Below are 57671 nucleotides of genomic sequence, written 5' to 3' on the forward strand. Positions count from 1 at the left end.
TCCAGCAGGAAGGAGATGAAAGCAGGTCCGCAGCTTGACAGATCCGATACGATGCGCGTATAGCTCTCATCGATTCGAAGCGGCTCGCTAATATGCGCTAATAAATCTTCGAGCTTCGCTTTGTCTTCTTCCTGCATCGTTTTACCGTATATGCAAAGCGATGCCCCGCTCCATACAAAGTTCGTAATGCTCGGAATAACCTTGGCAAGCCTGCAGTCTAATTCACCCTCAAGATGAGAAATGAGCACGGGGCTCGTTATGGATACGACGATCTGATTCGGCCTAATGACTGCTTTTAACTCGTCGACTACCTTTTTGAATTCCAGAGGCTTGACACATAGAAAAATGATATCGCAGCCGCAGGCAGCTCCAGCATTCGTATATTCGGCTCTCAAACCGGAAAAACGGTTGGCCAAAGCTTGCGCTTTTGCAAAGGTGCGGTTGCTGATGGCAATTTGCGTTGGCAACAATGCGCCGGATGCAATAAAAGCTTCAATGAGCAGGCTTCCCATCGTGCCCGTTCCGATAAATCCGACATTCATGCTGAACCCTCCTATGGGACTTTCGTATGCATAACCAGATTCAAATGAAAGATTTAAGGCCATGCGCGAGCAAATCCCGAATCAAAATATCCGTATTCATTTCGTTTGCTCTCTTACCTTATTCCGCAGAACTTGTTTTATATGTCACTAACTACCAACTATTTTGTCGTTTGCAGGGGGACGTGCCGATTGAAGACTTCATCTTATCGAGTGTCTAATAAACAGCTTTTACTAGCTGCAATCCTTATTATGGCGGCCATTATCCTACTGGCAGCTGCTTTGATGGAGCCCAAACAGACTGCTGCAGGAGAATGGGTGCCGCTAAATGACGCAGTAGAAACGGCGCTTGCTTCGTTAGCCAAACCAAATGATGAGGGCGGGGCGGATGAGCCCGGCAATAAACAAAAAACGGCGAAGGCAATAAGCCAAACCGCACAGCCGGCTTCTCCCGATCCGGAAGCGATTGAAAGCACAGGATCGGATAAGGCTGCCCCGGAAAAACCGGAAGCTGAGGCAACCGCGAAAGGAAAAGCTCGGGCAGAGCCAGAGACCGGAACAAAAGCTAAAGCGGAAGCAAATGAGGGGGGCAGACTCGATATTAATCATGCTACGGCTGCGGAGCTGGATAAACTCAAAGGAATCGGACCATCCAAGGCTCAGGCTATCGTCCAGGACAGAGAAAAAAATGGGAAATTTGCGTCGGTTGAAGATTTGCTCCGAGTCAAGGGAATTGGTGAAAAACTGCTGCTAGGTATTCGAGATAGCATTGTAGCCCGTCCATAATTGTGAGAGAATGGAAGGAAGCGGTATGTTTCAGTTTTGCTTGCCGTTATTGCACCCTTTATAAACTTAATAAGAATTTATTTGCGCTGCAGGAATTCGGAAATATTTATTTCAGAATTTATATATGCAAGCGATAGCGGCTAGCCAACAAATTTAAGATTTATAGATGAGCAGCTAGAACATCAGATGCAGCAAGAGAAAGGAAGATGGAGTCATGAACACCCAAACGCAGGATGCGGTCCGCAAGGATTGGGACACGTATTTTATGGATATCGCTTATATGGTTTCGACGCGCTCGCGTTGTCCGCGCAGACATGTCGGAGCCGTTCTCGTGCAAGGAAAAAAACTGTTAGGTACGGCATATAACGGGGCCCCGATGGGCGTGCAGGACTGTCTCGAAGCAGGCTGCATGATATCGGAGGAGGTAGAGATGAAGCAGATCGACGGCAAGGAGCAGCTTTTCAAAAAGCAGCGCTGCATACGAACGATACATGCGGAGCAAAATTTGCTGCTGTTCACGGATCGTGCCGATCGTGAAGGATCAACCGTTTACGTAACCGACCAGCCTTGCTGGACCTGCGCCAATATGCTCGCAAACAGCGGTGTCATCGAAATCGTCTACCACCGCAGCTATCCGAAGGATAGTGACAAGGTGATCAGCCTGATGGAGCAGAAGGGCATCATATTCCGTTGTTTGGATCATTTCGAACCGCCTGCTCAAGCGCATATGGATGTTACATCATAGCAAAGATAATACGAGCTTATAAGCTGGAGGAGGAACCTCTGATTGCATCAATTGGATGCGTCGGGGGTTCTTTTTTTGTTTTTCAAAGGTTTGGAGGGTGGAGCGATGAGAATGAATCGGCGGCCGTTGATCTGGTTCGCGATTTGCTGGGTTTTGGGGAGCGCTTTGGCTGCTGGCCTGAACAGCCGCGGCGCTTTGCTTGCGGCGGGCGCCGCTGCGCTGCTGGCGCTGGCCGCCGCGCTGTGCAGGCAGGCGTCGTGGCAGCTCGCGGCAGCCTGTGCTTTGGCTGTGGGCCTTGCCGCGGGAGAGAGACTGTGGGCGGATGCCCGCAACGTGACCGAGCTGCCGGCCCTGCTGGCCGCCGCAGAGGCGGAAGGACCGCGAGCTGCATATGCGGCGGAGGCGGTCGGCACGATCGTGTCCGCGGTCGAGGTCGACGGCGACCGCGCGGTATTTCGCGTGGAGGCGCACCGCGTCCGCGCGGCGGGAGTGGACGCCGCGCGGGAGGTGCGCGAGCGTGTGCTTGTTCATGTCCGGCTGGCTGAGCAGCCGGAGCAGGCTATCGCCGCGGCGTGGCATCGCGGCGACAGAGTGCGCTTGGCCGGCAAGCTGTCGCGGCCGGCCGGCGCATCCAATAGCGGCGGATTTGATTACCGCCGCTACCTGAGCAGCCAGAGAATCCACTGGCTGCTGAGCGTGCAGGGCACCGCCGCCGTCGATCCGGCGCCGGGCCCCCGCTGGACCGCGGCCGCTCTGCTCGGCCGCGTTGACGCCGCGCGCGCCTGGCTTGGCGCGCGGATGGACATGCTGTATCCATCCTCGCAGTCCGGATACATGAAAGGTCTCGTCCTCGGCATCCGCGAGGACCTCGACCCCGAGCAGTTCCAGCAATTTTCGCGGCTTGGCTTAACGCATATATTGGCTATTTCAGGCCTCCACGTCGCCGTATTTCTATACTCGCTTGGTGGCCTGCTCCGATTCGCCCGCATGAGCCGCGAAGGGATACTGCTTATTCTCATGCTGTCCGTTCCCTTTTACGTCCTGTTCTCCGGCGCTTCACCTTCGGTTATCCGAGCCGGTCTTATGTCCGTATTGGGACTGCTTGCAGCGCGTATGGGAAAGCTGAAGGACGGCTTGCATCTGCTGGCGGCGGCCGCGGTGCTTATGCTTCTATTCGATCCTTTCTTTATTGAAAACGTAAGCTTTCAGCTTTCGTTTATCGTGACGGTCGGTTTAATTATTGGCGTCCAGCCCGTACGCAGCGCGATGCCGCAATGGCGCAGAGGCAAGCCACTGCTTGATTTGGCAGCCGTTACGGTCGTGGCCCAGCTCGTTTCCTTTCTGGTAACGATCTATTATTTCAATCAATTTCATCTACTATCGATGCTGGCCAATTTTGTTCTCGTCCCGTTCATCAGCTTTATCGTTATGCCGCTTGGCGCAGTCGCGCTCCTCGTCGCGATCCCCTGGGAGCCCGGCGGCAAGCTGCTCGCTTATGCATCGCATTATGCGAACGATTGGACTTTTGAGCTTGTCGATCGGCTTTCGCAGGCGGATGCGCTTAGAACGATCTGGGCGTCTCCGCCTATTTGGTGGGTGGCTGCATGGTTAATCATGCTTGGTGCAATATTCCAAGTCATCAGCGTATGGACGGGGCGGCTGGCAGCGGCCCGTGCCGAAGCCGCTGCCGCCTCGGAGGAAACGGCACCGCTGGGCGCTGCTGCGGCATGCATTATGGTTAAAGATAGGAACAGAAAAGTAAGCATAAGCTTTTATTCACTCCTATTCCTTTCGCTTATTTTGCTTTGTTATGCATATAAGCCGGATATTTTAAATACAAATGGCACGGTTAGCTTTATCGATGTCGGTCAAGGCGATGCCATTCATATCCGTACGCCAAGCGGCAAGCATATTTTAATCGATGGCGGAGGCACGCTGTCCTTTCGTAAGCCGGGAGAGGAATGGAAGGAGCGCAGCGACCCTTTTGAGATTGGCCGGAAGGTGCTTGTCCCTCTGCTATTAAAGAGAGGCGTGCGCGAAATTGATCTTCTCGTTATTTCGCATTTGGACAGCGATCATATCCGCGGCCTAAAGGCCGTTTTGGAGACGATTCCGGTTCGCAGCATTTGGTGGAACGGTACCGTTAAGGAATCGGAGGATGCGCAGAAGCTTCTGAGGCAAGCGCTTGCGCTCAAGATTCCGATGTACGGCGTAACAGCAGGTATGAAGCGTCAACTCGATCAAGAAACCGAAATAAATGTTTTATGGCCGGCGGCTAATGCTTCTTCAGAGGTGGTTAAGCTCGAAGAGCAGAATGAGAGCAGTGTAGTATTGGCTATGCGATTATATGAATCGACCTTTTTGTTTTCCGGCGATATTAATTCGGAAACGGAACGCGCGATTATCCGGAATGAACGGCGGCACTCTCCATTAGTGATGAATAATTTATCGGTAATGAAAGCAGCGCATCATGGAAGCCGGTTTTCGACAGGCAGGGAATGGCTGGATTACTGGAGTCCGCTTGGCGCGGTAGCTTCAGTAGGCGCGGCGAACAACTACGGGCATCCGCATCCGGACGTCCTGTCCAGGCTTGCGGGTGCAGGCGCAGCCGTTTGGCGGACTGACAGAAACGGCGAGGTCCGTTTTACTGTGACAGATGAAGGACTGTATATTTACGATAAGCATTAATGCAGCAGGGTTAATGTCCAGATTCTTGCACTTGCTGCTATCATGTCATTTATTTCAACATTCATTCGAGTATTAACAGTGGTCAAACTCCTCCCGTCGGTTTTGGCCAATTTCTATATACGGGGTACTAGAAATTTGGTATCCTTTGATGTGGAGTTTATTTCGTTTCTTTTTCCGGTAAGAGAGTTTGCTTCACTTATTCATAAAGATTTTCTAACAATACGAATTTTATTATGCATTGGCAGCTGTTACTAAAAAATATATAGTTATTTTTCTTATTAATCTGCAACTTTTACCGCAATCCGTTCGTCAGAATGGTTGCAAGAGAGGGGGATCCTTCGTGGTGGAGCCGGAGCTTATAAGAGCCGCTCAGTCGGGAGATCGCGACGCTTTAATTACTCTATTGCGAGAGATTGAAACACATGTTTATCGGACAGCCTACTATATATTAAATAATGAACAGGACGCCCTGGATGCAGCGCAGGAAGCGCTTATTCGCATCTACACGAAAATTGGCTCGTACGAAGAAAAAGCACAATTTAAGACTTGGATTCAGCGTATTGTAACTAACATTTGCATTGACAAGTTTCGGAGAAATAAACCGACCGTCTCGATAGATGAGCACGACATGGTATTCCATGAGAAACAGAATGTGGAGGACGAGGTAATGTCTGCTTATGCTGCTCATGACATTCGAGCCGCTATCGATAAGCTTCCTGAGCACCATCGCGCGGTTGTCGTCCTTCGGTATTTACAGGATTTCTCTTACAATGAAATTGCAGACTCGCTTGATTTACCGCTCAACACTGTGAAATCATATTTATTCAGAGCTAGGCAGCAGCTGCAAACGTTACTCCATGATTATCAGAAAGGTGGTGTCCGGGGATGAATTGTCAAGAGGTGATGGAACTAATGCAAAGACAGCTTGACGACGATCTCGACGAAAGCGAGAAAACAGTCTTGATGAATCATACTGGACAGTGTCCGGACTGTGCAGCTATGTTCGAGCGTTTACAGCTGTTGTCCGCCGAGCTTACCAGTTTGCCGAAAGTAATGCCGAGGTACAGCTTAGTGGATGCTATTATGCCGCAGCTGGAACGGATTGAGCTGTTTAGTCAGCCTGAATCGGAAACGGAACCGTCCTCTGCTGTCGAAATGGCGGAGCCGGCATCGCTCCGCGCGAAGCGTGAACGACGCTGGCCGTCTATACGGATCATGAGCGGTGTTATCGCGGCAGGAATCGTAGCAGGATTGTTTCTGGTTACGTATAAGCCGGGTATGTCGCCGGGCTTTAGCGGTGCAGCGCAATTTGCAGCTAATGACGCTGCAAATAGCGGGGCAGCCGATATGGCAAATGAAACGCGGCAGGAATTATCGTTTACTGCAAAAATTCCTGAAAATATCGATGCTCCAAAAATTGGAACGGAAGCACTTAAGAAGCAGGATAGCGCCGAAGAGCCTTCATCGAATGCGAATAAGGCAGAATCAGAGGAGAAAGCGATGCCAACTTCAGGGAATTCGGATGCAAGCACGGGCAATGATGCGCCTGCTGCCGAACAATCCGATAGTATAGACAAAAGCCTTAACGATGGCGACGGATCGAACTCTTCCGAGGGATTTACCGGTAAAGAAGACAAGAACGGATATGGCATTGCAGCTGATCATTCTGCATTAATTGCCCCTAATGGCAAATATAGCGCTCAGGCAGAAGACTTTACGCTCAAAATATACGCCGTATCAGACCAATCGCTTGTGTTCACATCACCGCGCAAAAACGGTAAGCTGATGAATCTGAACTGGTCAGAGGATAGTGCGCAGCTGACCTACGAGGTTCATTTGGAGCAGGGCGCAATCGTGAAATATGTCATTGATCTGGCTTCCCTTACGGAGAAGAAGGCAGATCATTAATTAGAATATATGCAAGCATAAGTATAGCTCTTCTGCTTGACTCATATTTCAATTTGAAAAAGCTTTTCCGCCCGGACGGCGTCAGCCGTTTCCGCTAGGAGTTATTCGCACACATTTATCCGCTGCTGCATAGATTATAAGCAACGAGAGTGTCTGCGACGAAGTCTTAACGTCGTATGACCATCCGCAGGGCGGCACCATGGGCCTGCCTGCAGATGTTTATATAGATGTTCGACAAGGGATGAAGCCTATAAACGGCTCATCCCTTTGTTGCCGTGTAATTGTAATTACTGGTGATGGGGTGAAGGAATGGATGCCAAGGAAGCATTAAAGGAAATAAAGGGCGGCCGCTTTCGTCCAATCTATGTGCTGTATGGCAAGGACCGATACCGGCTGCAGCAATTTATTAACGCGTTGACAGATGCCTTGTTTACCGCTGAGGAACGCGAGCTCGGCATTGTAAAATTTGATACGGCGGAGACCTCGATCGATGAAGCCGTTCTCGAAGCGGAGACATCGCCGTTCTTCGTTCAGCGCAAGCTTATCCTCATAAGGGACGCGACCGTCCTATGTGCCGGCGGCAAAGAAGGCGGAAAGATCGAGCACCGTCCCGAGAAGCTTATTCAATATATGGAATATCCTTCAGAGTCGTCGATCATTGTCATTTCCGTAAATGCCGAGAAGCTGGACGAACGGAGAAAGCTCGTAAAGACATTAAAGGACCGCAAGGCGCTGGTTCCGTTTCCAGAACTGGATGCGGCTCAGCTTAAGCAATGGATGATCAAACGGGCATCGGAGCAAAACCGGACGCTGCTGCCAGATGCGGCGGAGCTGCTGCTCTCAAGGGCGGGAGCGAATATGCAGCAGCTGTCGCAAGAGGTGGACAAGCTCTGTCTGCATGCAGGCCAAGGCGGAACCATTGATCTGGAATCTGCAGCAATTCTTACCGCTGCGGCCGTTGAGGAGGATGTGTTTGCGCTCGTGGATGCCATAGCTGAGCTTCGTATTGACAGAGCGATTCGCTTGTATAGGGAGCTGCTCGTACGCCGTGAGGAGCCGATTAAAATCGCGGCGCTTATTGCTAGGCAATTAAGGATCATGCTGCAAATCAAAGAGCTGGAGCAGCATCAATATTCACCGCAGCAAATGGCTGGCCAACTTGGCTTGCATCCTTATGCCGTCAAGCTTGCCGCGGAGAAAAGCCGGAAGTTTCAAGTGGCGAGGCTTGGCAGGCTGCTCGCTTCCCTTGCTGATCTCGATTATCAAATGAAAACCGGAGCCATCGACAAAACGCTCGGTTTAGAGCTGTATTTGCTTTCACTCGGCATGGAGAAGGGCGCATAACCCTGTCTCCAGCGCCGTTTTTTTATTCATTGTTCAACGCCTATAAAGAAGCAGACCGAATATTGAGTACTACAAGGGTTAACCGCTAGCTGAAAGGGCTGATGATTTAATGCCGATTGACCGGCTAATCGAAGTGACATGGGTTACAGGGAACGGGGGGGCGAAGGGAGCCGAGACGGTTGTTACGGTTGAGCTGGAGCCTCAAAGCAACGGCATACTGCTGCGTCTTTCGCATAAAGGGTTTTCGGATGAGGAATCACGGAATAAACACCACCATAAATGGCCGTTCGTACTTGAGCAGCTGGACAAACAAATGACAGCAAGCAATTAATAAAAAAAGCTTCACCGCCCGGTAAGGAGCAGTGAAGCTTTTTTTTGCCAAACGACCTTCAAACGCCCATAGGACGGCGTAAAGCGTTTAAGCTGGTATCTTGTTTAGGCTTGAGCCGAAAGGGCGTTAAGTCTTTTAGCAAGACGAGATTTTTTGCGGGAAGCCGCATTTTTATGAATCAGGCCTTTAGTTACTGCTTTGTCCAACTTTTTCGTTGCAGCGACAAGAGCTGCTTTAGCAGCATCTACATCAGTGCCAGCGATAGCATGGTCAGCAGATTTAACGGCCGAACGAAGTGCGGATTTTTGGGATGCATTCAAAGCACGACGCTTTTCACTTGTTTTAACGCGTTTAATCGCGGATTTAATGTTTGGCATGGAATTCACCTCCTAAACTGTTTACAGCGGTTTATTTACATAATAAACCTAAACAACACAACTTAAAATATATTATCATGCACAAGCCCAAAAAGCAATAGCAGAAGCGCCATGTTGAAATAGTCTGTCCAAGCGGCACGCTGATTGACGAGTATGAAAAAAAACCATCTGCAAACAATAACCTCAGAACTTGTGATTGAAGGGAGAATGAGCAGTGGAGAAAGATCTCGATTTGCAAAAATACAATGTCAGAACCGATTTGGCGCTTGAAGCGAAGGAGATGGCCGAGGCTCCGCGGGGCGGACCTATACCTGGCATCCAATCGGAAACAACCGAAGATGACGGCATTACGGTAACGCAGCTTTATGTTCAGGACGAGCAGGGCGCTCAGGCGATTGGAAAAATGCAGGGGCATTATGTGACAATCGAGGTGCCGGGGCTGCGAAATGGCGATACGGGGCTGCAGGATCGCGTCGCGACGCAGTTCGCGAAGCATTTTGAAGCCTTCCTTGAAAGATTGTCCATTAACAAAACGGCGCGAGTGCTAATTGTCGGCTTGGGCAACTGGAATGTTACCCCTGACGCGCTTGGTCCAATCGTTGTAGAGAACGTGATGGTTACCCGTCATTATTTTGAGCTTATGCCTGACCAGGTAGCGCCGGGCTACCGGGCCGTAAGCGCGGTTGCGCCGGGGGTGCTTGGCATTACGGGTATAGAGTCCAGTGAAATCGTGCACGGGATCGTCGACAAAACGAAGCCGGATCTGGTCATTGCGGTCGATGCGCTTGCTTCCAAGGCAGTTGAACGCGTCAATACGACGATACAAATTGCGGATACAGGCATTCATCCGGGGTCGGGCATCGGCAATAAACGAAAAGGGCTGACGAAAGAGATTTTAGGCGTGCCCGTCATTGCGATAGGTGTGCCAACCGTCGTTTATGCTTCGACGATCGTAAATAATACGCTTGAAATGATGAGCAGCCACTTTAAGAAGCACAACGCCAATTCGGATCAAATTTTGGGCCTGGTGAATCAGATGGAGGAAGCGGAGCGCCTTCAACTGGTTAAGGAAGTGCTTAGTCCACTCGGTCACGACCTGCTGGTAACCCCTAAGGAAATTGATGAATTCATTGAGGATATTGCGAATATTATTGCGAGCGGTCTTAACGCCGCGCTGCATGAGGCTGTCGATTCAAGCAATGTGGCCGCCTATACGCATTAACATACGGAAAAAGAATGTACAATACAGGGGCTGTCTCTCAGGTTTTAGACCTTTTGAGACAGCCCTTTTTGTTTTTTGGATGTATGCAGCTGATTACGTTCCAGCGCCGATCTGCTTCAACACAACTCTATTAGAAGCAAATCTTTCACATGAATGAGGTTCTATGAACTCTATCACTCTCATAGTTTAGTAGTAACTCAGCCACTGGCTCAAAGAAGCGGGAGGTATAAAAGCCAATGAAACGAAGGATCATGCTGCTGGATATCGGAAGAGAAAGCAAACGAATGAGACAATTGCTAGTAACGGGACGTACGTTCGCGTTGCTCTCTTTTAGTTCTATGCTGTTTTTTGTCATGCTCGGTATTGCGGGTATTGCGCATCAGCAAACGACAAAATCGCCGGTCAATTCGATGAAAGGATTCGCTGCTGCCGTATCCAGCGGCTTTTTTGGGGATATGCTAGAAATGGAGATGCCTGCTTTTCATAGCAGCCTGGAAACGGAGTCGTTTACGACCAAGCAAATAAGCGCATTTCTAATGCGGGCGTTAACAGATATCAATCCAAATGATCCAAAGAGTCTGCTTGCAGGCGAGCTGCCCGGCATGAGCGCAAATGACGCTATACTCATACGCAAAGGCTTGGGTACGGATACGGCTGTAGGACCGGAGGACAATGCACCGATCACTTATGACCCGCTTGGCGGCATTAATGAGGAAACAGGAGTCGATGTATCAGATAATGAAGTTGGGAATGAAACGGATCCACTGCCTACGGACGAGCCTGCCGAAGGCGATAACGACGAAGAGGTGAAACCAACGACTGGCGGCTCTAAAGTCGTATTCATTTATCACTCTCATAATCGCGAATCATGGTACCCCGTGCTGACGGATAAATCAAAGGACCCGAACTCCAGCACCAAAAATATAACGCTCGTGGGCAAGCGGCTTGCCCAAAAGCTTGAGGAAGAAGGCATCGGCGCGCAGCATTCTGATACGGACTATCCAACCGCCATTAAAAATTACAGATGGGAATTATCTTATAAATATTCGATGAAAACCGTCAAGGAAGCTATCGCCAGCAGCAAGGATTTGAAGTTTTTCTTCGATCTTCACCGCGATTCGCAGAGACGGAAATATACGACGGTCGAAATTGACGGGAAGAGCTATGCGCAGGTTTATTTCATCATTGGCCATAGAAATCCGGATTGGGAAAAGAACGAGGCATTCGCGACCAAAATTCATGAGGAATTAGATAAAAAATATCCAGGCATCTCGCGCGGTATTTGGGGGAAAACCGCTGCATCCGGAAATGCGGAATACAATCAGTCCTTGGCGACGGATAGTGTTCTTATCGAAGTCGGCGGTGTGGATAATACGCTTGAGGAGTCCTACCGTACAGCGGATGCGCTTGCGGAAGTGATATCCAACATTTATTGGGCGGATGAGAAGGTATCGGCGAAGAATGGGAAGGCGAACTAGCAGGGCAATCATTTTTTAAAAGAAAGGAACGATGAGCAAATGAAGCGGAATACGCTAAAATGGACGGTGCTCGGCGGAGCCATGGCGATTATCATCATGTACGGCATTGATATGACTTCAGCGGGCATTGAGCGTATATACGGTCCCGTGGAAGGAGCGGACGAATATACAGAGACCGCTTCGCCTGAGGAGACCGTAAATCCGCGTAATGAGTTCGCAGTTTCCCAGCAGAAAAAAATTGCCGAGCTCGAGAAGGAGCTTGAGGAGCTGAAGCGGCTTGCTTCGCTCGCAGAAGCTGAATATACGCCAGCGCCTGCGCCTGCCGAAAGCATAGCTGCCGAGAATGAGCGGCTGCCCGGCGTTCCGACCCAAAATGACCAGCCGGCCGTGAACCGGATAGCCGATTCAACCTCCGGCCTGCTGCAAAATATGTCAAGCGAAGGCATTCGCATGGTCGTTTCCATATTCGACGGCTTGATCAAATGATAATGAACATTGCTGGTATTCCCTTGAACTGATATAATAGGAGGAATGATCAGCATTATTGGAAATTGTGGGGGTTAGGCATGACTGACGTACGTGACCGACAAAAGAGAATTAGGAATTTTTCCATTATCGCACATATAGACCACGGAAAGTCCACGCTTGCTGACCGGATTTTGGAGTTTACCGGCGCCTTGTCATCCCGCGAGATGCAGGAGCAGGTGCTTGACCAAATGGATTTGGAGCGGGAACGCGGAATTACCATTAAGCTGCAGGCTGTTCGTTTAGCGTATAAGGCAGATGATGGAGTGGAGTATATTCTGAACCTGATCGATACACCGGGACACGTCGATTTCACATACGAGGTTTCACGAAGCCTGGCGGCTTGTGAAGGCGCTTTGCTCGTTGTCGATGCTGCTCAAGGTATTGAAGCGCAGACCCTTGCCAACGTATATTTGGCGCTGGATAACAATCTGGAGATCGTGCCCGTCATTAACAAAATCGATTTGCCTAGCGCGGAGCCTGAACGGGTGAAGCAGGAAATCGAAGATGTAATCGGACTTGATGCGAGCGATGCGGTGCTTGCTTCGGCGAAAGCCGGTATCGGCATCAAAGAAATATTAGAGCAGCTTGTCGTGAAGATGCCTTCACCGACCGGTGATCCGGATGCTCCGCTTAAAGCGCTTATTTTCGATTCCCACTATGATCCCTATAAAGGCGTAATCGTCTATGTTCGGGTTATGGACGGAAACATCTCAGCGGGCAAAAAAATCCGGTTTATGGCGACGGGCGCAGAATTCGAAGTCATCGAGGTAGGAGCCTTTATGCCGCGTATGTCGATCGTGAAGGAGCTTGCTGTCGGGGATGTCGGTTTTGTCGTAGCGGGTATTAAGAACGTAAAGGATACGCGCGTCGGCGATACGATTACTGATGCGAAGAGACCTGCGGCGGAGCGGCTGCCCGGGTACCGTCAGATCAACCCGATGGTATTCTGCGGTCTGTATCCAATCGAAACACAGGACTATAACGATTTGCGCGAAGCGCTCGAGAAGCTGGAGCTTAACGATGCATCGCTCAGATACGAGCCGGAATCGTCAACTGCGCTGGGCTTTGGCTTCCGCTGCGGATTCCTCGGCTTGCTGCATATGGAAATTATTCAAGAGCGGATTGAACGGGAGTTCAACATCCCGCTTATTACGACCGCACCAAGCGTAATCTATAAGGTAACGTTAACGAACGGCGATACGCTGGAGATCGATAATCCGTCGAACTATCCGGAAGCCGGAAAGCTCGACTTTGTCGAGGAGCCGTTTGTTAAAGCGGCGATTATCGTGCCGAATGATTACGTCGGCACGATTATGGAGCTTTGCCAGAACAAACGCGGCGAATTCGTTAATATGGAATATTTGGACACCAACCGCGTTACGATTACGTACCAAGTTCCGCTGTCGGAAATCGTTTATGATTTCTTCGATCAGCTGAAATCTAGCACGAAGGGTTATGCTTCGTTCGATTACGAGGTAACCGGTTATCGTAAATCCAACTTGGTCAAGATGGACATTATGCTCAACAATGAGCAGGTCGATGCTTTGTCCGTTATCGTTCACCGCGATCGTGCATACCAACGTGGCAAGGTTATTTGCGAGAAGCTGAAAGAGCTTATTCCGCGCCAAATGTTCGAGGTGCCGATTCAGGCATCCATCGGAAACAAGGTTATCTCCCGCGAGACGGTCAAAGCAATGCGTAAAAACGTTCTTGCCAAATGCTACGGCGGTGATATTAGCCGGAAGCGGAAGCTGCTCGAGAAGCAGAAGGAAGGCAAGAAGCGGATGAAGCAAGTAGGTAGCGTTGAGGTGCCGCAGGAAGCGTTCATGGCGGTACTCAAAATCGGCGAGGATTAAGACGTACGAGGATGAGGGAGGGCGCAGCTCTCCCTCTTTTCTATTGAAAGTAACCTTTATTTCGCATTCTGTATCCAAACAAAATTGAGCCGCGGCGCTAGTATACGGCGTTAGCCGTTTGCGCTTGAAGGAGAATGTTAACGATGACCATAACGCAATCACCGCGCGCTTTGTATATACACATCCCGTTTTGTACGAATAAATGCCACTATTGCGACTTTACCTCCTATGTTTTGAAAGGGCAGCCGGTCGACGAGTACCTGGACGCGCTTGAAATGGAAATGCAGCGGACGGTTGCGCAGTGGCCGCCGGCGGAAATCGATACTGTATTTGTCGGAGGCGGCACGCCAACCGTACTTACCCCGCCGCAAATGGAAAAATTTCTGAAGGCTGTCCGCACTTATTTTCCACTTGCCCCGAATGTGGAGTTTACGATGGAAGCGAATCCGGGTACGACGGATATCGATAAGCTGACCGCCATGAAGGCTGGAGGAGTGAATCGGATCAGCTTCGGCGTACAGTCCTTTGATAACGGATTGCTGGAGCGCATCGGACGTATTCATAGTGTGGATGATGTCTACCGCAGCATTGAAAATGCGCGTGCAGCAGGCTTTACCAATTTATCAATCGATTTAATGTTCGGCTTGCCGGGCCAGACGGTCGAGCTGCTGAGAGACAGTGTTAACCGGGCAATGGAGCTGGGGCTGCCCCACTATTCCATTTACAGTCTGAAGGTAGAAGAAAATACGCTGTTCCATAAGCTGTATGAGCGCAATGAGCTGCCATTGCCTCCGGAAGAAGAGGAATTTAATATGTTCATCCTGCTGATGGACATGCTGAAGGAAAACGGCTATGCGCACTATGAAATAAGCAATTTTGCTAAGCCCGGCTATGAAAGCCGTCATAATTCCACTTACTGGCGCAACGAGCCTTATTACGGATTGGGAGCTGGTGCGCATGGCTATACGAATCGCATGCGTCACGTCAATTTGAAGGGCATTACGCCTTACATCGATGCGGCAGCGGAGAAGCTTCCACGCCTTGAGACGGCCTTGGTGCCCGAGGCGGAGGCGATGGAGGATTTGATGATGGTAGGGCTTAGGCTGCTTGCGGGTGTGCCTGCGTCACGCTTTTCTAATCAATTTGCAGGTCAAACGCTGGAAGGAAAGTTTGGCGGTGTAATTCATAAATTGATGGACGATGGCCTGTTGGAAGCTGAGAAAACCGGGGACGACACCATTTATCGGCTGACGGATAAAGGCGTGCTTCTCGGGAACGAAGTGTTTGGCTCTTTTATCGGATATTCCGGCTAAAATTCTCTTGAGAATTAATTCGTTGTGTTGTATATTTATTCATATTGATTTTGATTGCACCGGGTGGAGGCGAAGGCAAAAATGCAGGCATTGCAGGTCGTATGCAGAAAAGCGGCAACAGACGATATCGAGACATTATTTCATTTAATTAAAGGTTATGCCGAGAAAGGCATTATGCTGCCTCGCACTCGGGAAGCGCTCGAATATATGATAGATACATTCGTCGTCGCGGAAATTGGGGACGAGGTTGTCGGCTGCGGTTCCCTGACTAGGCTGGGCAAGGATTTAGTAGAGATACGGTCGCTAGGCATGTCCGAGGGCTACAAGGGCGTCGGCATCGGAAGCAAGCTGGTCGACGCGTTGATCGAACAGGCAAGAGAGCAGCAAATTCCGAAAATTATGGCTTTAACGTACGCCGTATCCTTTTTCGAGAAAAATGGCTTCAAGGTCGTAGATAAAGAAATTTTTCCCGAAAAAGTATGGAAGGATTGCGTAAACTGTCCGAAGCAGCTCGCCTGCGATGAAATAGCCGTTCTGAAAATGCTGGATTAATCGCAATTATTTACGTTTTGCTATATAGTTAAAGAAAGTGTTTATTGTCATATAGAGGAGCCATATAGATATGAGCCAAAGAAAAGACCAGCTTGCTGCAGTAGAGGATAAACTTAAACATGTAACGACGGTGCTGCTGAAAAAATGGGCAGGATTAAGCGGATTTTACGGTTTTAAGGCCATGGAGTACGATGAGGTGTTCGCTTTGCTGAATACGAACGGCTGGAAAGTGGTTATCGATGACACTGCTGCGCCGAATCGCATCGTAGAATTGTATCAAGGCGAGAATCGGATCAGAAGAGAGAAATATGCAGTCGATGAAGCGGGAAGAGTGCATAAAGTATAATAAGATTTTTAATTAAACCGAATTTAGGCGCACTAAAAATGCCGAACTGACTTGACAATCGACAAGTTGGTTTGGTATTTTTGTAGTAATGATTAGCACTCGATTCGATTGAGTGCTAACGATGGTAAACCGCAATAACGGATTAAAAATTTATGTAGGGGGTATTCGAATGCTGTCGGAACGACAACGGATGATTTTGCACGCAATTGTGGATGATTATATTCGCTCAGCAGAACCAGTCGGTTCACGCAGCATTTCGAAGCGCGGCGACGTTGGCTTCAGTCCGGCTACTATTCGCAATGAGATGGCGGATCTGGAGGAGCTTGGCTTCCTGGAGCAGCCGCACACGTCAGCAGGGCGTGTCCCATCGACTAAAGGCTACCGTTATTATGTTGACCACTTAATAAAGCTTAGTGAAGTGGATGAGAATGACATTGGCATGGTTCGCTCGTTCGTTACGGACAAAATGAACCAAATGGAGCAGGTCATTCAGCAAACCGCGATGATCCTATCCAATTTGACCAATTACACATCTATTTTGCTTGGACCGGAAATGTTCAGCACGTCACTTAAGCATTTTGGCCTTGTGCCGCTTGATCAAACGTCGGCAGTCGCCATTATTGTGACGAACACCGGACATGTTGAAAACCGGACGATAACGATTCCAGCCGGCCTCAAAATGGAGGATATGGAAAAGGTCGTTAACATTTTAAACACGAGACTGGTTGGCGTTCCGCTGGTCCGTCTGCGTTCGAAGCTTTACACGGAAGTGGGGCAAGAGCTTGAAAGGCATGTTGATCATTATGAACAGCTGATGCAGGTGCTGGATCATGCGCTCCAAAATGGAGATGAGCATCGGATCTTCCTCGGCGGAACGACAAACATGCTGACGCAGCCTGAATTCAAGGACGTTGACAAAGTAAAAACGATTTTGGATCTGCTTGATGAGACACCAGCCATAATGAAAATGTTTTCCGGCCTTCCATCAGGTATACAAGTACGTATCGGGACAGAAAATGACCATAAGGCAATTAGCGATTGCAGTCTTATAACAGCAACCTATGCCATTGATGGACAATCGCTGGGAACGATCGGTATTTTAGGACCAACACGAATGGAATACGGCAAAGTCATTAGTCTCTTGGATATGATATCTAAGGATATGGCGGTTCTGCTCAGCCGCTGGTATAAATAGTTTTATGCTGAAGCTTGCGGTGTCAAATCTACTTCGTACATTTTTAAGGAGGTGATTGCATGAGTACAAAGGAGCAACAAAATGAAGCGGCCCAGGCTGCGGAAGAGGTAGTAACTGCTGAGCAATCGGAGCAAGCTTACGAGGAATCGGTAAGCGAGGTAGTGGAGGAAGATGCGCGTTATGCGGAACTTCTGAAGCTGGCTGACGAGAACCAGCAGCGCTTTTTGCGCGTCCAAGCGGATTTCGACAATTTCCGCCGCCGTACATTAAAGGAAAAAGAAGAGCTCGGACAGTATGCATCGATGAAGCTGATCGGTCAGCTGCTGCCGGTTGTAGATAATTTTGAACGTGCTGTTGCTGCTGCTTCGTCTAACGGCGATTTCGAATCACTTGCGAAGGGCGTGGACATGATCTTCCGCCAACTGGAGCAAACGCTGGAGCAGGAAGGCCTAAAAGCGATGAACGTAGTAGGTGAGCCGTTTAACCCTGAATTCCACCAGGCTATTATGCAGGTTGAATCCGACGAGCATGCGGAAGGCATCGTAGTAGAAGAAGTGCAGAAGGGCTATATCCTGAAAGACAAGATTTTGCGTCCAGCAATGGTTAAAGTAAGCAGCTAGACATAAATGACTATCTTCCATAAATAAGGCACAGAAAACGGATGTCGCGTTAAAATACAATTCCATGTAGGAGGAACTTTAGCTATGAGTAAAGTAATCGGTATTGACCTTGGTACAACAAACTCTTGCGTAGCAGTAATGGAGGGCGGCGAAGCCGTCGTTATTCCTAACCCGGAAGGCAATCGTACAACCCCTTCGGTTGTAGGCTTTAAGAAGGACGGCGAGCGTGTTGTCGGTGAAACGGCAAAACGTCAAGCGATCACGAACCCTGATCGTACCATCAGCTCGATCAAACGCCATATCGGTACGAACCATAAAGAAAAAATCGACGATAAAGATTATACGCCGCAAGAAATTTCTGCAATCATTTTGCAAAAATTGAAAGCTGATGCGGAAGCATACTTAGGTCAAACTGTAACACAAGCGGTTATTACGGTTCCTGCTTATTTCAACGACAGCCAGCGCCAAGCTACAAAGGATGCTGGAAAAATTGCCGGTCTGGAAGTACTTCGTATCGTCAATGAGCCGACAGCTGCCGCACTTGCATACGGCCTTGAGAAAACGGAAGACCAAACGATTCTCGTTTATGACCTTGGCGGCGGTACGTTTGACGTATCCATTCTTGAGCTTGGCGACGGCTTCTTCGAAGTTAAAGCGACAAGCGGCGATAACAAGCTGGGCGGCGACGACTTTGACCAAGTGATCATCGATTACCTTGTTGCTGAATTCAAGAAGGATCAAGGTATCGACCTGTCCAAAGATAAAGCGGCTGTTCAACGTTTGAAGGATGCTGCTGAGAAAGCGAAGAAGGAACTATCCGGCGTTTTGACATCGGCTATTTCGCTTCCGTTTATTACAATGGTTGACGGCGTTCCGCAGCATTTGGAGATCAGCCTTACCCGCGCAAAATTTGAAGAGCTTGCTGCTGCACTCGTTGAGCGTACGCTTGGACCGACTCGTCAAGCGCTTAGCGATGCAGGCATGTCTTCTAACGATATCGATAAAGTTGTACTTGTAGGGGGATCGACTCGTATTCCTGCGGTACAAGAAGCCGTTAAAAAATTGATCGGAAAAGACCCGCATAAAGGCGTTAACCCGGATGAGGTAGTTGCTCTTGGCGCTGCCGTACAAGCGGGCGTATTGACTGGCGATGTGAAAGACGTAGTATTGCTGGACGTAACGCCATTGTCCCTCGGTATCGAGACTGCTGGCGGCGTGTTCACAAAAATGATCGATCGCAACACGACGATTCCTACGAGCAAGTCACAAGTGTACTCCACTTATGCCGACAATCAGCCGGGCGTTGAAATTCACGTCCTGCAAGGCGAGCGCTCGATGGCTGCAGGCAACAAAACGCTTGGCCGCTTTACATTGAACGATATTCCTCTTGCACCGCGCGGCGTACCGCAAATCGAAGTAACTTTCGATATCGATGCGAACGGTATCGTTAACGTATCCGCACTGGACAAAGGCACAGGCAAAAGCCAAAAAATTACGATTACTTCTTCCAGCGGCCTGAGTGAAGATGAAATCAATCAAATGATGAAGGACGCTGAGCTGAACGCTGAAGAAGACCGCAAGCGCCGCGATCTTGTTGAAGCCAAAAACAGCGCTGACCAATTGGTCTACTCCGTTGACAAAACGATTAAAGATCTTGGCGATAAAGTGGATGCTGCTGAAATCGAAAAAGCGAACGCTGCGAAAGAGAAAGTGACTGCAGCGCTTGCAACTGACGATCTTGAGCAAATTAATGCAGCAGCAGCGGAGCTGACAGAAATCGTTCAACAGCTTTCGGTTAAGCTGTATGAGCAAGCAGCGCAAGCAGCTGAAGGCGCAGCGCCGGAAGCAGGCGCGGCAAAAGGCAAAGACAACGTAGTAGACGCTGATTACGAAGTTGTTGACGATAATAAATAAAGTGTAGCGAGCAAGAGGTCAAAGACAGGCGCTACCTGGCTTTGACCTCCTTTCGTGCGCAATTGCGCATGGAATCATATGATAGATAGCGGAGGTGAGAACAGGTGGCAAGCAAACGTGATTATTATGAGGTGCTTGGTGTTGGCAAGGATGCATCGGAAGATGAAATTAAAAAATCATACCGTAAATTAGCCCGCCAATATCATCCCGATGTGAACAAGGCTGCGGATGCGGAGACGAAATTCAAGGAAGTAAAGGAAGCTTATGACGTACTGAGCGATGACAGCAAACGCTCGACGTATGACCGGTTCGGCCATGTTGATCCGAATCAGGGCATGGGCGGAGGCGGCGCAGATTTCGGCGGAGGCTTCGGCGATATTTTCGATATGTTCTTCGGTGGCGGGGGCGGTCGCCGCGATCCAAACGCGCCGCAGCGCGGCAATGATCTGCAGTATACGATGACGGTCGAATTTAAGGAAGCGGTATTCGGCAAAGAAACCGAAATTACGATTCCGCGCACAGAGACATGCGATACCTGTCATGGCGACGGAGCAAAACCGGGTACGAAGCCGGAAACTTGTTCGGTATGTAAGGGCAGCGGACAGCAGGAAGTTGTGCAAAATACGCCGTTCGGGCGCATGGTCAACCGTCGTGCTTGTACGAATTGCAGCGGCACAGGCCGCGTAATTAAAAACAAATGTACAACTTGTCACGGCGCAGGCAAAGTGAAGCGTCAACGCAAGATCAATATCCGCATACCGGCTGGTGTTGATGACGGCGCGCAAATCAGAATGTCAGGCGAAGGCGAAGGCGGGCTTCGCGGCGGTCCTGCAGGCGATTTGTATATCGTCATTCGCGTGAAGGCGCATGAGTTTTTCGAACGCGAAGGCGATGATATTTATTGCGAGGTCCCGCTTACTTTTGTTCAGGCAGCGCTTGGGGATGAAATTGAGATTCCTACGTTAACCGAAAAGGTGAAGCTGAAGGTGCCGTCAGGCACTCAAACGGGAACTTACTTTAGGCTTAAAGGCAAGGGCGTGCCTAAATTGCGGGGATACGGCCAAGGTGACCAGCATGTGAAGGTTACGATCGTAACGCCAACAAGCTTGACCGATGATCAGAAGGAACTGCTGCGCCAGTTTGGCGGGCTTAGCAGCGATGCCGCAGCCAATGATCATGAGCACCATGAATCTATTTTCGACAAAATGAAAAAGGCGTTCCGCGGTGAATAACCCGGCACGTCTTTTTTCCTTTTCATAACTGTATAGATTTTGACGGAAATTCATATTCTATTCGGGTAGGAAAACCATACATCACAAACAACCGGAGGGAATTTAACAATGGAAGACAAAAACAGTTTGGAAAAACAAAACTTTGGTAACTTACCCATAGGAAAAAATGAGGATGTAGAATTTTCCGAAGAGCTTGCAGACGAAGCTGACCGCATAGCTGCGGAGCGTGCAGCAGCAGCTGACCAGCGCAACGAGCAGGAATAATGAGTCAAATCGAAATTCAAGCAAAGTTCGAGGGCGAGGGCGCTGCTCAGGAGGCTTTGCATAAGCTCCAAGCGCTGCGCGCGGTTGAAGTGAACGGATTGTTCGATAGCGGATTGCTGACCGCTACCGTGGATGAATCCGTCGCTGAACGAGCGCTCCATCTGATCCAGCAAATAGGCGGAGATGTGAATACGACGGTTACTTGATAAGGAGAGTCTGCAAGTCAATTGCTTGCAGGCTCTCTTTTTGTAATGATATTGGAAAAATAAAGCGTTATCGGTTCATTTTTTTGTGCAAAGGCACTACTCTGGTGTACAATAGATGTTAGGTTTTTATAGCGAAACGTTTGTCTGGCCAATTGTGGCCGGGCGATAGCCGTTTACGATAGGCATTGGAGGATAATACATATGAAATGGCAAGAACTCACGATCTCAACGACCGAAGAGGCGCAGGAGATGATATCTAATTTTTTGCATGAATGGGGAGCAGGAGGCGTATCCATTGAAGAATCGGGTACACTGAGCAAGCAGCGCGATACGTCGCTTGGACAATGGTATGAGCTTCCGCTTAACGATATTCCGGAAGGTCAAGCAGTCATTAAGGGCTATTTTGGGGAAGATACGGACATGGATGCGCTAATCGAAGCTATTCGTCCGCGTGTCGAGGAGCTTCGCGAATTTGATATCGATCCCGGAAACGTACAATATTCGGTGCTTTCCGTAGACGACGAGGATTGGGCAACGGCATGGAAGCAATATTTTAAGCCGCTCCGTATCTCGGATACGTTAACAATCAAGCCGACATGGGAACAATATGAGGCTGGTCCGAATGAGCGGATCATTGAGCTGGATCCCGGGATGGCATTCGGAACGGGCACGCACCCTACAACGGCGCTTTGCCTGCAGACGCTTGAGTCTGTCATTCGCGGCGGAGAAGAAATAATCGACGTCGGTACCGGCTCGGGCATACTTGCTATCGGCGCTTGCCGTCTAGGCGCGAAGAGCGTCCTTGCGCTTGACCTTGATCCGATTGCCGTATCCAGTGCAACGGAGAACGTAAAGCTTAACGATCTTTCGCAGCAAATCGAAGTGCGCCTTAGCGACTTGCTCGGCGTAATCAAAGAAGATTCGGCCGGAGAAGTACATGCTTCAGGCGCTTTAGCGACTGCGGTTACGGTACCGGTAGATCTCGTTGTAGCTAATATACTGGCCGAAATCATCCTGCTGTTCGTGGATGATGTGTACGCTGCTTTGAAGCCGAACGGCATCTACATTGCTTCCGGTATTTATAAAAACAAAGAGAACGATGTAGAAGAAGGTTTGATTCGTTCCGGCTTCGAAATTGTCGAGAAGCGCCGCGATGAGGAATGGATCGCATTTATAGCGAGAAAGCCGCAGGTGGTTTAATGGACTTACAGAGCTTTTTCAGGTTTCCGCTTGAGGATTTGCCCTTTGTTGTTCTAGCATTAGTAATTGCGTTCACTGTGCATGAGTTCGCTCATGCCTATAGCGCTTATAAGTTTGGAGACGATACGGCTTATAATGCCGGGCGTGTGACCCTAAATCCGCGTGTTCACTTAGACATTCTGGGTACTCTGCTGATTCTGATAGCAGGCTTTGGATGGGCGAAGCCCGTGCCGGTCACGCCGAGCAAATTCAGCAGCCCGAGAATCATGAACATTATCGTAACGTTTGCCGGACCGCTAAGCAATTTGCTGCTTGGAATAATAGGAATTATTATATATGTCGCGCTCATAGCCTCAGGAGTAATGGAAGGCACATCTGTAGGCGTTGGCGCGGCAATTGACCGTTTTTTTGATTATTTCATTTGGTATAATTTCTTTCTGTTTATTTTTAATCTCATTCCGCTTCCGCCGCTTGACGGCTACCGGATCATTGCGGATCTTTTACCGCTTAAGATTCGTTACAAATTGGATCAGAATGTGCAGTGGGGGATGTTCATATTTCTGCTCATCGTATTTATACCGCCGCTTCGAAAAGTAACGCTGGACCCGTTAACGGGTCTGTCCGCAGATTTAATGAATAACACATTTGCATGGGTTTACCAGATTTTCTTCTAATGGGTGATAGGAATCCGGCGCTGATACAATCAGCATTTGACTGGCAACGGTTTCTGATAGATTTACAAAAGGCAAACATGCTATTATGAAGGATGGAATTTGTTTAAGGGTGGTTGGCAACAACGATGCAACGATATTTTGTAGCGGCGGAGCAGTTTGGCGACTCCGAAATCCGCATAATTGGCGAGGATGCGCATCATGCGGTCCGGGTCATGCGAACGAAGCCAGGTGATAAGTTTATCGTTAGCGACGGACAGTCGCGTACGGCGCTAGTTACTGTGCTTGAGGCTTCTCCAATGGTTATTAAAGCTCAAATAGTCGAGAGGCTAAGCGCGGACAGCGAGCCAAGCTGGGACATTACGATCGCGCAAAGCTTACCGAAGAGCGATAAGATGGAGCTGGTTATACAAAAAGGGACGGAGATCGGAGCTTATGCTTTCGTACCTTTTCAATCCGAACGCATGGTTGTGCAGTACGACGCGAAGAAGGAAGCGAAGCGGATCGACCGCTGGAACAAAATAGCGAAGGAAGCAGCCGAGCAGGCACACCGCAACCGCATTCCGAGCATTGAGCCGGTGCAAAGCTGGCAAGAGCTCATCCAGTCGTTCGGCTCGTATGATTTGGTATTATTTTGCTATGAGCGTGAAGGGCATGCTGCCCATGGCAGAGGTGTCCGCTTGGCGATACGCGAATGGCTTGAAAATTCGGCTGCGGTCAGCACGCCGAACGTGTTGCTCATCGTCGGCTCGGAGGGCGGCTTCACAGACCGCGAAGCGGCTGAAGCAGAAGCGGCAGGTGCCGTATTGGTCGGTTTAGGCAGACGGATATTGCGAACGGAAACAGCGGGTATCGTAGGCTTAACCTGCTTATTATATGAATCCGGAGAAATGGGAGGAGCGTAACAACTATGCCAACAGTCGCATTTTACACGCTAGGCTGCAAAGTAAACTTCTATGATACAGAAGCGATTTGGCAGCTGTTCAAAAACGAAGGCTACGAGCAGGTCGATTTTGAGTCGACAGCAGACGTTTATTTAATTAACACCTGTACCGTAACGAATACAGGAGATAAGAAGAGCCGTCAAATTATTAGACGGGCCGTGCGCCGTAATCCGGACGCGGTTATTGCGGTGACAGGCTGTTACGCTCAGACGTCTCCTGCAGAAATTATGGCCATTGAAGGCGTTGACCTCGTCATCGGCACACAAGACCGCGAGAAGATCATGACCTTTGTCAATCAAATTCAAGGCGACCGCCAGCCGGTAAACGCCGTGCGCAATATTATGAAAACACGTGACTTCGAAGAGCTGGATGTACCTGATTTCTCTGAGCGGACGCGTGCTTTCTTGAAAATTCAAGAGGGATGCAACAACTTCTGTACCTTCTGCATCATCCCTTGGTCACGCGGGCTCTCCCGCAGCCGCGCTCCGCAGAGCGTCTTGGATCAGGCAAAGCAGCTTGTAGCTTCAGGTTATAAGGAAATTGTGCTGACGGGCATTCATACCGGTGGCTACGGCGATGATATGGAAAATTACAATTTAACGAGCTTGCTATGGGATTTGGATAAAGTGGAGGGCCTAGAGCGTATTCGGATCAGCTCCATCGAAGCGAGTCAAATCGACGATGCGATGATCGACGTGCTGAACCGTTCCGGCAAAATGTGCCGCCACCTGCATATTCCGCTCCAAGCAGGAGAGGACGCCGTGTTGAAACGGATGCGCCGCAAATATACGACTGCAGAATTTGCTGCCAAAATCAAAAGGCTTCATGAGGCAATGCCAGGCGTCGCGATCACGACAGACGTGATCGTTGGTTTCCCGGGTGAAACGGAAGAAATGTTCGAAAATGGCTTCCGCTTTATGGAAGAGCTGAAATTTGCCGAAATGCACGTCTTCCCTTATTCCAAACGTACAGGCACGCCTGCCGCCCGGATGGATGAGCAGGTGGATGAAGAGGTGAAGAATGAGCGCGTCCATAAGCTGATCGACTTGTCCGAGAAGATGCAGCTTGCGTATGCAGAGCAGTATGTAGGCCAGGTGCTTGATGTCATACCGGAGCGCGACTATAAAGGTGCGCCGGGAACAGGACTCGTTATGGGCTACACGGACAACTACATTCAAGTGGTGTTCAACGGCTCGGAATCCTTGATTGGCAAGCTATGCCGCGTAAAAATTACAGAAGCGGGCGTCAATGAATGCCGCGGCAAGCTCGTTCGCGTATTGGATGAGCTGCCTGCTGAAGGCAGTGAGACGGAGCTTAACAGCTTCGTGCCCCAGCGTCCAGAAGCGATAAGAGCATAGTTAAAGCTTAACCACATGCGGGGATTCCTTTGCTGATCGATTCCTTTTACGGAAAAGATGGAGGAATCCTTTGCTGCATATACAAACATTTAACGCTGCAAGGGGGAAAACGGACATGAAGGAAATTTCAGCAGGCGGTGTCGTTTATCGCCGGACCGAGGAAGGAAAGCTGCAAATTCAGCTCATTCAGGATCGTTACGGAAAAGTATCGCTGCCAAAAGGGAAAATGGAAGCCGGCGAAACGATCGAACAAACCGCTTTGCGGGAAATTGTCGAAGAGACAGGTCTTGAAGGGGTCATCATTGCTCCGATTGACCAAATTAAATATAAATATGAGCATGAATCATTAGGTACGGTAGATAAAGAGGTTCACTATTATTTAGTGGAGGCAGTAGGCGGCTCCTTGCAGGCACAGGTGGAAGAAATCCGCGGCGTCGATTGGTTTGATCCGCAGGAGGCATGGAAGCGCCAAAAGCAGTCCGGATACGATAACAATCACCGCATCGTTGCAGGAGCATTTCATCTGTTAGGGCTGCAAACGGAATAGATCTGCTAAGTCACAGGGTCCAGCCTCCGGAATGTCCGGAGGTAGCAGAAGGGCAGAGCAAGCAGCGAGCTTAAAATGTTGAAAATCGTTTGCGTATGGGCGATTTGTCCGGCAGCAGACGCGGAGATCCACTCCGATAATGTCGACAGCTCACCGATGAATGGCATAAACAGCAATGCCCCGCCTGCGTTCAGAACGACATGGGACCATGCGACATATTGACCGGCTTTCGTTCCGCCAATCGAGGCCAGCAAGGCGGTTGCGCAGGTGCCGATATTCGCGCCGAGCACGACGGCGATTCCAAGCTCGACCGGCATTGCGCCGATGGATACGAAGCCCATGATGATACCTATAACGGCAGCGCTGCTATGAACAGCAGCGGTAAGGACAGCGCCAGCCGCAAGTCCCCACCACAGGCTGTCGTCTGCTTTGTCTAGAAACCAGCTGAACATCGGGCTCTCCTGCACAGCAGGCCCTACTCCCTGCATCATGGTCATACCGGTCAGAAGCAAAGCGAAGCCGCACAGCACAACCGAGCATGAGCGTAGCGAATCAAGCCAGCGCGCGCCGCGTATGGCCGGGAAAAGACGCATTTCGCCAAGCAATGCAGTAGGCAGCCATAATCCTATCGATACGATTAGCAGAGGAACGGCAAGCTTATTTAAATTTAAACCGATGATCTCTGTCGTTATACAGGTGCCGATATTTGTGCCGAGTATGATTCCTAACGTGCGCGGGAATGTCAGCAAACCGGCATTGACCATTCCGATGGCAATAACCGTTACGGCTGTGCTGCTTTGCAGAAAAGCAGTCGTAACCGTGCCGATTGCCAGCCCGTGGATAGGCGTTCTGGTTGAACGCTCCAGAATACGGGTCAAATAGGGACCCGCCAATCGATGCAGCGCAAGCTCCATCAGCTTCATGCCGCACATGAAAACAGCGAAGCCGAGCAGCATAGGAATGAGAATCATATGAACCATTGGACGGTCTCCTTATACGTTAATGAGCGGTTCGTTTCGTAGTATACATATGCCGCAAATAAGACAAGCATGACAAGCAAGTTCAATGAAGGGAAGAGAGAAAACGTGAGCAATCCGAAAATATATCTTCAAAAGGCTAGAAAGAAAAGGCTGGAGCAAGGACATCCTTGGGTCTATGCAACCGAAATCGACCGACTGGAGGGTGAAGCGCAGCCTGGTGATTTGGTAGATATCGTAACCCATCAAGGACGTTATTTGGCTACGGGCTATTGGAACCCGAAGTCGCAAATTACGGTAAGAGTGGTTTCATACGAGCCCATCGCTGAAATGGATGCAGACTTTTTCCGCGATCGCCTTCGTCAATGCCAGGAGCATCGCCGGCGCTTCGTTAATGACGCCGATTGCCGTCTCGTTTACGGAGAGGCAGATTTCCTGCCCGGTCTTGTCGTAGACCGTTTCAATAACGTGCTGGTGCTGCAGCTTTTGACGCTTGGGATGGACGTGAGAAGGGAAGTCTTGCTCAAAGCGCTGATTGACGTATTCCAGCCGCAGGGCATTTATGAGCGCAGCGATGTAAGCGTTCGTGTGCTGGAAGGCTTGGAGGAGCGGACCGGCGCACTTTATGGCGACTGCCCGTCTATTCTCGTAATCGAGGAAAACGGATTAAAGCTGGAGGTTGATATCGTAGAAGGCCAGAAAACAGGCTATTTTTTCGATCAACGCGAAAATCGCGCTGCAATTGCGCCGTTAATGACCGGCTGGGGCGGACGCAGCGGCATTCATCTGGCAGATCGCGAAGCAGCGGAGTCAGGCTCTGCTGTTGCAGTAGCAAATACCGCGTACAAGGCAGCGGATTCAGCGAACCTCGTTCCGGTTAATGCGAACGGAAAAATCGTAACTTTTCCTTACTGGGACGGCGCAACCGTGCTCGAATGTTTTGCGCATACAGGCAGCTTTACCCTGCATGCATGCAAATACGGCGCCAAGAAGGTCACCTGCCTCGATGTCTCGGAGCACGCCATTGCAACGGCGAAGCGCAACGCCCTGCGCAACGGTTTTTCAGACCGTGTCGAATTTGTGGTAGCTGACGCTTTCGATTATTTGCGCACGCAGGTAAAGGGCATTGATGAGCGAAAGCAGCGCGGCCTCGGCGGCGTCGACACCTCCAAAAAACTGGAGAGCGCAGCGGGGCGGACATGGGATGTCGTCATTCTTGATCCGCCGGCCTTTGCCAAGACGAAGAGCGCAGTACCGGGCGCATGCCGCGGCTATAAAGATATTAATTTGCAGGGACTAAAGCTCGTCAATGAGGGAGGTTACCTTGTAACGGCAAGCTGCTCGTATCATATGCGGCCTGAATTGTTTCTGGAGACGATTCAAGAAGCGGCCGCGGATGCCGGCAAGCTTCTCCGTTTAGTCGAATGGCGCGCTGCGGGCAAGGATCATCCGCAGCTGCTTGGCGTAAACGAAGGCCATTACTTGAAATTCGCGATTTTTGAAGTAAGAAGCAAATAGTCGTGATCTAACGAAAAGACGGGAGAGTTGCACATGTCGCTTCGCTTTGTCATCGGGCGTTCGGGAACCGGTAAAACATCCTATTGCTTGCATGAAATAAGGGAGCAGCTGCGTGTTCAACCGGATGGGCCGCCGCTAGTCATGCTCGTACCGGAGCAGGCTACCTTTCAGACTGAATATGCTCTGCTTCAGAACGGCGGATTAAATGGCACGATCAGGGCACAGGCGCTTAGCTTCCGGCGTCTGGCCTTCCGGGTTATGCAGGAGACAGGCGGTACGGCGCTCGTTCCGATCGGGGATACGGGGAAGCATATGCTTCTCTATAAGATCGTTCATCGGTTAGGCCCGCAGCTGGAGCTGTTTCAGAGCGGCGCAGAGCAGCCTGGATTCATTGATAGACTTGCGGAGCTGTTAACGGAATGGAAGCGGTACGGAATGGATTCGGAGCAGCTGCAGGATAAACAGGAAGCTGCGGAGAAAGGATCGGGCCATTCCACGTTATTAAAGCGCAAGCTGCATGATTTACAGCTTATTTATAGTCAGATGGAGCAGGAACTCGCGGGCATGTACATCGACGCCGAGGATTATTTGCGTTATTTGCAAAACGGGCTCCCGGATGCTTCGGCGATGCACGGCGCGCAAATATGGGTAGACGGCTTTTATGGCTTTACTCCAACCGAATATGAGGCATTAGGGGCTTTAATGGCCTCTTCAGCGCAGGTGACGGTCACGCTAACGCTTAATCGGCCTTACGGATTAGGAGAACTGCCGCATGAGCTAGAGCTGTTTCATCCGACCGCAGAAACGTACAACAAGCTGATGGAGATTGCAGTCAAATACAATGTAGACGTTGCTGAGCCTACGATACTCGGAACTGCTCCACCGGTCCGATTTCGAAACAATCTGATGCTTGCGCATCTTGAGAGCCATTATAGCGAGCGGATTCCGATGCTGACAGCGGACAGATCCTTGCTTGATTCTGAGGATTCGCGCTGCGGGGTGTCGCTGCATGCTGCCGCGAACCGTCGCGCCGAGGTTGAAGCTGTCGCGCGTGATATCGTCCGCAGGGCGCAGCACGAGGAGCTCCGCTGGCGGGATATCGCCGTTATGGTACGCAATAGTGAGGATTATACCGACTATATCGGGCTTGTATTTGCTGATTACGGCATCCCTTATTTTGTCGACCAGAAAGAGAAGGCTGTCCACCATCCGCTAATTGAATTTATCCGATCCGCACTCGAAACGGTACTTTTCGGCTGGCGGTATGATGCGGTGTTCCGCTGCGTCAAAACGGAAATGCTGTTCCCTATGGATGGCAGCCTGCTGCGGGAATGGTTCGATTTGCTGGAAAATTTTGCGCTGGCGGCAGGCATTGACGGCTGGAAATGGCTCGATAAGAAGCGCTGGCTTCCGTTAGTCCCCGTCTCGCTTGATGACGATGCGGAGATGGAGACGAAAATCAGCGACAAGGCGCAGCGGGAGCTTGATATCGTGCTTTCCGCCAGAGAAGCTGTCGTGCCGCCGCTCCGCCGCTTCGGTGAAGCGCTGAAGAAAGCGAATAACGTCCAAGAGATGTGCGAAGCTTTATATCGCCTGCTCGATCATTCGGACGCGGCAGACCGTCTGGAGCGCTGGGGCATTCAGGATACCCAGGCAGGCAGAACGCAGCGTGCCAGAAGTCACCGGCAGCTGTGGGACAGCGTCATGCAGCTGCTGGACCAATTGGTTGAGCTTGCAGGACAGCAAACGGTATCGCCGGAGCTGTTTGGGGGCATGGTCGAAGCCGGGCTCGACAGCTTGAAGCTTGCCGCCGTTCCACCGGCGCTGGATCAAGTGCTGATCGGGAGCATGGACAGGACCAGGTCCGGGCATATACTGGTATGTTACGTGCTTGGCGCCAACGACGGCATCATGCCGATGCGCGTGAAGGAGGACGGCATTCTTACCGAGCCGGAGCGTGAACGGCTCGCAGAGGATGGAATAGCCATGGCACCAGGGGTGCGGCGCCGCTTGCTCGATGAGCGCTTCATGATATATAACGCATTGACCACGCCAAGCCGGCATTTGTGGCTAAGCTGGGCCCAGGCGGATGAAGAAGGAAAAAGCTTGCTTCCGTCTGAGATTGTAAGGCATGTCCGCCAGCTCTTTCCCGGCATTCCGGTTCAAAGCGTTGCGGCTGAGCCTTCGCCAAGCTTGCCGGTCTTGGAACAAAGGATGTTCGTTTATAACCCGCAGCGAACGCTCTCTTATTTGATTGCGGCTATTCGTAAGTGGCAGCAGGGAGAGGCAATCGCCCCTTTTTGGTGGGATATGTATAACTGGTTTGCAGTAAGGCCGGAATGGCAGCATAAGCTTCAGCGTTTAACGGGCTCTTTGACTTATGTGAACCGGGAGCAATTTCTTTCTAAGGATACGGCAAGGCAGCTGTATGGAGCGCGTTTACAAGTCAGCGTATCGCGTATGGAGCGGTTCGTATCCTGTCCGTTCCAGCATTTTGTGATCCATGGGCTTAGGCTAAAGGAGAGAAAGCTTTATCGACTGGACGCTCCCGATGTGGGACAGCTGTTCCACGCGGCTTTAAGCCGAATAGCAACAGGGCTTGGCGGGCGATGGGGCAAGGTGCCGGAAGGGGAGCTGAAGGTTATCGCCTCGCAAACGGTAGACGAGCTGGCTCCTAAGCTCCAATCTCAAATTTTATTAAGCAGCAGCCGCTTTCAATATATCGCCCGTAAGCTGAAGGAGATTGTCGGACAAGCGGCGCTTATGCTGGGTGAGCACGCACGAAGAGCACAGTTTCACCCTGTCGGGACAGAAGTGGGTTTTGGTCCGGACAGCACGCTGCCTTCCCTGCGCATTCCGCTTGAAAATGGCGGGGAAATGGAGATTATCGGCAGAATCGACCGCGTCGATGCTGCGGAGACGGAGGAGGGGCTGTTGCTGCGCGTGCTCGATTACAAGTCGAGCTCAACTCAGCTCCGGCTTGAAGAGGTTGCATACGGGCTCTCGCTGCAAATGCTGACCTATCTCGACGTTCTCGTTACGCATGCTCCCGCATGGCTGGGACAGCCTGCATCTCCTTCCGGCGTACTTTATTTTCATGTTCATAATCCGCTGCTCGCGCTGACCAACAGCATAAGTCCTTCAGAGGTTAACGGCCGGCTGCTGAAGCGTTACAAAATGCGCGGACTTGTAACCGCCGATCCGGTAACGGTAAGGCTTATGGACGATGAATTGGAAACCGGTTTTTCGGAGCTGCTTCCTGTTGCCCTTAAGCGTGACGGAAGTTTTTACAGCAGCTCTTCGGTGGTCACGAATGAACAGTGGGATGTGCTGAGGCACAGCGTCAGAACTACGATCAGCCGGATCGGAAGCTCGATTCAAGCGGGCGAGGTATCCATAGAGCCTTACCGCATGGGAACGAAGACGCCTTGTCAATATTGCGATTACAAAGCGGTCTGTCAGTTCGACGCGCTGTTCGAAGGAAATGAGTATAGGAAGCTGATCAAGCCTTCTAAGGAAGACATATGGCAGCAGCTGGAGAGGGAGTAATGGATGATGCACACTGCAAAGGATTCCCCGAAGCCGGAAAATAGCACATGGACCGATGACCAGTGGGACGCCATCGTATCAAGCGGCTCGAACATCCTCGTAGCTGCTGCGGCAGGCTCCGGCAAAACGGCAGTCCTCGTAGAACGAATTATTCGTAAAATATCGGCTCACACCGACGTCGATCGCCTGCTCGTGGCGACCTTTACAAAGGCCGCCGCAGCCGAGATGAAGGATCGGATCCGGCTCGCACTGGAGCTCGAGCTGGAACGTCAGCCGGATTCCGAGCATTTGCGCCGCCAGCTGGCATTGATGAACCGGGCATCCATTACAACGCTGCACTCCTTTTGCCTGGATGTCATCAGGCGTTATTATCCGCTTATCGGGCTCGATCCGGGCTTTCGGATCGCGAACGAGACAGAGAGCGAGCTTATGCGTCTCGATGTGCTCGATCAGCTTTTCGAACAAAAGTATGAAGGGGCTGGCGACGACGGCGCATTCCTCCGATTAGCCGACCGCTATGGCGGCGAACGTGGCGATGAGCCGCTATACCGGCTTGTTCAGCAATTGTACGATTTTGCGCAAAGCCATCCTTGGCCCGAGCATTGGCTGCGGCAGACGGCGGAAGCCTTTGATGTCGCCGATGTGACTGCCCTGCAAAACAGTGAATGGGTTGTCAGTCTGACGAGCGACATTCAGCTTGCCTTGGATGGAGCGGGATCGCTGCTTCATCAAGCGCTGGAGCTGACGCGGCAGCCGGCTGGCCCTGCGCCTTATGCAGCAACTTTCGATGAGGACTTGCAGCTCATAAGCAGTCTTGCGGAAATGATTCAAACGATGCCCTGGGAAACGTGGATTGAGTCCTTTCAAGCGATTCACTTCGGAAAGCTGAAGGCGATGCGAGGCGATGAATATGATAAGTTGCTGCAGGAGCAGGCGAAGGAGCTGCGCGATCAAGCGAAGAAGCTGATCACGTCGCTTGCGGAGGAGCTGTTTGGGCGGACCGCCGGGCAGTTTCTGGAGGAGCTTCAGGAGTTAGCGCCGCTGATGCGGGCACTTGCTGAGCTTGTCATTGAGTTTGGACATGGCTACGAAGCGGCGAAACGCGCGAAAGGCTTGCTTGATTTCGGCGATTTGGAGCATTATTGCTTACGTATATTGCGTGATCCGGCATCCACGCCGGATCGTATGTCTCCTTCGGTTGCAGCTACTGAATTCCAGCAGCAATTCGATGAGATCCTATTGGATGAATATCAGGATACGAATATGGTGCAGGAGGCCATCGTCTCCTTAATCGAGCGTTCAAGCACAGGGAACCGCTTTATGGTTGGCGATGTCAAACAGAGTATATACGGCTTCCGGCTCGCCGAGCCGAAGCTGTTTTTGCAAAAATATAAAGCCTATCTCTCCCGTCATGATGCGGACAAAAAGTTAGACGCGGATGCGCCGAAAGCTTTACGCATTGATCTGGCGCGAAACTTCCGCAGCCGTTCAGAAGTTGTCGATGGGGTTAATGCCGTGTTTCGCGCCATTATGCGTGAGAATGTCGCAGATATGGACTATGACGAACGCGCAGAGCTTGTATGCGGAGCATCCTATCCTGACGCGGTGCCGGCTGGTCGCTGTCAAGTCGAGTTTGGCATTTTGAACAAAGGCGATATAGAAGAGGAAGAAGCGGCAGCCAGCGAAAATGCGGAGTCATCCGAAATAGCCGAGGATGGAGAGCTAGGGGAAAGCGCTGCTCAGGGAGAGTCGGCCTCCGAGCTCAAGGCAGCGCAGCTGGAGGCGCGATGGATCGCGCAGCAGCTGAAGTCGCTAATCGACAGCGGCTTTCAGGTCTATGACGGGAAGCGGCGCGAAAGCCGTAGGATGCTGTGGAGAGATGTGGTCATTTTGCTGCGCGCGACGCAGCAGTGGGCGCCTCTTATGATCGAGGAGCTGCAGGGGAACGGCATTCCGGCTTACGCAGAGCTCAGCAGCGGGTACTTTGACGCGACGGAAGTAGAGACGATGCTTTCATTGCTTCGCATCATCGATAATCCGTATCAGGATATCCCGCTGGCCGCTGCTCTGCGGTCTCCTTTATTTGGGCTCAATGCGGAGGAGCTTGCCCGTATACGCATCCAATCGGCCCAATCATCGTATTACGACGCGGTGCTGCATGCGGCTGGAGATTTGTTTGTTGAAGAGGAAACCCGCAGGAAGCTTTCGATGTTTTTGGACAGCTTGGACCGTTGGCGCGAGGAGGCAAGGCAGGGCTCGCTTGCGAATTTGCTTTGGGAAATCTACCGCGAGACCGGCTACTATGATTTTGTAGGCGGCTTGCCGGGCGGAACGCAGCGACAAGCCAATTTGCGCGCGCTGCATGACCGGGCAAGGCAGTACGAGGCGACATCGTTCCGCGGCTTGTTCCGTTTCTTGCGATTTATCGAACGCATGCGCGAAAGCGGCGGCGACTTAGGAACGGCAAGAGCTCTTGGTGAACAAGAGGATGTCGTGCGTATTATGTCCATTCATAAAAGTAAGGGCCTTGAGTTTCCGGTTGTATTCGTTGCCGGCTTAGGCAAGCTATTTAATCAACAGGATGTGCGAAGCGCGTTCCTTAAGCATAAGGAGCTTGGCTTCGGTCCTCGCTTTGTCGACCCGACGCTCCGCATCAGTTACCCTACGCTTCCTTATTTGGCGATTCGCCGAGCAATGCGCAAGGAGATGCTGGCCGAAGAAATGCGTATTTTATACGTTGCCTTGACTAGGCCGAAAGAGAAAATGTTTCTTATCGCAACGGTATCGGATGCCGATGCAAAGCTGAGGCGCTGGCTTGCTTCCGCCCCTGAGCACGGCAGGATGCCGGATTTCCGGGTCGCTGCCGCACGCTCCTTTATCGATTGGCTTGGGCCGCTCGCAGCGAAGCAAATCGCAGAGCGACAGCAGATGGAAGACAATGCTCCGCCGTGGCAAGCAGGCATCGTTTCAGCCGCCTTGTTCGGTACGGAGGCTGCTGCTGCGGCAGATGCGGCGGATCAGCACGATGCGGACAAGGAAGAAAGGCTGCAGGCGGTAGCCGCGCTTTCGCTCCTGGAGCACATCGAGGAGGACGAACAGCTGCGAGCCCGGCTGGAGTGGCAGTATCCGCATCAGGCGGCAGCAGCGCTTGCGGCCAAAACATCGGTAACGGAAATGAAAAGACTGCAATCGGAAGCGCTGGAGGATGCGGTTCCTTTGGCGGAGCAGATGGATAGAGCAGTTGGTTCTGAGCATCATGGGGATTCCTTCGTTGTGCCGTCAGCCCCGTATACTTTCCGTTTGCGGCGTCCCGCCTTTATGGAGGAGAAGTCGCTTACCGCCGCAGAGAAAGGCTCGGTCAATCACTTGCTTATGCAGCATGTTTCCCTGTCCGGGCCTGTAGATGAAGCGGCGCTCAGGATAACGCTGGATGGGATGATCGAGCGCCGCCTATTGACGGCTAAGCAGTCGGAAGCGATTGATCTGCCAGCGGTCGCCGCATTTTTCACAAGCCAGCTTGGGCAGCGGCTGCTAAGCGCAGGCTGGGTGCGAAGAGAGGTGCCGTTTAGCTGCATGTTTCCAGCCAGCCGCGTGTATCCGGGTTCAGACGAATCGCTTTCGCAGGAGCCGATATTCATTCAGGGCGTTATCGATTGCTTGTTCGAGGATTCGGCGGGCGTCGTATTGCTCGATTATAAGACGGATCGGATCTATAAGCAGCAATGGGCGGAAGCGGCAGAGCGTCATCGCTTTCAGCTGGAGCTGTACGCAGAAGCGATCGAGTCCGTGCTAGGGCGCAAAGTGGGTGAATGTCACGTCTTTTTCTTTGACGGCGGACAAGCGGTGCAGTTAACGAAAACGGACAAAGTATAAAAAGGAGGCTGCGAAGTTGGAACAGCAGCAAATAGGCAAACGCTCAATCGCGCTGCCGATTACACTCGTTATTCTCGTGTTCAGCTTAATCGGCAATGTATTTTTGTACTCGCAATTATTACAGCATAAACAGGAACAAAAATTTGTAAAAGGCCAAGGGATCTACGAGGCAGCCGCAGAGTCACGTCAATTTTTGGATGCGATGATCCCGCAGCTTGATTCCTTGCTTCAAAGCAAAAGCATGGAGGAAAGGCTTGTTTTGAAATTTGATGCAGGCAAGCTGGCGGCAGACGGACGCGCTTTGGCTGAGCTAACAGCTGAAGCAGCAGGTATATCCGCCGAGCCTGAAACATTGGATTCGCATTTGCCGTTAACTTACTTAAGCGATGTTGAGAATGGCTTGCAAACAATCGGACGCTACGAAGGACCTTTGAGCGAAGCTGAGCGTGCTTACATTCTTGCGCTAAAAAGCTCGTTTGAAGCGATGTCCGGTATTATGAAAGGTTTCAATACGAATATAGGCGATAACCGCAGCGCCATTATCCGTTTGTCCAGCGGGCTCGATTGGACTCAGCTTGTTGCGAAGCTTCAGAAAATGATGCTGGAACAACCGGCAAAGCTTGCTGCCTAGAAAAACAGGCGATCCTTTCCCTGCTGCTTTTTCGATTGGACGAGCACTGAAATATTCGTTATGATAAGAGAAGGTTATTGAACAGGGGGTGAATCATATGGACTGTATATTTTGCAAAATAATTGAAGGCGCGATTCCATCGAAGAAAGTTTTCGAGAACGATAGAATTGTCGCATTTCACGACATACAGCCAGCTGCTCCGGTACATATTCTCATCATTCCGAAGAAACATATACCTACGATGAACGACGTCACGGATGAAGATGCGCAGGTTGTAGCCGAGCTGTTCGCGGCAGCTCGCCACATTGCCAAAGAACAAGGTATTGCGGAGTCCGGGTATCGTCTGGTCAACAATGTTAATGCCGACGGAGGTCAGCTCGTTTACCACCTGCATATCCATTTGCTTGGGGGAATAAAACTTTCACCGCTATTAACAGATATCCAAAGTTGACACTGCCTTTTGGTTTGACTTATAATGAAATTTGATAAACCGTGTTATAGCTCTGGACGGTCTGTTTCGGAGGGAGGGAAAACTGGTGTCTGAAACTAAAGTTCGCAAAAACGAAACTATTGATGCTGCTCTTCGCCGCTTTAAACGTTCCATCGCTAAAGATGGAGTTCTAGCTGAGGTGAAAAAACGCAAGCATTATGAAAAGCCAAGTGTAAAGCGCAAGAAAAAGTCTGAGGCTGCGCGCAAGAGAAAGTTTTAGGAGGATCCTTCCATAATGAACCTGAGCGAAAGATTGACCGACGATATGAAGCAAGCCATGAAGAATCAGGACAAGTTTAAGCTTTCCGTAATTCGTATGATGCGCGCGTCAGTGAAAAACTTGGAAATCGATCTCAAGCGTCCGCTGGACGATAATGAAGTGCTTGATATATTGAGTCGCGAAATCAAACAACGTAAAGATTCCCTCCAAGAATTTAAAAAAGCCGGCCGTGATGATTTAGTAGCGGGTCTTGAGGTCGAAATTGAAATTATTAGTCAATACCTTCCCGAACAGCTGACTGAAGAAGAGATTCAAGAGATCGTAACGCAGACCATCCATGAACTCGGTGCTTCTTCCAAAGCTGATATGGGAAAAGTTATGAGTGCCCTTTTGCCCAAAACAAAAGGTCGCGCTGACGGTAAACTAGTAAATCAGCTCGTACAGCAGCATCTTAACTAACTAAACATTCGGACTCACAAAACACCCTTTAACCGGGGTGTTTTTTTGTTCGTAAATGGCGTAAATGGTATAATATTGAAAACCGCATTGAAACATTTTGACTTCTTCTACGTAAAAGGGAACATAACTAAAAAAGGAGGAACCTTCTTGCACATGAACCGAAGACGAAGAAGATTGTCCGCCACTCCTATTGTATTGCTAGCAGCAATATTACTGGTGACGCTTGCAGGCTTGTTCGGCGTTCCAATGGAGCAAGCGAAGGCTGTGAACGATACCGGCCCGGCCGTATACGTCATTCCCGTAAAACAAACGGTTGAATCTGGTCTTCAATCCTTTTTAGAGAGAGCCCTTGAAGAGGCTGAAGAAGCGAGAGCTGAGCATGTAATTCTCGTCATAAATACGCTTGGCGGAAAAGTGGTGAACGCGGAGCAAATCGGTCATTTTATCCGGGAAAATAAAATTCCGACAACGGCGTTTATTGAGGGGAAAGCGGTATCGGCCGGCACATACATCGCATTAAATGCGGATAACATCGTGATGCAGCCTGGTAGCACGATCGGTGCCGCAGCAGTCGTCGACGGCTCGGGCACTTTAGTGGATAATCCGAAGACAGTCTCGTTCTGGACTTCTGAGATGAGCGAGTCAGCCGCATTGCAAGGCCGTGATAAAAACATCGCGGCAGCTATGGTTGATCCCAATGTGACCTTGGAATTGAAGGATAAGATCGGAAGAGACAAACTGAAAAGCGAAATTCTTACCTTGACTGCCAGCGAAGCCGAAAAAGTCGGCTATTCCGAGCATACGGCTGAATCAGTTGACGAGGTGCTTAAGTGGCTGGGCTTAGAAGGGCGCACAAAGATTGAGGTGGCTCCATCCCTTGCCGAGAATGCAGCCAGATGGCTCGTGAACCCGGTCGTAATGACCGTGCTGCTTATCCTTGGCATAGCTGGCATCGTCATCGAAATGCTTGTTCCGGGCTTTGGAGCGCCAGGCATCGTAGGCATATTATCGTTCGGCTTATATTTCTTTGGTCATTACGTGGCCGGATTTGCCGGAATGGAATCGGTCGTCTTGTTTATCATTGGAATTGCCTTGCTTATTGTCGAGGTATTCGTTCCGAGCTTCGGCATTTTGGGCATTCTCGGCAGTGCATCGTTAATAAGCGGAGTCGTCACGGCGGCATCTGATCCGATGACGGCATTCATTTCGATTGTCATAGCGCTAGTTGCAGCAATCATCCTGATTGCCATATTCGTAAGAATGAACAAAACTAGAGGAATATGGAACAAATTCATTTTGCGCGATAAACTGACAACGGAGCAAGGCTACTTGTCAGCGGATGTTAAGGATTCTCTGCTGGGGCTGGAAGGGATTACGATTACACCGCTTCGCCCGGCAGGAACCATTCTGATCGGCGATAACCGCATTGACGTGGTCACATCCGGCGAATTCGTTGATACGAATCGTACTGTCAAGGTCGTCAAGGCGGAAGGCACTTGGGTTGTAGTCAAAGAGATTGTGAAATAGACTACAAAATAAAACATATGGAGGTTGGGTCAAATGGATCCTTTGGTTTCCTTTTTAATTTTAGCAGTCGTCGTTATTATCGTGCTGTCCGTGTTTCTAAGCTTCTTTCCGATTATGCTGTGGATTTCCGCGTTGGCATCGGGCGTTAGAGTAGGTATTATTACGCTCGTCGCCATGCGCCTGCGCCGGGTCGTGCCGAGCAGGATTGTCAATCCGCTAATTAAAGCGACCAAAGCGGGTCTTGGACTTAACATTAATCAGCTGGAAAGTCACTTCTTGGCCGGCGGTAACGTTGACCGTGTCGTTAATGCATTGATTGCCGCGCAACGCGCGAACATTCCGCTTATATTCGAACGTGCGGCTGCAATTGATTTGGCTGGCCGCGACGTACTCCAAGCGGTACAAATGAGCGTTAACCCGCGTGTTATTGAAACACCGATCGTTGCTGCAGTAGCAAAGGACGGAATTGAGGTAAAGGTAAAAGCCCGCGTAACAGTACGTGCTAATATCGAACGGCTCGTCGGCGGTGCCGGTGAAGAAACGATTATTGCGCGCGTAGGTGAGGGTATTGTTACAACGGTTGGTTCGGCTAACTCACACAAAGACGTGCTTGAAAATCCAGACATGATCTCTCGTACGGTGCTTGGCAAGGGACTTGACGCCGGTACAGCCTTTGAAATATTGTCGATCGATATTGCGGACGTTGATGTAGGTAAAAATATTGGTGCGCATCTGCAAACGGAGCAAGCCGAAGCGGATAAGAAGATTGCCCAAGCGAAAGCGGAAGAGAGACGCGCGATGGCCGTTGCGCATGAGCAGGAGATGAAAGCGAAAGTTGTGGAGATGGAGGCTCGCGTTGTCGAGTCGGAATCACAGGTTCCGCTTGCTATGGCTGAAGCGCTTAGAAGCGGGAAAATCGGCGTCATGGACTATTTGAACCTGAAAAACATCGAAGCTGATACGCAGATGCGCAGCTCCATCGGCAAGCAGGACGGCCAACCTGACAACAAAGACGGGCGTTAAGGCCAAGCGCTCCAACTCATGATTGGAATTAGCGTGACCGCGCCTCGGAGGTGAAGGCAGTTTGAGAATCATTGAATTTCTGATGAACAACATATTTATCGTTGTTATTATATTCGGAGCACTGGCTTCTCTATTTGGCAAAGCAGGCTCGAAGAAGAAGCCGGGACGAATGCCGGACTTTGGCGGAGGAGGGCTGCCGAAAACGTTGTTTCCGCAAGCAAGCGATAGGGAATCAAATCTAGATCGGCCGCTGGCGGAGCGAACCGAAAATCAGCCCGCCTATCGTACACGTCCAGAGCAGGAGCGTCAGTATTCGGCGAATCCTGCTCAAGCATCCAGAGATAATGAAGCGCCTGCAGGGCCACTGCAAATGCCGGCTCTTGAGCTCGCGATTAAGAGGGCAGGAACGGGTAAGGCGAAGGCGCCGGACGCTGCAGAGCGCAAGCCAGGTGCCCAGAGCGCAAATGCAGCCTCAATTCAAGCTGGTGATTTGAGAAAAGCGGTGATGTGGGCTGAAATTTTAGGTCCGCCCCGCTCAAAGAGACCTTATCGAAAATAACGAACGAACCGCCGAAGCATGCTGCTTCGGCGGTTTTTTTGTTTTTGGTGGAGGATGGTCTTCGAGGGCTAGATTAATCTCATATTTAGCTTGCTGTTCGCATATTTTGGTACAGTACATGAAAATCGTCACTCCTCTGCTTTGCTATAGCAAGGCTTAGCTTCTGCTTACATAGCAGGTTTGCTCCACAAACCTTGAAGGAGGCAAAGATTCGTCCATGCGCCTTATAAAAAAGAAATTTCGCAAAGTGACAGCAGAGCTGCTGGATATGCCGCATGATGTCGTATTTGATTTGCCGCGTCTTACGATGATTGGGGATTGCCAGCTATACATCGAAAACCATCGAGGCGTCGTCCATTTCTCCAGCGAGCGTTTGCGGCTCGCTTTAAGCAAAGGACAGCTGGAGGTAACGGGCAGCTCTCTTGTCATACGCACGATTTGGACGGAGGAAGTGTTTGTGGAGGGTCAAATCTCGAACATTCAACTGATACCCTAAAATAAATGGTTTTAAGTTTGCTTTGCTAAAAGCTAAATGTAATGGAGGGGAACGGTTTGAGCGGACAAGGTGCAAATTGGTTAAAGGGAATGGTTACTGTTCACATACGGGGAGGACAACCGGAGCAGCTTGTCAACCGGGCGCTTGCCGGAGGTCTGCAGCTGTCTTCCATTAGGTGGACAAGTAGTGGCTTGCTTGAGTTCGAGCTGTCTGTTAGTGATTTTTTTGGCCTTCGTCCGTATTTAAAGGAGACAGGCTGCCGGGTTCATGTAACGAAGCGCCGGGGATTGCCCTTCCTGCTCGTAAAAGCGGAGCGCAGGAAGCTGTTTGCGGGCGGAATCGTATTGTTTTTCGCTCTAATCTTTATGCTGTCTTCTCTGGTGTGGAGCATCGAGGTGCAAGGCAATGTGAAGCTGACAGAGGAACAAATTCGTTTGGCTGCTAAGCAGGAAGGCTTGTATCCTATGCAATGGTCATTTCGTCTCGCCGATGCCGACATATTGTCCAAGCAGCTCGTGCGCAAGCTGCCGGGATCGACTTGGGTCGGCGTTGAGAAGAAGGGGACGAAGGTTATCATACAAGTGGTTGAATCGACCATTCCCGAGCAGGCTTCCTTGCAAACGCCCCGTCATCTGGTCGCCTCGGCAGACGCTGTCGTTACTGAAATTATTGCCGAGGCGGGGCGGCCCGTTGTCAGAAAAAATACAAGGGTAAAAAAAGACCAGATATTAATCTCGGGTACAATTGGCGGAGAGGAATTTTCGCGGACTGTCGTTGCCAAAGGCAAAGTTCGCGGGCTTGTCTGGTATGAGTTTGAAATATCTTCTCCGCTCGTTCAGCATGTTAAAGTTTACACTGGTGAGAAGAAAACGAAGTGGTTCGCGGTTATCGGCTCAAGAGCTCTTCAAGTCAGCGGGTACGGGGACAATCCATACAGCTCCTCCGAAGCGATCCGTCATGAGGAGAAGGTATCGTGGCGCAATTGGTCGCTGCCAATCGGCAGGATGAAGGAGACCGTAATGGAGACGCGCATGGAGGACCGGAAGCTGACGGAAGAGGAGGCGAGGAGCACGGGCATTCTTCAGGCAAAAGCCGAGGTGCTTATCAAAGCAGGCAGCAATGCGGTGATCAGGGACGAAATTGTTTTGCATGAAAAGGCGGACAATGGTAAAGTTTATATGAAAGTTCTATTTGAAGTCGAGCAATCTATCGTTAAGGAAATGCCACTAGTTCAGATGCAGGGAGAATGAGGATTGTTGCAAATGGAGACGAAAGTAGTAAAAATACCGCTCGGTAACGCAGCGGAAGGATTGGCTGTATTCGGACCGCAGGACAATTACTTACGCCTTATAGAAGCACAGGTTGAATCATCGATTACATCGCGTGAAGCGGAAATTGTCATCACAGGTCCCGCCGAAGAGGTGGATTCTCTGGAACAGCTTTACAATGTGCTGCTGCAGCTCGTGCGTGGCGGTTATAAGCCATCCGAGAGAGATGTAGCATATGCGCTTGAACTTGCAAGGACCATGCAAGCAGAAGAGCTGCTGGATATGTTTAAGAAAGAAATTACGACGACCTTCCGCGGGAAACCGATACGGGTAAAGACGATCGGGCAGCGCCACTATGTGAAGACGATTCGCAAACGTGATATTGTTTTCGGGATCGGTCCTGCCGGAACGGGTAAAACTTACCTGGCAGTCGTGCTTGCCGTAGCCGCACTGAAGGAAGGCTCGGTGAAACGGATCATATTGACTAGACCTGCTGTCGAAGCGGGAGAAAATCTCGGATTTTTGCCAGGCGATTTGCAGGAAAAGGTAGATCCATACCTGCGTCCCTTATACGATGCGCTGCATGAGGTGCTCGGGCCGGATCAAACAGTTAAAGCGCTGGAGCGCGGCATGATCGAGATTGCGCCTCTGGCATACATGCGCGGCCGTACGCTGGACGATGCATTCATTATTTTGGATGAAGCGCAAAACACGACGCCGGAGCAAATGAAAATGTTTTTGACTAGGCTAGGCTTCGGCTCGAAAATGGTCATTACAGGCGACATTACACAAATCGATTTGCCCCGGGGCAAAAACTCAGGCTTGATCGAAGCGCAGCGTATTTTGAAAAATATAGAGGAAATCGGTATTATCCTTTTCTCTGAGCAGGATGTCGTACGCCATTCGCTGGTTCAAAAAATTATTGTTGCCTATAACTGGGATGCTGAAAACAAAGCCTAGAAAGGAATGTCTGCTGCATGAACCAAAACCAGACCGGAAAACAGGGGAGCTTGCAGCCGTCTAAAACAGCGGGCTGGAAGCAGAGTGCAGCCGTTCGCTGGGTGCTGTTGTTTATGTTTGTGCTGCTGTTCTATTTCAGCTTAGCTCCGCATCTTGTTCCCGAGACATACGATATTGAGGAGGGCGCCGTAAGCGAGAAGGACATTAAAGCGCCCTTCCAAATTAAAGACGAGAAGGCGACAAGGCAAGCGGAAGAGAATGCCGCTGACAAGATCGATGTCATATTCTCGATCGTGCCACTACGCAACGAGTCGCTGGTCGAACAAATTTTTGTTCGCATTGAGCAGTTGAATTTGGATGATCAAGTAACGGTTCAAAATAAAATCGATATTTACCGCAATGAAATTCCCGGGCGTTATTCGGAATACATTGATAACTTTGTTAAGCTGAACAAGGGCAAAGGAACCTACAATGATTCGCTGCTTGAGGAAATGGCGCTAGTCGCCAAGGAGCAGCAGTACACGATTCCGGAAGAAACCTTTTACAAAATGCCTAATTTATCAGCGGAAACTTTAACCGAGATGCGCAACGTAGCTCGGGATATTGTGCGTAAGCTGACCGGCGAGCAGCTCCGCGAGGCGGAAACCGCCCGGACGCAGGTAGCCGAGCTTGTAAACGCAAGCTCGCTTTCCAGCCGGACAAGCCGGGAAATTGTACAGGAGCTGGCCAGATTTGCAATTATGCCGAATAAATTTATGGATAAAGCGGCGACGGACGAGGCGAAGGTTCAGGCGAAGCAAAACACGTCTCCTGTCGTCATAAAAGAAGGCGAATTGATCGTGAAGCGCGGTCAGACGATCACTCCTGATTTGTACAAGCTGCTTGTTGATTCCTCACTGCTGCAGGAAAAGAAAAATTATTGGCCTCAGCTCGGGCTTCTGATCATGTCCGTCATGTTCATCGTCGTGCTTTATGCATACTTGCATCAGTCGGGGAGCATCAATGGGATTAAACCCAAATATAACAATGCATCGCTGCTGATGCTTTGGCTGATTTTCTTAATAAATATTGTTACGATCCAGATCATTTCATTGACGCAGACGGATACCGCGCCCTATGCTGGCTATTTAGCTCCTGCCGCTCTCGGCACGATGCTGATAACTTTGCTGCTTGATATGCATTTGGCTATGATCAGCTCGATTTTATTTGCAGTTATGGGAAGTATTATATTAAATACCGGCCAGCATCAAATTTTTGACTTTCAATACGGCTTCGTCATTATTGTTGTATCGTTTGCCGCCCTTTTCTCGATTCACAGAGCGAGTCAACGGTCCACGATATTAAAGGCCGGTATTATGGTCAGCTTGTTCGGCTCGTTGTCCGTCATCACGATCTTGCTGCTGTCAGAGCAGCTGGAACGCGTGCCTTTCATTTATTCCGTAGCCTTCGCCTTTGCCAGCGGTTTAATAACGGCCGTGCTCGTTATCGGTTTGATGCCGTTCTTTGAAATTACGTTTGGCATTTTATCGGCGCTCAAGCTAGTAGAGCTGTCGAATCCAAACCATCCGCTGCTGCGCAAGCTGCTTACGGAGACGCCGGGAACCTATCATCACAGTGTAATGGTCGGTAATTTGTCCGAGGCGGCAGCCGAAGCGATAGGCGCCGACGGTCTGCTTTGCCGCGTGGGCTCGTTTTACCACGATATCGGAAAGACAAAACGGCCTAACTACTTTATCGAAAATCAGACGAATATTGAAAATCCGCACGACACGATCGATCCGAAGCTAAGCAAATCAATCATTGTGGCGCATGCAAGAGATGGAGTCGACATGCTTAAGGGGCATAATATTCCGAAGCCGATTCGGGATATTGCCGAGCAGCACCATGGGACAACCTCGCTGAAGTTCTTTTATTACAAGGCGGTTAAGCAAGCCGAGGAGCAAGGAATTGAACCTGCTTTCACAGAGGATGACTTCCGTTATCCAGGTCCGAAGGCGCAGTCGAAGGAAGCTGCAGTCGTCGGAATAGCCGATTGTGTAGAGGCGGCGGTGCGCAGCTTGCGCAATCCAACTGTGGAGCAAGTAGAGGCGATGATTCACAAAATCATTAAGAGCAGGCTGGATGACAATCAGTACAATGAATGCGATTTGACGTTGAAGGAGCTTGACAAAATTGCGCAATCACTTAAAGAAAGCGTAATTGGCATCTTCCATTCACGTATTGAATATCCGGATGATGTGAAAACAAAGGAGCGTTTGGCATGAGCTTGCAACTTGATTGGAGCAATGATCAGCAAAGTTTGGAGATACCTGAGAATTGGATCGGAAAATTAGAACAACTGCTACAGCTGGCGGGAGAAGCGGAAGGCATAACCGACGGTGAAGTATCACTAACATTTACAAATGATGAGGAGATTCACCAGCTTAACCTCGAATATCGGGGCATAGACCGTCCGACAGACGTTTTATCATTCGCTATGCAGGAAGAAGGCAAAGACGAGCTTGGCATTATCTTCGAGGTGGATAGCGAGGATGAGACCGATCCGATTTCCGGCATGCTCGGAGACATCATCATTAGTATCGATACAGCAAAGGCGCAAAGCGAGGAGTATGGTCACTCTTTGGAGCGCGAAATCGGCTTTTTGTTCGTACATGGATTTCTGCATCTCATTGGCTACGACCATCAGGATGAGAGGTCGGAAGCAGAAATGACCGCCAAGCAGGAAGCGATTTTAAAGCAAGCAGGGCTTTCACGTTAATGCGTAAATTTATCCATAGCTTTGCTGTTGCGATATCTGGGATCGGCTTCGCGCTGCGTACGCAAAGTCATATGAGGATTCATGCCATAGCCGGCTTGATCGCATGCTGTTTAGGCTTTGTCGCGTCGATCAAGCCGCTGGAATGGTCGATCCTACTGTTAGCGATCGCAGTAGTCATTAGTGCGGAAATGATCAATACAGCAGTTGAACAAGCAGTTAACCTCGCCAGCCCGGACATTCATCCGGTAGCTAAAGTGGCGAAGGATGTTGCTGCTGGAGCCGTTTTATTTGCGGCAGCAATATCTGCTATAATAGGGCTGCTCATCCTTGGGCCGCCCTTGTGGCATTTATTTATGGATTAGGCTGCAAACTAAGACGGGGGGCGTTTAGGATGATTTACGAAGGATTGTCCGATAATTACACGGAACTGCTGCATGCGGCTAAGGAAGCGATGACCCGTGCATATGTGCCCTATTCGAATTTCCAAGTCGGGGCAGCACTGCTGGATGACGAGGGACATATCCACTATGGCTGCAACGTGGAAAATGCGGCTTACGGACCAACCAACTGCGCAGAGCGTACGGCATTATTCCGTGCAGTAGCCGACGGCAAGCGTCCGGGACAATTTCAGGCTATTGCTGTCATTGGCAGCACCGATGGGCCGATTGCGCCATGCGGCGTTTGCCGGCAGGTTTTGGTTGAGCTTTGCTCGCCGGACATGCCCGTCATCATGGGTAATTTAAGTGGTCAATGGTCGATTTCGACCGTATCAAGCATATTGCCGGGTGCATTCACGCCGGCTTCACTAGATAATAGGGAGCGTTAAAAAATTTATGAATCGAACAACATCTAATGAACGAGACAGCAAAAAATTCCGTTCCGGCTTCGTCGCTATCATTGGACGGCCAAACGTCGGAAAATCAACGTTGATGAACCATCTGATCGGTCAGAAAATCGCGATCATGTCTGATAAGCCGCAAACGACGCGCAACAAAATCCACGGCGTTTATACGACGAACGACACACAAATTGTGTTTCTTGACACGCCAGGCATTCATAAGCCGCAATCTAAGCTCGGCAATTACATGATGCAAACAGCAGAGAGCGCATTAAGAGAGGTGGAGGCGGCATTATTTTTGATCGACGCTTCCGAAGGCCTCGGCGGCGGCGACCGGTTCATTATCGAGCAGCTCAAAAAGGTAAAAACACCTGTCTTTCTCGTCATGAACAAGATCGATAAGGTATTGCCTGAGCAGCTGCTGCCGATGATTACGCAATATAATGAGCTTCATGAGTTTGCGGAAATTGTTCCGATCTCCGCACTCAAAGGAAATAATGTCGACACGCTGCTGGAGCAGCTATCCCGTTATTTGCCGGAAGGGCCGCAATATTATCCCGCCGATCAAATTACGGATCATCCTGAACAATTCGTCTGCTCGGAGCTCATTCGCGAGAAAATTTTGCATATGACACGCGAAGAAATCCCGCATTCAATCGCTGTTACGATCGAGGACATGCGCGTTAAGGAAAACGGCGTTGTGTATATCGGAGCGGTTATTTTTGTGGAGCGTGATTCTCAGAAGGGGATCATCATCGGCAAAAAAGGAGAACTGCTGAAGGAAGTAGGAAAACAGGCGCGCAAAGATATTGAAGCGCTCCTTGGCTCACGTATTTATCTCGAGCTTTGGGTAAAGGTGAAGAAGGACTGGCGCAATCAAGAACGGGTATTGAAGGATCTTGGCTACCGGCATGATTAAACAGAAATTGTCGTAATTTGTTAAGGATAGACAGAAGCGGTTTATCGCATCCTATTACCGTCTGGAGCAGCAGCATTTCAGGGGACGGAAAGGGATGAATACGTATGCGAAATTTTTCGTGGAAGTATTTTACGTTAACCGGGGATGTCGAATCGTTCATGCTTTACAAAGAAATCAATCAATTTGGAGCGGAAAGCGGCTCTGATTCGTCAGCTTTGGATCAAGATGAGCTTGCAATGATGGAGCTCGAAGACACATCAGGCTAACGAATCAATGGAATTATTGAATAAGCTGATACGTATAAATGGTTTGAAAAGGTAAGCTGGCTGTGTGAAGGAAGCACAACCGGTGTTTATCTTTAACCGCTAAGCGAATGCTCGCCGTCATGGGACGGCGAAATTCGTTTCTGCATTCAGGGGAGAGTTTGCAAATGCTGTATCGTGTCGAAGGAATCGTTATTCGAAGTATGGATTACGGGGAAGGCAACAAAATTGTGACATTGCTTACGAAGTCAAATGGTAAAGCGGGAGTGCTTATACGCGGCGCGAAAAAGATGAAGAGCAAGCATTCTTCGCTCGCGCAGCCGTTTACATATGGAGAGTTCGTTTATTTCCGTACCAGCGGACTCGGCACGTTGAATCATGGTGAGATTATTGAATCTCACCATGTTTTGCGTGAAAAGCTTGATTTGGCTGCTTATTGCTCCTATGTGGCTGAGCTAACAGATCGTTCTTTGCAGGATGATGAGGCAACGGGCTTTCATTTTGAACAGCTAAAGGCATGCCTTTCGGCGCTCCAGGAAGGAAAAGACGCACAAATTGTAACTCATCTGTACGAGATGCGCATTTTGGACTTGTCGGGCTATGCGCCGGAATTGGATGAATGCGTGAGCTGCGGCAACGTTGTAGGACCATTCAAGCTCTCGCCCTATACGGGAGGTATATTATGCACGAGATGCATAGGCAAGGACCCTCAAGCGGTTCAGCTTGGAGAAGGGGCATACAAGCTGCTTCGGCTTTTCCGCAAAATGGATATGAGAAGACTGGGCTCGATTCAAGTCAAGCCGGAGACGAAAGCGGAGCTTAAGCTTTCCATGCGCAAGCTCATGGATACTCATCTGGGCTTTCAGCTAAAGTCGCGCAATTTCCTCGATCAGCTGGATAAGCTAATGTAAACGGTTATAACGGCAGCCTTGTACATTCCAAAGTTGATAATTGACAATTGTCTGAAAGAAGCATAGAATAACTCATTATGAATATTGGACAATGATGGAGAAAGTAATCGTACAATGTCGACGGTATTAGCGAGCCGGGAAAAGTGAAAGCCCGGACGGACAATGCGATGAAAGGGCACTCCGGAGTCGTATCGAACAAAGAGGGTTTGCTCGTAAGGAGCTAACCAAGTAGGGTGGAACCGCGGGATAATAACTCTCGTCCCTACGTCTGGCAGCAGGCGTAGAGACGGGAGTTTTTTGCATGTCACCACCTTTGCCGAGTATAGGAAAAATGTCCGGAAACGGTCAGAAAACAGAGGAAGAAGGAGAGATCAGCAATGAATTTTCAAAAAATGATTTTGACGCTGCAACAATTCTGGGCTGAACAAAATTGTATTCTAGTACAGCCTTACGACGTGGAAAAGGGTGCGGGTACGATGAACCCGATGACGTTTCTGCGCTCGATCGGACCTGAGCCTTGGAATGTCGCATACGTAGAGCCTTCCCGCCGTCCGGCGGACGGCCGTTACGGCGAAAATCCGAACCGACTTTACCAGCATCATCAATTCCAGGTTATTTTGAAGCCATCGCCAGATAACATTCAAGAGCTTTATTTGGAAAGCCTGAAGCAGCTTGGCATTGATGCAAATGAGCATGATATCCGCTTTGTTGAGGATAACTGGGAGTCGCCAACGCTCGGAGCTTGGGGTCTGGGCTGGGAAGTATGGTTGGATGGCATGGAAATTACACAATTTACGTATTTCCAGCAGGTTGGCGGCATTGATGCTAACCCGGTTGCAGTCGAAATCACTTACGGCATGGAGCGTCTTGCTTCCTACATTCAGCAAAAAGAAAATGTGTTCGATCTGGAATGGGTAGAGGGCGTAACGTACGGGGACGTCTTCAAGCAGCCAGAGTATGAGCATTCGAAATATACGTTCGAGACATCGGACACGGCAATGCTGTTCTCCCTGTTCAACATGTATGAGGAAGAAGCCAAAAAAACGATGGAGCAGCATCTCGTGTTTCCGGCTTACGATTATGTGCTAAAATGCTCGCATACGTTTAACCTGCTCGACGCGCGCGGCGCTATTAGCGTAACGGAAAGAACGGGCTACATTACAAGAGTAAGAAATTTGGCGCGCGCTTGCGCATCGACTTATTTTGAGGAAAGAGAACGTCTTGGATTCCCGTTGCTGAAGAAAGGAGTGGAGCAGCATGACTAGAGATTTGTTGCTTGAGATTGGACTAGAGGAAGTACCGGCTCGTTTCGTGCGCGGCGCAATGAACCAGCTTAAGGATAAAATGGAAAAATGGCTGACGGATTCAAGCATCGTGCATGGTGCTGTAAACGTATATGCGACACCTCGCCGTATTGCGGTTCTTATTCAGGATGTGGCTGAGAAGCAATCCGATAGGAGTGAGGAAGCGAAAGGGCCTTCGCGTAAAATTGCCCAGGATGATCAGGGGAATTGGAGCAAAGCAGCGCTTGGCTTCGCCCGCAGTCAAGGCGCCCAGCCTGAGCAGCTTTATTTCCAGGAGCTAGCTGGTGTTGAGTATGTATACGCGAGAAAAAGCAGCATTGGCGCAGAGACAGCGGCTGTTCTGCCGGAAGGCTTGCTGTCGCTTATTACGTCGATGTCTTTCCCGAAAAACATGCGCTGGGGTAGCCATGAGCTTCGCTTTGTCAGACCGATTCGCTGGATAGTGGCATTGTTCGGGCAAGACGTTATTCCGTTTGAAATTACGGGCGTACAGACCGGAAATGTATCGCGCGGACACCGCTTCCTAGGGAAAGACGCAACCGTCGCTCTGCCGGCCCAATACGTAGAGCGTTTGCGCGAGCAGCATGTTATCGCAGACGTTAGCGAGCGCGAGCATCTAATCGTTGACCAGATCAATCAACTGGCTAAGGAAAAGGGCTGGGAGATTGCAATCAAAGAGGATTTGCTTGAAGAGGTGCTCTTCCTTGTTGAATATCCAAATGTATTGTTTGGCGGCTTCGATCCGGCGTTCCTTCATATTCCGCAAGAGGTGCTTATTACTTCGATGCGCGAGCATCAACGTTATTTTCCGGTATTCAACGGCGAAGGTCAGCTTCAGCCATTTTTCGTAACCGTTCGTAACGGTGACCGTAAATCGATAGAGCTAGTTGCAAAGGGTAACGAAAAAGTATTGCGCGCCAGACTTTCGGATGCGAAGTTTTTCTATGAAGAGGATCACAAGCTCACGATTGAGTATGCGCTCTCGAAGCTTGAAAACATCGTATATCACGAAGAGCTGGGTTCAGTTGCCGACAAAGTAAGACGGATTCGTGCGACAGCCGACTTATTAAGCAAGCATTTGCTTATTGACGAGCAAAGCTCGCAAGATATTAGCCGTTCCGCAGATATTTGCAAATTCGACCTCGTGTCGCAAATGGTATATGAATTCCCTGAGCTTCAAGGCATTATGGGAGAAGATTATGCCCTTAAAGCAGGAGAGCGCAAATCGGTGGCGAAAGCCATTAATGAACACTACCAGCCGCGTTTTGCCGGCGATCGCGCGCCTTCCGAATTAACGGGAGCTATCGTAAGCTTAGCTGATAAAATCGATACGATCGTAGGCTGCTTCTCCATCGGCATTATTCCGACAGGTTCGCAGGATCCATATGCACTTCGGAGACAAGCTGCGGGAATTGTTCAAATCATTTTGGCGCATGGCCTGAAGCTGGAGCTGAATGATTTGTACGATGCTGCCCTATCCGTTCATGAAAGTCGCGGACTGAAGCGTGAAGCTGCGGATATCCGCAAGGATCTTTCCGATTTCTTCGCCCTTCGTGTCAAAAATGTATTGTCTGAGCAAGGCGTCCGTTACGATGTCGTTGATGCGGTAATGGCTTCTGGTTTTGCCGATCTGAAATCGACAATTGAACGCGCCGCTGTTGTTCAAGCGCTTGCTGCAAACGATGACCGCACAGCATTCAAGATGACGGTAGAGCAGCTTAACCGGGTCAGCAATTTAGGATCCAAAGCGACTGCTAGAGCGGTTGATCCAGCTCTGTTCGCAGAGCAGGTGGAAACGGAGCTTTACGAGAAATGGCTGCAGCAGCGCCCGACCTTCCATGCGGCGATTGAAAATGGAGATATTGCAAAAGCTGTACAAACCTTATCATCATTGAAGCCTTTTATTCATACTTATTTTGAGAAGGTCATGGTCATGGCGCCTGATGAGGAAGTACGCGCTAACCGTTTGTCTACGCTTGCCGGAATTGCTGACGATATTGCGATTATTGCTGATTTCTCGAAGCTAGTTTGGTAATCGGCTCAGTCAGGAGGATGATGGATCAATGACTCAATCTAATACAGAAGTAATCGTATATGTCGTATCCGATGCTGCCGGGGATACGGGGGAGCTTGTTGTACGTGCGGCGATTGCGCAGTTTCATCCGATCAACACGGATATTCGCAGAGCTCCTTTTGTTACAGATGAGATAAGCTTGCAGCGAATCGTGCAGCAAGCCAAGCAAGCCGATGCCATCGTGCTGTATACGTTAGTCATTCCGCATCTTCGTGACTGCATGCGGAAGCAGGCTGAAATCTACGGCGTCGCCGCCATCGATCTATTGGGTTCTTTTATAGAAACGCTTGAAATGCGTACCGGGCGCAAATCCCGTCAGGAGCCCGGCCTCAATCATGTGCTTGATGAGGATTACTTCAAGAAGGTCGAAGCCGTCGAGTTTGCGGTTAAATACGATGACGCAAGAGACACGTCGGGCGTGCTGAAAGCGGATATCGTATTGGTGGGCGTGTCGCGCACGTCGAAGACGCCTTTATCTATGTATCTCGCGCATCAGAAGTTTAAGGTTGCGAATGTGCCGCTTGTACCGGAGCTGAAGCCGCCTGACGAATTGTTTAAGCTTCCAAAGCGCAAAGTTATTGGACTGACGATCGGGGTACCTTACTTGAATACGATCCGGAAAGAGCGGCTCAAAGCATTAGGCTTGCCTAACACCGCTTCTTATGCAACGCCAGACCGTATTGAAAAAGAGCTCCACTATGCCGATACGATAATGAAGCAGCTCGGCTGTGTCGTAATTGACGTATCGCATCGAGCCGTTGAAGAAACGGCAAGCTTGATAATGGAATATGTGCGGATGCCTTAATGGCAGGTGGCAGGATTTTTTATGGTTATGCCGTATATAATAGTACAGGATAAGAATTTGAATTCGAGCGGTGATCTCATATTCGACAAGAGCAACCTACTATTGTGGTCGACGCGGATGCATGTCCGGTAAAAGCAGAAATAGGCGAAACGGCTAGACGCTTCTCGGTTCGCGTGCTAATGGTTGCTTCTCATGACCATCGGCTCGAGCCGCAGCCAGGCGTTGATATCGTACAGGTGGATCGGAGTAATCAATCCGTTGATTTGTACATCGTGAACCATATTGTACGCGGAGATATAGTCGTAACGCAGGATTTCGGACTGGCATGCATAGCGATCGGCAAAGGCGCTATCGTATTGTCTCCCAGGGGGGAGCAATACTCGGATGAAAACATCGATTATTTGATGGAGCGGAGACATGAGCTTGCTAAGCGCAGGCGTACCGGTGGCAAAACAAGAGGCCCGAAAGCGATGAATAATGACGATCGCGATCGTTTTCAACAAAAGTTGACAAAAGTTTTGCGAAATGAGCAGGAGAACCATGAAGTATAGCGAATATTATTTACGTGTTACTAGGATGAAGGTGATGAACGATGACATACGGTAATAAAATACCGGAAGAGGTCATTGATGCGGTACGCAAGCATTATGACATCGTAGAGACGGTCGGGAAATATGTTCATCTCACGAAGCACGGCAAATATATGAAGGGGTTATGTCCGTTCCATTCGGAGAAGACTCCCTCGTTTACGGTCACGCCGGAGCTCCAAATTTTCCATTGCTACGGCTGTGGCAAGGGTGGCAACGTTATTCGTTTTGTTGAGGAAATGGAAGGCTATTCATTTCCTGAAGCCGTTCGAGTGCTGGCGCTGGATGCAGGAATGCCCGTAACATGGGCTTCGTTAGGGGAGAATAAATCCACGCCGCAAGATGCGGACCGAGCCAAGATCATTGAAGCGCATGAGCTCACGATCAAGCTTTATCATCATGTGCTGAACAACACGAAGCAAGGGCAGACTGCAAAGCAATATCTACGGGAGCGGGGTTTAAGTGATAAGCTGATTGATCATTTTATGATCGGATATGCTCCGGAAGAGTGGGACTTGCTTGCACGGTTTTTAACGAATCGAAGCTTTGATCTGGCACTAATGGAAAAAGGCGGATTGCTTTCGGCAAAATCTGACGGGAGCGGGTATGTGGATCGGTTTCGCAATCGCATTATGTTTCCGATTAGGGATCGAGACGGCAAAGCTACCGCGTTTGCGGGTCGCATTATAGGCGAAGGACAGCCGAAATACTTGAATACCTCGGAGACGATGCTATTTGCGAAGAGCAGGACACTATACAACTTGCATTATGCGCGGCCAGCCATCCGCAAGAGCAAGCAAGTCGTATTGTTTGAAGGCTACATGGACGTCATCAAATCATGGAGCGCTGGCGTGAAAAACGGTATCGCGACGATGGGAACGGCACTGACGGAGGAACATTGTGCCATTCTTAAACGGCAAGCCGAAGAGGTCATCGTTTGCTACGACGGTGATGATGCAGGACAAGCAGCAGCATTCAAATCAATTCCGATGCTTGAGAGCGCAGGCCTGAAGGTATCGGTGGCGATGCTTCCGAGAGGAAAGGATCCCGACGATTATATAAGTGAATACGGTCCGGAAGCTTTCTTGCGGGAAATGATCGATCAGCCGGTATCGGTAACAAAATTTAAGCTTATATATTCAAGGAAAAACCATATACTGCTAAAAGAAGAAGGCAGAAAGAACTATCTGCTTGAAGCGGTACAAATTGTTGCTGAGCTGGATTCTTCAACGGAACGCGAGGTCTACTTAAAGGAAATCTCCCGAGAGTTTGAAATCTCCCTTGATGCTTTGAAGCAGGACTGTAATCAAATCAGACAGGAGCTGCAAAAAAAGAAACCGCAAGGGGATAATAACGACAATTCGTGGAATAATGGTAGGAATGAAAAGCCCCGAAAGTCTGGACCGCCTACACCTATGCCCGCATACACGCATGCGGAACGAAGGTTGCTGCATGTTATGATGCGAGATCGGGAAGTGGCGAAAGCGGTTCATGAACGGCTAGGCGATGCGTTCAATGTAGAGGATCATGCAGCGCTTGCTGCTTATTTATACGCTTATTTTGCACAGGGCTACGATCCGGATGTCAGCCGATTTATTGCAACACTGCACGATGACCGATTAGAGCGCGCAGCTGCATCTATTCTGATGATGGACGGTGACTTCCCGTTCGATGAAATGACGATGGACGCTTATATCCAGGATATTATAAAAGTTCCGCAATATCGGGATATTGAACGTAAGAAGGAAGAGATGGTGCGTGCTGAGCGCACCGGAAATTTTTTGGCAGCAGCACAAATAGCAAGTGAGATTATAACCCTAGAAAGACAGCTTAGAGGGCGACAGGAAGATCGTTTCTAGGGGGGAGGGAGTCGGAATATGGCGAATGATCAACATACTGAACTAGATACCGAACAAAAACTGGATCATGTGAAGGATCAACTGATCGAGCAAGGCAAGAAGAGATCTTCTTTGACGTATAAAGAAATTATGGATAAGTTGGCTCCTTTTGATCAAGACCCGGAACAAATTGATGAATTTTTCGAACAGCTCGATGATTTTGGGATTGAGGTACTGAACGAAAATGATGAAGAAAATCCACTCGCTGCCCAAGGGGAAGAGCAAGAGCGCGAGCAGGACGACTTCAACTTTGATGATGATCTTGCATTGCCGCCGGGTATAAAGATTAATGATCCGGTACGGATGTACTTAAAGGAAATAGGCCGAGTTCCGCTTCTTTCTGCGGATGATGAGGTTGAGCTTGCACAGCGAATCGAAAATGGCGATGAGGAAGCAAAACGGAGACTTGCGGAAGCAAACCTGCGGCTCGTAGTTAGTATCGCGAAGCGTTATGTCGGAAGAGGAATGTTGTTCCTTGATTTGATTCAAGAGGGGAACATGGGCCTTATCAAAGCGGTTGAGAAGTTCGATCATCAGAAGGGCTTCAAGTTTAGTACCTATGCAACTTGGTGGATACGTCAAGCTATTACGCGTGCAATTGCTGACCAAGCCCGTACAATTCGGATTCCGGTTCATATGGTGGAAACGATTAATAAATTAATCCGGGTATCCCGTCAGTTGCTGCAGGAGCTCGGCCGGGAACCGACGCCGGAGGAAATTGCAGCGGAGATGGAACTGAGCACCGAGAAGGTTCGCGAGATTATGAAGATCGCACAAGAGCCTGTATCGCTCGAGACGCCAATCGGGGAAGAAGATGATTCTCATCTTGGTGATTTCATCGAAGATCAGGAAGCGCTGGCTCCGGCTGATGCTGCTGCTTATGAGCTGCTTAAGGAACAACTCGAGGATGTGCTCGACACGTTGACCGAAAGAGAAGAAAATGTATTGCGTCTTCGCTTTGGACTCGATGATGGCCGCACAAGAACGCTCGAGGAGGTTGGCAAGGTCTTTGGTGTTACGCGTGAACGTATTCGTCAAATCGAGGCCAAGGCTCTTCGCAAGCTGCGTCATCCAAGCCGCAGCAAGCGTTTAAAGGATTTCCTCGAATAAAACTTTATGATTTAACAATAGTGACCTTTCTGCACGCGCAGCGAGGTCTTTTTTCTAAAATGCAGACCTTATACATATGGGCTTGGAAACAAGCAAGCCGAGACCGAAAGGATAACGGGATTTTATGAATCAGGATCGTCGGCAAATTATCGTGAAAGAAATTGATCATTGGCGGCGAAGTAAGCTGCTGCCGGATCAGTATTGTGACTTTCTGCTGAATTTATATGCTGATCAAGATGCGATCCATACGAACAAAGAACAGCATCATACAGTAGGTAAAGCAATTGCTGCTGTACAGCGGGCAACTGGCTTGCAATGGTTGCTTACATTTGGAACTTTTACCTTAATTTCCTTTGTTGTGCTTTATTTTAACGAATTTCATCCCTTATTGCAAATGGCGGTCATAGTCAGCGCAGTGGCTGTTTTTCTAAGGATCGGGCAGCGTCTTCGGGCTCGTAACGAGGCGGCAGGACTAGCATTATCAAGCACT

The 57671-nt window shown here is 49.9% G+C and carries 55 protein-coding genes (2 of these 55 running past the window's edge); 52 read left to right on the forward strand and 3 right to left on the reverse strand.

Annotation, left to right across the window (positions count from 1 at the left end; genetic code table 11):
* On the reverse strand, positions 1–542 hold the 5' portion of the coding sequence (comER, locus tag ASG81_RS00280) for a late competence protein ComER (RefSeq protein WP_056627399.1). 298 nt of this gene lie to the left of the window's left edge; the window shows 542 of its 840 coding nt (coding positions 1–542); its start codon is at positions 540–542; its stop codon lies beyond the left edge, outside the window.
* Positions 543–731: 189 nt separating this feature from the next.
* Between comER and ASG81_RS00285 the strand changes: the two genes are divergently transcribed.
* The 7 genes from ASG81_RS00285 to ASG81_RS00315 all read left to right on the forward strand — a co-directional run bounded on the left by ASG81_RS00285 (position 732) and on the right by ASG81_RS00315 (position 8341).
* Positions 732–1325 carry a helix-hairpin-helix domain-containing protein gene (locus ASG81_RS00285; RefSeq protein WP_056627402.1) on the forward strand — a complete coding sequence of 198 codons (594 nt, stop codon included), beginning with the start codon at positions 732–734 and terminating at the stop codon, positions 1323–1325.
* 214 nt (positions 1326–1539) lie between these two features.
* On the forward strand, positions 1540–2070 hold the full coding sequence (locus tag ASG81_RS00290; protein ID WP_056627405.1) for a deoxycytidylate deaminase: 531 nt from the start codon (positions 1540–1542) through the stop codon (positions 2068–2070).
* Between the two features lie 105 nt (positions 2071–2175).
* Positions 2176–4758 (forward strand): DNA internalization-related competence protein ComEC/Rec2, encoded by a 2583-nt coding sequence (locus ASG81_RS00295; RefSeq protein ID WP_155971045.1) that lies wholly within the window; start codon positions 2176–2178, stop codon positions 4756–4758.
* Positions 4759–5098: 340 nt separating this feature from the next.
* Positions 5099–5647 carry an RNA polymerase sigma factor gene (locus ASG81_RS00300; RefSeq protein WP_056627408.1) on the forward strand — a complete coding sequence of 183 codons (549 nt, stop codon included), beginning with the start codon at positions 5099–5101 and terminating at the stop codon, positions 5645–5647.
* Positions 5644–6666 (forward strand): anti-sigma factor family protein, encoded by a 1023-nt coding sequence (locus ASG81_RS00305; protein ID WP_056627410.1) that lies wholly within the window; start codon positions 5644–5646, stop codon positions 6664–6666. The genes ASG81_RS00300 and ASG81_RS00305 overlap by 4 nt, the downstream gene beginning before the upstream one ends.
* Before the next feature lie 309 nt (positions 6667–6975).
* Entirely contained in the window at positions 6976–8010 is a 1035-nt protein-coding gene (holA, locus tag ASG81_RS00310; protein WP_056627413.1) for a DNA polymerase III subunit delta, read from the forward strand.
* 109 nt (positions 8011–8119) lie between these two features.
* Entirely contained in the window at positions 8120–8341 is a 222-nt protein-coding gene (locus tag ASG81_RS00315; RefSeq protein ID WP_056627416.1) for an SRPBCC family protein, read from the forward strand.
* 104 nt (positions 8342–8445) lie between these two features.
* On the opposite strand, the gene rpsT is transcribed toward ASG81_RS00315, so the two are convergent.
* Positions 8446–8718: a 30S ribosomal protein S20 gene (rpsT, locus tag ASG81_RS00320; RefSeq protein ID WP_056627420.1), complete on the reverse strand. Its 273-nt coding sequence runs from the start codon at positions 8716–8718 to the stop codon at positions 8446–8448.
* 214 nt (positions 8719–8932) lie between these two features.
* Here rpsT and gpr point away from each other — a divergent pair, with 214 nt between their 5' ends.
* The 18 genes from gpr (at position 8933) to ASG81_RS00405 (ending at position 26164) form a co-directional block, all read left to right on the forward strand.
* Positions 8933–9940: a GPR endopeptidase gene (gene gpr, locus ASG81_RS00325; protein WP_081417036.1), complete on the forward strand. Its 1008-nt coding sequence runs from the start codon at positions 8933–8935 to the stop codon at positions 9938–9940.
* A 236-nt stretch (positions 9941–10176) separates the two neighbouring features.
* A complete protein-coding gene (gene spoIIP, locus ASG81_RS00330) occupies positions 10177–11418 on the forward strand; it encodes a stage II sporulation protein P (protein ID WP_056627423.1) in 1242 nt (413 codons plus the stop codon).
* A 39-nt stretch (positions 11419–11457) separates the two neighbouring features.
* Positions 11458–11904 (forward strand): hypothetical protein, encoded by a 447-nt coding sequence (locus ASG81_RS00335; protein WP_056627426.1) that lies wholly within the window; start codon positions 11458–11460, stop codon positions 11902–11904.
* Positions 11905–11984: 80 nt separating this feature from the next.
* Positions 11985–13802 (forward strand): translation elongation factor 4, encoded by a 1818-nt coding sequence (lepA, locus tag ASG81_RS00340; protein ID WP_056627429.1) that lies wholly within the window; start codon positions 11985–11987, stop codon positions 13800–13802.
* A 143-nt stretch (positions 13803–13945) separates the two neighbouring features.
* Positions 13946–15115 carry a radical SAM family heme chaperone HemW gene (gene hemW / locus ASG81_RS00345; protein ID WP_442952791.1) on the forward strand — a complete coding sequence of 390 codons (1170 nt, stop codon included), beginning with the start codon at positions 13946–13948 and terminating at the stop codon, positions 15113–15115.
* 81 nt (positions 15116–15196) lie between these two features.
* Positions 15197–15667, forward strand: a complete 471-nt coding sequence (locus ASG81_RS00350; RefSeq protein ID WP_056627436.1) for an N-acetyltransferase — start codon at positions 15197–15199, stop codon at positions 15665–15667.
* A 70-nt stretch (positions 15668–15737) separates the two neighbouring features.
* Positions 15738–16013: a hypothetical protein gene (locus ASG81_RS00355; protein ID WP_056627439.1), complete on the forward strand. Its 276-nt coding sequence runs from the start codon at positions 15738–15740 to the stop codon at positions 16011–16013.
* Positions 16014–16182: 169 nt separating this feature from the next.
* Entirely contained in the window at positions 16183–17208 is a 1026-nt protein-coding gene (gene hrcA, locus ASG81_RS00360; protein WP_056627442.1) for a heat-inducible transcriptional repressor HrcA, read from the forward strand.
* A 59-nt stretch (positions 17209–17267) separates the two neighbouring features.
* A complete protein-coding gene (gene grpE / locus ASG81_RS00365) occupies positions 17268–17828 on the forward strand; it encodes a nucleotide exchange factor GrpE (protein WP_056627445.1) in 561 nt (186 codons plus the stop codon).
* An 84-nt stretch (positions 17829–17912) separates the two neighbouring features.
* Positions 17913–19742 (forward strand): molecular chaperone DnaK, encoded by a 1830-nt coding sequence (gene dnaK / locus ASG81_RS00370; protein ID WP_056627448.1) that lies wholly within the window; start codon positions 17913–17915, stop codon positions 19740–19742.
* Between the two features lie 104 nt (positions 19743–19846).
* Positions 19847–20974, forward strand: coding sequence for a molecular chaperone DnaJ (gene dnaJ / locus ASG81_RS00375; RefSeq protein WP_056627451.1), 1128 nt, complete (start codon positions 19847–19849; stop codon positions 20972–20974).
* Positions 20975–21082: 108 nt separating this feature from the next.
* The gene (locus tag ASG81_RS29510) at positions 21083–21238 is read left to right on the forward strand and encodes a YfhD family protein (RefSeq protein ID WP_081417037.1); all 156 of its coding nucleotides are present in this window, start codon (positions 21083–21085) and stop codon (positions 21236–21238) included.
* Positions 21238–21444, forward strand: coding sequence for a hypothetical protein (locus tag ASG81_RS00380; protein ID WP_056627454.1), 207 nt, complete (start codon positions 21238–21240; stop codon positions 21442–21444). The genes ASG81_RS29510 and ASG81_RS00380 overlap by 1 nt, the downstream gene beginning before the upstream one ends.
* Positions 21445–21645: 201 nt before the next feature.
* Entirely contained in the window at positions 21646–22644 is a 999-nt protein-coding gene (gene prmA / locus ASG81_RS00385; RefSeq protein WP_056627458.1) for a 50S ribosomal protein L11 methyltransferase, read from the forward strand.
* On the forward strand, positions 22644–23318 hold the full coding sequence (locus ASG81_RS00390) for a site-2 protease family protein (RefSeq protein WP_056627461.1): 675 nt from the start codon (positions 22644–22646) through the stop codon (positions 23316–23318). The genes prmA and ASG81_RS00390 overlap by 1 nt, the downstream gene beginning before the upstream one ends.
* Positions 23319–23443: 125 nt before the next feature.
* A complete protein-coding gene (locus tag ASG81_RS00395) occupies positions 23444–24220 on the forward strand; it encodes an RsmE family RNA methyltransferase (protein WP_056627464.1) in 777 nt (258 codons plus the stop codon).
* 5 nt (positions 24221–24225) lie between these two features.
* Entirely contained in the window at positions 24226–25617 is a 1392-nt protein-coding gene (gene mtaB / locus ASG81_RS00400; protein ID WP_056627466.1) for a tRNA (N(6)-L-threonylcarbamoyladenosine(37)-C(2))-methylthiotransferase MtaB, read from the forward strand.
* A gap of 115 nt (positions 25618–25732) precedes the next feature.
* Positions 25733–26164: an NUDIX hydrolase gene (locus ASG81_RS00405; protein ID WP_056627468.1), complete on the forward strand. Its 432-nt coding sequence runs from the start codon at positions 25733–25735 to the stop codon at positions 26162–26164.
* 5 nt (positions 26165–26169) lie between these two features.
* On the opposite strand, the gene ASG81_RS00410 is transcribed toward ASG81_RS00405, so the two are convergent.
* The gene (locus ASG81_RS00410; RefSeq protein ID WP_056627471.1) at positions 26170–27144 is read right to left on the reverse strand and encodes a Na/Pi cotransporter family protein; all 975 of its coding nucleotides are present in this window, start codon (positions 27142–27144) and stop codon (positions 26170–26172) included.
* A gap of 105 nt (positions 27145–27249) precedes the next feature.
* Here ASG81_RS00410 and ASG81_RS00415 point away from each other — a divergent pair, with 105 nt between their 5' ends.
* From ASG81_RS00415 to ASG81_RS00540, 27 genes are all read left to right on the forward strand, one after another.
* Entirely contained in the window at positions 27250–28659 is a 1410-nt protein-coding gene (locus ASG81_RS00415; protein ID WP_442952792.1) for a class I SAM-dependent rRNA methyltransferase, read from the forward strand.
* A 33-nt stretch (positions 28660–28692) separates the two neighbouring features.
* Positions 28693–32208 (forward strand): helicase-exonuclease AddAB subunit AddB, encoded by a 3516-nt coding sequence (gene addB / locus ASG81_RS00420; RefSeq protein ID WP_056627476.1) that lies wholly within the window; start codon positions 28693–28695, stop codon positions 32206–32208.
* A 3-nt stretch (positions 32209–32211) separates the two neighbouring features.
* Positions 32212–36081: a helicase-exonuclease AddAB subunit AddA gene (gene addA, locus ASG81_RS00425; protein ID WP_081417038.1), complete on the forward strand. Its 3870-nt coding sequence runs from the start codon at positions 32212–32214 to the stop codon at positions 36079–36081.
* A 16-nt stretch (positions 36082–36097) separates the two neighbouring features.
* On the forward strand, positions 36098–36712 hold the full coding sequence (locus ASG81_RS00430; protein WP_056627479.1) for a hypothetical protein: 615 nt from the start codon (positions 36098–36100) through the stop codon (positions 36710–36712).
* 97 nt (positions 36713–36809) lie between these two features.
* Positions 36810–37163: a histidine triad nucleotide-binding protein gene (locus tag ASG81_RS00435; RefSeq protein WP_056627484.1), complete on the forward strand. Its 354-nt coding sequence runs from the start codon at positions 36810–36812 to the stop codon at positions 37161–37163.
* Between the two features lie 85 nt (positions 37164–37248).
* Positions 37249–37422, forward strand: a complete 174-nt coding sequence (gene rpsU, locus ASG81_RS00440) for a 30S ribosomal protein S21 (RefSeq protein ID WP_005547957.1) — start codon at positions 37249–37251, stop codon at positions 37420–37422.
* Between the two features lie 15 nt (positions 37423–37437).
* Positions 37438–37881 carry a GatB/YqeY domain-containing protein gene (locus ASG81_RS00445; protein WP_056627487.1) on the forward strand — a complete coding sequence of 148 codons (444 nt, stop codon included), beginning with the start codon at positions 37438–37440 and terminating at the stop codon, positions 37879–37881.
* 153 nt (positions 37882–38034) lie between these two features.
* Positions 38035–39408 (forward strand): NfeD family protein, encoded by a 1374-nt coding sequence (locus tag ASG81_RS00450; protein WP_056627489.1) that lies wholly within the window; start codon positions 38035–38037, stop codon positions 39406–39408.
* Positions 39409–39441: 33 nt separating this feature from the next.
* On the forward strand, positions 39442–40431 hold the full coding sequence (floA, locus tag ASG81_RS00455; protein ID WP_056627491.1) for a flotillin-like protein FloA: 990 nt from the start codon (positions 39442–39444) through the stop codon (positions 40429–40431).
* 61 nt (positions 40432–40492) lie between these two features.
* On the forward strand, positions 40493–40990 hold the full coding sequence (locus tag ASG81_RS00460) for a hypothetical protein (RefSeq protein ID WP_056627494.1): 498 nt from the start codon (positions 40493–40495) through the stop codon (positions 40988–40990).
* Between the two features lie 217 nt (positions 40991–41207).
* Positions 41208–41486, forward strand: a complete 279-nt coding sequence (gene yqfC, locus ASG81_RS00465; RefSeq protein ID WP_056627499.1) for a sporulation protein YqfC — start codon at positions 41208–41210, stop codon at positions 41484–41486.
* A gap of 56 nt (positions 41487–41542) precedes the next feature.
* Positions 41543–42736, forward strand: coding sequence for a sporulation protein YqfD (gene yqfD, locus ASG81_RS00470; RefSeq protein ID WP_081417039.1), 1194 nt, complete (start codon positions 41543–41545; stop codon positions 42734–42736).
* Positions 42737–42748: 12 nt separating this feature from the next.
* Positions 42749–43714: a PhoH family protein gene (locus ASG81_RS00475; protein WP_056628277.1), complete on the forward strand. Its 966-nt coding sequence runs from the start codon at positions 42749–42751 to the stop codon at positions 43712–43714.
* 17 nt (positions 43715–43731) lie between these two features.
* Positions 43732–45978: an HD family phosphohydrolase gene (locus tag ASG81_RS00480; protein WP_056627506.1), complete on the forward strand. Its 2247-nt coding sequence runs from the start codon at positions 43732–43734 to the stop codon at positions 45976–45978.
* Positions 45975–46472 carry an rRNA maturation RNase YbeY gene (gene ybeY / locus ASG81_RS00485; protein WP_056627509.1) on the forward strand — a complete coding sequence of 166 codons (498 nt, stop codon included), beginning with the start codon at positions 45975–45977 and terminating at the stop codon, positions 46470–46472. The genes ASG81_RS00480 and ybeY overlap by 4 nt, the downstream gene beginning before the upstream one ends.
* Positions 46472–46834, forward strand: coding sequence for a diacylglycerol kinase family protein (locus tag ASG81_RS00490; RefSeq protein WP_056627513.1), 363 nt, complete (start codon positions 46472–46474; stop codon positions 46832–46834). The genes ybeY and ASG81_RS00490 overlap by 1 nt, the downstream gene beginning before the upstream one ends.
* A 29-nt stretch (positions 46835–46863) precedes the next feature.
* Positions 46864–47298, forward strand: coding sequence for a cytidine deaminase (gene cdd, locus ASG81_RS00495; RefSeq protein ID WP_056627516.1), 435 nt, complete (start codon positions 46864–46866; stop codon positions 47296–47298).
* Positions 47299–47305: 7 nt separating this feature from the next.
* Positions 47306–48229, forward strand: coding sequence for a GTPase Era (era, locus tag ASG81_RS00500; RefSeq protein ID WP_056627519.1), 924 nt, complete (start codon positions 47306–47308; stop codon positions 48227–48229).
* Between the two features lie 104 nt (positions 48230–48333).
* Positions 48334–48495 (forward strand): YqzL family protein, encoded by a 162-nt coding sequence (locus ASG81_RS29515; protein WP_081417040.1) that lies wholly within the window; start codon positions 48334–48336, stop codon positions 48493–48495.
* 164 nt (positions 48496–48659) lie between these two features.
* The gene (gene recO / locus ASG81_RS00505; RefSeq protein ID WP_056627522.1) at positions 48660–49403 is read left to right on the forward strand and encodes a DNA repair protein RecO; all 744 of its coding nucleotides are present in this window, start codon (positions 48660–48662) and stop codon (positions 49401–49403) included.
* 377 nt (positions 49404–49780) lie between these two features.
* Entirely contained in the window at positions 49781–50668 is an 888-nt protein-coding gene (glyQ, locus tag ASG81_RS00510; RefSeq protein WP_056627525.1) for a glycine--tRNA ligase subunit alpha, read from the forward strand.
* The gene (gene glyS, locus ASG81_RS00515; RefSeq protein ID WP_056627528.1) at positions 50661–52742 is read left to right on the forward strand and encodes a glycine--tRNA ligase subunit beta; all 2082 of its coding nucleotides are present in this window, start codon (positions 50661–50663) and stop codon (positions 52740–52742) included. Before glyQ ends, glyS begins: the two co-directional genes overlap by 8 nt.
* Before the next feature lie 28 nt (positions 52743–52770).
* A complete protein-coding gene (locus ASG81_RS00520; protein WP_056627531.1) occupies positions 52771–53586 on the forward strand; it encodes a pyruvate, water dikinase regulatory protein in 816 nt (271 codons plus the stop codon).
* A gap of 101 nt (positions 53587–53687) precedes the next feature.
* Positions 53688–54137 carry a YaiI/YqxD family protein gene (locus tag ASG81_RS00525; protein ID WP_056627534.1) on the forward strand — a complete coding sequence of 150 codons (450 nt, stop codon included), beginning with the start codon at positions 53688–53690 and terminating at the stop codon, positions 54135–54137.
* 41 nt (positions 54138–54178) lie between these two features.
* Positions 54179–56032, forward strand: a complete 1854-nt coding sequence (dnaG, locus tag ASG81_RS00530; RefSeq protein WP_056627537.1) for a DNA primase — start codon at positions 54179–54181, stop codon at positions 56030–56032.
* Positions 56033–56050: 18 nt separating this feature from the next.
* Positions 56051–57181 (forward strand): RNA polymerase sigma factor RpoD, encoded by a 1131-nt coding sequence (gene rpoD / locus ASG81_RS00535; protein WP_053376806.1) that lies wholly within the window; start codon positions 56051–56053, stop codon positions 57179–57181.
* A gap of 124 nt (positions 57182–57305) precedes the next feature.
* Positions 57306–57671 carry the start of a hypothetical protein gene (locus tag ASG81_RS00540; protein WP_056627540.1) on the forward strand. 468 nt of this gene lie beyond the right edge of the window, so 366 of the gene's 834 nt are visible here — the first part of the coding sequence; its start codon is at positions 57306–57308; its stop codon lies beyond the right edge, outside the window.

This window comes from Paenibacillus sp. Soil522 (assembly GCF_001428245.1).
Taxonomy (GTDB): domain Bacteria; phylum Bacillota; class Bacilli; order Paenibacillales; family Paenibacillaceae; genus Pristimantibacillus.

Excerpts from the sequence above, each read along its gene's own strand:
- ASG81_RS00290 (WP_056627405.1), top strand. The coding sequence starts at position 1,540 with ATGAACACCCAAACGCAGGATGCGGTCCGCAAGGATTGGGACACGTAT.
- ASG81_RS00295 (WP_155971045.1), top strand. The coding sequence starts at position 2,176 with ATGAGAATGAATCGGCGGCCGTTGATCTGGTTCGCGATTTGCTGGGTT.
- ASG81_RS00305 (WP_056627410.1), top strand. The coding sequence starts at position 5,644 with ATGAATTGTCAAGAGGTGATGGAACTAATGCAAAGACAGCTTGACGAC.
- holA (WP_056627413.1), top strand. The coding sequence starts at position 6,976 with ATGGATGCCAAGGAAGCATTAAAGGAAATAAAGGGCGGCCGCTTTCGT.
- ASG81_RS00315 (WP_056627416.1), top strand. The coding sequence starts at position 8,120 with ATGCCGATTGACCGGCTAATCGAAGTGACATGGGTTACAGGGAACGGG.
- rpsT (WP_056627420.1), bottom strand. The coding sequence starts at position 8,718 with ATGCCAAACATTAAATCCGCGATTAAACGCGTTAAAACAAGTGAAAAG.
- spoIIP (WP_056627423.1), top strand. The coding sequence starts at position 10,177 with ATGAAACGAAGGATCATGCTGCTGGATATCGGAAGAGAAAGCAAACGA.
- ASG81_RS00335 (WP_056627426.1), top strand. The coding sequence starts at position 11,458 with ATGAAGCGGAATACGCTAAAATGGACGGTGCTCGGCGGAGCCATGGCG.
- lepA (WP_056627429.1), top strand. The coding sequence starts at position 11,985 with ATGACTGACGTACGTGACCGACAAAAGAGAATTAGGAATTTTTCCATT.
- hemW (WP_442952791.1), top strand. The coding sequence starts at position 13,946 with ATGACCATAACGCAATCACCGCGCGCTTTGTATATACACATCCCGTTT.
- ASG81_RS00350 (WP_056627436.1), top strand. The coding sequence starts at position 15,197 with ATGCAGGCATTGCAGGTCGTATGCAGAAAAGCGGCAACAGACGATATC.
- ASG81_RS00355 (WP_056627439.1), top strand. The coding sequence starts at position 15,738 with ATGAGCCAAAGAAAAGACCAGCTTGCTGCAGTAGAGGATAAACTTAAA.
- hrcA (WP_056627442.1), top strand. The coding sequence starts at position 16,183 with ATGCTGTCGGAACGACAACGGATGATTTTGCACGCAATTGTGGATGAT.
- grpE (WP_056627445.1), top strand. The coding sequence starts at position 17,268 with ATGAGTACAAAGGAGCAACAAAATGAAGCGGCCCAGGCTGCGGAAGAG.
- dnaK (WP_056627448.1), top strand. The coding sequence starts at position 17,913 with ATGAGTAAAGTAATCGGTATTGACCTTGGTACAACAAACTCTTGCGTA.
- ASG81_RS29510 (WP_081417037.1), top strand. The coding sequence starts at position 21,083 with ATGGAAGACAAAAACAGTTTGGAAAAACAAAACTTTGGTAACTTACCC.
- ASG81_RS00380 (WP_056627454.1), top strand. The coding sequence starts at position 21,238 with ATGAGTCAAATCGAAATTCAAGCAAAGTTCGAGGGCGAGGGCGCTGCT.
- prmA (WP_056627458.1), top strand. The coding sequence starts at position 21,646 with ATGAAATGGCAAGAACTCACGATCTCAACGACCGAAGAGGCGCAGGAG.
- ASG81_RS00390 (WP_056627461.1), top strand. The coding sequence starts at position 22,644 with ATGGACTTACAGAGCTTTTTCAGGTTTCCGCTTGAGGATTTGCCCTTT.
- ASG81_RS00395 (WP_056627464.1), top strand. The coding sequence starts at position 23,444 with ATGCAACGATATTTTGTAGCGGCGGAGCAGTTTGGCGACTCCGAAATC.
- mtaB (WP_056627466.1), top strand. The coding sequence starts at position 24,226 with ATGCCAACAGTCGCATTTTACACGCTAGGCTGCAAAGTAAACTTCTAT.
- ASG81_RS00405 (WP_056627468.1), top strand. The coding sequence starts at position 25,733 with ATGAAGGAAATTTCAGCAGGCGGTGTCGTTTATCGCCGGACCGAGGAA.
- ASG81_RS00410 (WP_056627471.1), bottom strand. The coding sequence starts at position 27,144 with ATGGTTCATATGATTCTCATTCCTATGCTGCTCGGCTTCGCTGTTTTC.
- addB (WP_056627476.1), top strand. The coding sequence starts at position 28,693 with ATGTCGCTTCGCTTTGTCATCGGGCGTTCGGGAACCGGTAAAACATCC.
- addA (WP_081417038.1), top strand. The coding sequence starts at position 32,212 with ATGATGCACACTGCAAAGGATTCCCCGAAGCCGGAAAATAGCACATGG.
- ASG81_RS00435 (WP_056627484.1), top strand. The coding sequence starts at position 36,810 with ATGGACTGTATATTTTGCAAAATAATTGAAGGCGCGATTCCATCGAAG.
- ASG81_RS00445 (WP_056627487.1), top strand. The coding sequence starts at position 37,438 with ATGAACCTGAGCGAAAGATTGACCGACGATATGAAGCAAGCCATGAAG.
- ASG81_RS00450 (WP_056627489.1), top strand. The coding sequence starts at position 38,035 with ATGAACCGAAGACGAAGAAGATTGTCCGCCACTCCTATTGTATTGCTA.
- floA (WP_056627491.1), top strand. The coding sequence starts at position 39,442 with ATGGATCCTTTGGTTTCCTTTTTAATTTTAGCAGTCGTCGTTATTATC.
- yqfC (WP_056627499.1), top strand. The coding sequence starts at position 41,208 with ATGCGCCTTATAAAAAAGAAATTTCGCAAAGTGACAGCAGAGCTGCTG.
- ASG81_RS00475 (WP_056628277.1), top strand. The coding sequence starts at position 42,749 with ATGGAGACGAAAGTAGTAAAAATACCGCTCGGTAACGCAGCGGAAGGA.
- ASG81_RS00480 (WP_056627506.1), top strand. The coding sequence starts at position 43,732 with ATGAACCAAAACCAGACCGGAAAACAGGGGAGCTTGCAGCCGTCTAAA.
- ybeY (WP_056627509.1), top strand. The coding sequence starts at position 45,975 with ATGAGCTTGCAACTTGATTGGAGCAATGATCAGCAAAGTTTGGAGATA.
- ASG81_RS00490 (WP_056627513.1), top strand. The coding sequence starts at position 46,472 with ATGCGTAAATTTATCCATAGCTTTGCTGTTGCGATATCTGGGATCGGC.
- cdd (WP_056627516.1), top strand. The coding sequence starts at position 46,864 with ATGATTTACGAAGGATTGTCCGATAATTACACGGAACTGCTGCATGCG.
- era (WP_056627519.1), top strand. The coding sequence starts at position 47,306 with ATGAATCGAACAACATCTAATGAACGAGACAGCAAAAAATTCCGTTCC.
- ASG81_RS29515 (WP_081417040.1), top strand. The coding sequence starts at position 48,334 with ATGCGAAATTTTTCGTGGAAGTATTTTACGTTAACCGGGGATGTCGAA.
- recO (WP_056627522.1), top strand. The coding sequence starts at position 48,660 with ATGCTGTATCGTGTCGAAGGAATCGTTATTCGAAGTATGGATTACGGG.
- glyQ (WP_056627525.1), top strand. The coding sequence starts at position 49,781 with ATGAATTTTCAAAAAATGATTTTGACGCTGCAACAATTCTGGGCTGAA.
- glyS (WP_056627528.1), top strand. The coding sequence starts at position 50,661 with ATGACTAGAGATTTGTTGCTTGAGATTGGACTAGAGGAAGTACCGGCT.
- ASG81_RS00520 (WP_056627531.1), top strand. The coding sequence starts at position 52,771 with ATGACTCAATCTAATACAGAAGTAATCGTATATGTCGTATCCGATGCT.
- dnaG (WP_056627537.1), top strand. The coding sequence starts at position 54,179 with ATGACATACGGTAATAAAATACCGGAAGAGGTCATTGATGCGGTACGC.
- rpoD (WP_053376806.1), top strand. The coding sequence starts at position 56,051 with ATGGCGAATGATCAACATACTGAACTAGATACCGAACAAAAACTGGAT.